This is a genomic window from Pseudomonas cyclaminis (assembly GCF_015163715.1).
GTDB classification, from domain to species: Bacteria; Pseudomonadota; Gammaproteobacteria; order Pseudomonadales; family Pseudomonadaceae; genus Aquipseudomonas; species Aquipseudomonas cyclaminis.
This window is the reverse complement of sequence record NZ_JADDUM010000066.1, coordinates 1-56474: the sequence shown is the minus strand read 5'-3', so window position 1 is coordinate 56474 and position 56474 is coordinate 1. Positions and strand designations below refer to the sequence as shown.

56 protein-coding genes and 6 pseudogenes (1 of these 62 running past the window's edge) are annotated in these 56474 nt (G+C 57.0%); 21 read left to right on the top strand and 41 right to left on the bottom strand.

The features are described from left to right. Positions 1 to 1097: the 5' portion of an MFS transporter gene (locus tag IQK56_RS10610; RefSeq protein WP_193864047.1), read on the bottom strand. Its footprint begins 448 nt before the window's first position; the window shows 1097 of its 1545 coding nt (coding positions 1–1097); the start codon lies at positions 1095 to 1097; the stop codon falls past the left edge of the window. A gap of 9 nt (positions 1098 to 1106) precedes the next feature. Then, positions 1107 to 2315 carry an aspartate transaminase gene (locus IQK56_RS10605; protein WP_193864046.1) on the bottom strand — a complete coding sequence of 403 codons (1209 nt, stop codon included), beginning with the start codon at positions 2313 to 2315 and terminating at the stop codon, positions 1107 to 1109. 309 nt (positions 2316 to 2624) lie between these two features. Here IQK56_RS10605 and nac point away from each other — a divergent pair, with 309 nt between their 5' ends. From nac to IQK56_RS10545, 12 genes are all read left to right on the top strand, one after another. After that, positions 2625 to 3530, top strand: coding sequence for a nitrogen assimilation transcriptional regulator NAC (gene nac / locus IQK56_RS10600; RefSeq protein WP_193864045.1), 906 nt, complete (start codon positions 2625 to 2627; stop codon positions 3528 to 3530). A 114-nt stretch (positions 3531 to 3644) separates the two neighbouring features. Continuing rightward, a complete protein-coding gene (locus IQK56_RS10595) occupies positions 3645 to 4073 on the top strand; it encodes an acetyl-CoA carboxylase biotin carboxyl carrier protein (protein ID WP_193864044.1) in 429 nt (142 codons plus the stop codon). A gap of 31 nt (positions 4074 to 4104) precedes the next feature. Beyond that, a complete protein-coding gene (gene accC, locus IQK56_RS10590; RefSeq protein ID WP_193864043.1) occupies positions 4105 to 5457 on the top strand; it encodes an acetyl-CoA carboxylase biotin carboxylase subunit in 1353 nt (450 codons plus the stop codon). Next, positions 5454 to 6125 (top strand): 5-oxoprolinase subunit PxpB, encoded by a 672-nt coding sequence (pxpB, locus tag IQK56_RS10585; protein ID WP_193864042.1) that lies wholly within the window; start codon positions 5454 to 5456, stop codon positions 6123 to 6125. Before accC ends, pxpB begins: the two co-directional genes overlap by 4 nt. Beyond that, positions 6122 to 7093: a 5-oxoprolinase subunit C family protein gene (locus IQK56_RS10580; protein WP_193864041.1), complete on the top strand. Its 972-nt coding sequence runs from the start codon at positions 6122 to 6124 to the stop codon at positions 7091 to 7093. The genes pxpB and IQK56_RS10580 overlap by 4 nt, the downstream gene beginning before the upstream one ends. Before the next feature lie 12 nt (positions 7094 to 7105). After that, positions 7106 to 7450, top strand: coding sequence for a hypothetical protein (locus tag IQK56_RS10575; RefSeq protein WP_246500194.1), 345 nt, complete (start codon positions 7106 to 7108; stop codon positions 7448 to 7450). Positions 7451 to 7525: 75 nt separating this feature from the next. Further along, positions 7526 to 8293 (top strand): LamB/YcsF family protein, encoded by a 768-nt coding sequence (locus IQK56_RS10570; protein WP_193901675.1) that lies wholly within the window; start codon positions 7526 to 7528, stop codon positions 8291 to 8293. 131 nt (positions 8294 to 8424) lie between these two features. Then, complete coding sequence (locus tag IQK56_RS10565; protein WP_193901673.1) at positions 8425 to 9177, top strand: SDR family oxidoreductase; 753 nt, start codon at positions 8425 to 8427, stop codon at positions 9175 to 9177. A gap of 119 nt (positions 9178 to 9296) precedes the next feature. Then, positions 9297 to 9998, top strand: coding sequence for an amino acid ABC transporter permease (locus IQK56_RS10560; protein WP_193864040.1), 702 nt, complete (start codon positions 9297 to 9299; stop codon positions 9996 to 9998). Positions 9999 to 10004: 6 nt separating this feature from the next. Further along, positions 10005 to 10748 (top strand): amino acid ABC transporter permease, encoded by a 744-nt coding sequence (locus IQK56_RS10555; protein WP_193864039.1) that lies wholly within the window; start codon positions 10005 to 10007, stop codon positions 10746 to 10748. A 23-nt stretch (positions 10749 to 10771) separates the two neighbouring features. Beyond that, a complete protein-coding gene (locus IQK56_RS10550; RefSeq protein WP_193901681.1) occupies positions 10772 to 11500 on the top strand; it encodes an amino acid ABC transporter ATP-binding protein in 729 nt (242 codons plus the stop codon). Between the two features lie 56 nt (positions 11501 to 11556). Then, positions 11557 to 12390, top strand: a complete 834-nt coding sequence (locus tag IQK56_RS10545) for an ABC transporter substrate-binding protein (protein ID WP_193862405.1) — start codon at positions 11557 to 11559, stop codon at positions 12388 to 12390. Between the two features lie 315 nt (positions 12391 to 12705). Here IQK56_RS10545 and IQK56_RS10540 read toward each other — a convergent pair whose 3' ends face one another. The 12 genes and pseudogenes from IQK56_RS10540 to IQK56_RS10485 form a co-directional block, all read right to left on the bottom strand. Beyond that, positions 12706 to 13437: a TIGR03747 family integrating conjugative element membrane protein gene (locus IQK56_RS10540; protein ID WP_193862404.1), complete on the bottom strand. Its 732-nt coding sequence runs from the start codon at positions 13435 to 13437 to the stop codon at positions 12706 to 12708. A gap of 89 nt (positions 13438 to 13526) precedes the next feature. Continuing rightward, the gene (gene traD, locus IQK56_RS10535) at positions 13527 to 15632 is read right to left on the bottom strand and encodes a type IV conjugative transfer system coupling protein TraD (protein ID WP_193862403.1); all 2106 of its coding nucleotides are present in this window, start codon (positions 15630 to 15632) and stop codon (positions 13527 to 13529) included. A 9-nt stretch (positions 15633 to 15641) separates the two neighbouring features. Beyond that, positions 15642 to 16157, bottom strand: coding sequence for an integrating conjugative element protein (locus tag IQK56_RS10530; protein ID WP_193862402.1), 516 nt, complete (start codon positions 16155 to 16157; stop codon positions 15642 to 15644). After that, positions 16154 to 16702, bottom strand: a complete 549-nt coding sequence (locus IQK56_RS10525; RefSeq protein WP_193862401.1) for a lysozyme family protein — start codon at positions 16700 to 16702, stop codon at positions 16154 to 16156. The genes IQK56_RS10530 and IQK56_RS10525 overlap by 4 nt, the downstream gene beginning before the upstream one ends. Further along, positions 16684 to 17403 carry a TIGR03759 family integrating conjugative element protein gene (locus tag IQK56_RS10520; RefSeq protein ID WP_193862400.1) on the bottom strand — a complete coding sequence of 240 codons (720 nt, stop codon included), beginning with the start codon at positions 17401 to 17403 and terminating at the stop codon, positions 16684 to 16686. The genes IQK56_RS10525 and IQK56_RS10520 overlap by 19 nt, the downstream gene beginning before the upstream one ends. Before the next feature lie 9 nt (positions 17404 to 17412). Beyond that, entirely contained in the window at positions 17413 to 18084 is a 672-nt protein-coding gene (locus IQK56_RS10515; protein WP_193862399.1) for a chemotaxis protein, read from the bottom strand. Further along, positions 18081 to 18623, bottom strand: a complete 543-nt coding sequence (gene pilL2, locus IQK56_RS10510) for a PFGI-1 class ICE element type IV pilus protein PilL2 (protein WP_193862398.1) — start codon at positions 18621 to 18623, stop codon at positions 18081 to 18083. The genes IQK56_RS10515 and pilL2 overlap by 4 nt, the downstream gene beginning before the upstream one ends. Positions 18624 to 18729: 106 nt before the next feature. Then, positions 18730 to 19476, bottom strand: coding sequence for a DUF5983 family protein (locus IQK56_RS10505; protein WP_193862397.1), 747 nt, complete (start codon positions 19474 to 19476; stop codon positions 18730 to 18732). A 52-nt stretch (positions 19477 to 19528) separates the two neighbouring features. Then, a pseudogene (locus tag IQK56_RS10500) lies at positions 19529 to 19855 on the bottom strand (JAB domain-containing protein); the annotation flags it as partial. Next, on the bottom strand, positions 19836 to 20015 hold the full coding sequence (locus tag IQK56_RS10495; RefSeq protein WP_193862408.1) for a hypothetical protein: 180 nt from the start codon (positions 20013 to 20015) through the stop codon (positions 19836 to 19838). The gene IQK56_RS10495 and the pseudogene IQK56_RS10500, both read right to left, overlap by 20 nt. A 71-nt stretch (positions 20016 to 20086) precedes the next feature. Next, positions 20087 to 20668: an STY4534 family ICE replication protein gene (locus tag IQK56_RS10490; RefSeq protein WP_193862396.1), complete on the bottom strand. Its 582-nt coding sequence runs from the start codon at positions 20666 to 20668 to the stop codon at positions 20087 to 20089. Between the two features lie 905 nt (positions 20669 to 21573). Beyond that, positions 21574 to 21915 carry a helix-turn-helix domain-containing protein gene (locus tag IQK56_RS10485; RefSeq protein ID WP_193862395.1) on the bottom strand — a complete coding sequence of 114 codons (342 nt, stop codon included), beginning with the start codon at positions 21913 to 21915 and terminating at the stop codon, positions 21574 to 21576. A 209-nt stretch (positions 21916 to 22124) separates the two neighbouring features. Between IQK56_RS10485 and IQK56_RS10480 the strand changes: the two genes are divergently transcribed. Then, entirely contained in the window at positions 22125 to 22382 is a 258-nt protein-coding gene (locus IQK56_RS10480; protein ID WP_193862394.1) for a hypothetical protein, read from the top strand. A 43-nt stretch (positions 22383 to 22425) separates the two neighbouring features. On the opposite strand, the gene IQK56_RS10475 is transcribed toward IQK56_RS10480, so the two are convergent. The 14 genes and pseudogenes from IQK56_RS10475 to fabG all read right to left on the bottom strand — a co-directional run bounded on the left by IQK56_RS10475 (position 22426) and on the right by fabG (position 36109). After that, complete coding sequence (locus tag IQK56_RS10475) at positions 22426 to 24393, bottom strand: DNA topoisomerase III (protein ID WP_193862393.1); 1968 nt, start codon at positions 24391 to 24393, stop codon at positions 22426 to 22428. 226 nt (positions 24394 to 24619) lie between these two features. Next, positions 24620 to 25075, bottom strand: a complete 456-nt coding sequence (locus IQK56_RS10470) for a single-stranded DNA-binding protein (protein ID WP_193862392.1) — start codon at positions 25073 to 25075, stop codon at positions 24620 to 24622. Beyond that, complete coding sequence (locus IQK56_RS10465) at positions 25072 to 25590, bottom strand: DUF3158 family protein (RefSeq protein WP_193862391.1); 519 nt, start codon at positions 25588 to 25590, stop codon at positions 25072 to 25074. The genes IQK56_RS10470 and IQK56_RS10465 overlap by 4 nt, the downstream gene beginning before the upstream one ends. Continuing rightward, positions 25587 to 26342, bottom strand: coding sequence for a PFL_4669 family integrating conjugative element protein (locus IQK56_RS10460; protein WP_193862390.1), 756 nt, complete (start codon positions 26340 to 26342; stop codon positions 25587 to 25589). Before IQK56_RS10460 ends, IQK56_RS10465 begins: the two co-directional genes overlap by 4 nt. A 240-nt stretch (positions 26343 to 26582) precedes the next feature. After that, positions 26583 to 27772 (bottom strand): annotated as a pseudogene (locus IQK56_RS10455) (STY4528 family pathogenicity island replication protein). Beyond that, complete coding sequence (locus tag IQK56_RS10450; protein ID WP_193862388.1) at positions 27769 to 28317, bottom strand: DUF2857 domain-containing protein; 549 nt, start codon at positions 28315 to 28317, stop codon at positions 27769 to 27771. Before IQK56_RS10450 ends, IQK56_RS10455 begins: the two are co-directional and overlap by 4 nt. Then, positions 28314 to 29899: pseudogene (locus IQK56_RS10445) on the bottom strand (ParB family protein). The gene IQK56_RS10450 and the pseudogene IQK56_RS10445 overlap by 4 nt, the downstream one beginning before the upstream one ends. Before the next feature lie 14 nt (positions 29900 to 29913). After that, complete coding sequence (locus tag IQK56_RS10440) at positions 29914 to 30123, bottom strand: hypothetical protein (protein ID WP_193862386.1); 210 nt, start codon at positions 30121 to 30123, stop codon at positions 29914 to 29916. A gap of 85 nt (positions 30124 to 30208) precedes the next feature. Next, positions 30209 to 31051: a ParA family protein gene (locus IQK56_RS10435; protein ID WP_193862385.1), complete on the bottom strand. Its 843-nt coding sequence runs from the start codon at positions 31049 to 31051 to the stop codon at positions 30209 to 30211. A gap of 4 nt (positions 31052 to 31055) precedes the next feature. Beyond that, positions 31056 to 31286 (bottom strand): AlpA family phage regulatory protein, encoded by a 231-nt coding sequence (locus IQK56_RS10430; RefSeq protein WP_193862384.1) that lies wholly within the window; start codon positions 31284 to 31286, stop codon positions 31056 to 31058. Between the two features lie 116 nt (positions 31287 to 31402). Beyond that, positions 31403 to 32152, bottom strand: a complete 750-nt coding sequence (locus tag IQK56_RS10425) for a hypothetical protein (RefSeq protein ID WP_193862383.1) — start codon at positions 32150 to 32152, stop codon at positions 31403 to 31405. Positions 32153 to 32459: 307 nt separating this feature from the next. Beyond that, positions 32460 to 33761: an aspartate aminotransferase family protein gene (locus IQK56_RS10420; protein WP_193862382.1), complete on the bottom strand. Its 1302-nt coding sequence runs from the start codon at positions 33759 to 33761 to the stop codon at positions 32460 to 32462. Between the two features lie 10 nt (positions 33762 to 33771). Next, positions 33772 to 35307 carry an APC family permease gene (locus IQK56_RS10415; protein WP_341869501.1) on the bottom strand — a complete coding sequence of 512 codons (1536 nt, stop codon included), beginning with the start codon at positions 35305 to 35307 and terminating at the stop codon, positions 33772 to 33774. Between the two features lie 28 nt (positions 35308 to 35335). Next, a complete protein-coding gene (gene fabG / locus IQK56_RS10410; protein ID WP_193862380.1) occupies positions 35336 to 36109 on the bottom strand; it encodes a 3-oxoacyl-ACP reductase FabG in 774 nt (257 codons plus the stop codon). Positions 36110 to 36325: 216 nt separating this feature from the next. Between fabG and IQK56_RS10405 the strand changes: the two genes are divergently transcribed. From IQK56_RS10405 to IQK56_RS10390, 5 genes and pseudogenes are all read left to right on the top strand, one after another. Further along, positions 36326 to 37303, top strand: coding sequence for a phosphotransferase enzyme family protein (locus IQK56_RS10405; protein ID WP_193862379.1), 978 nt, complete (start codon positions 36326 to 36328; stop codon positions 37301 to 37303). Between the two features lie 309 nt (positions 37304 to 37612). Continuing rightward, positions 37613 to 38662: an AraC-like transcriptional regulator QhpR gene (gene qhpR / locus IQK56_RS10400; protein WP_193862378.1), complete on the top strand. Its 1050-nt coding sequence runs from the start codon at positions 37613 to 37615 to the stop codon at positions 38660 to 38662. Between the two features lie 483 nt (positions 38663 to 39145). Continuing rightward, positions 39146 to 39436 (top strand): annotated as a pseudogene (locus IQK56_RS31745) (PAS domain S-box protein); the annotation flags it as partial. A gap of 167 nt (positions 39437 to 39603) precedes the next feature. After that, positions 39604 to 39930, top strand: a complete 327-nt coding sequence (locus tag IQK56_RS31740; RefSeq protein ID WP_425274550.1) for a PAS domain-containing protein — start codon at positions 39604 to 39606, stop codon at positions 39928 to 39930. A gap of 37 nt (positions 39931 to 39967) precedes the next feature. After that, positions 39968 to 40652: pseudogene (locus tag IQK56_RS10390) on the top strand (alcohol dehydrogenase catalytic domain-containing protein); the annotation flags it as partial. A gap of 516 nt (positions 40653 to 41168) precedes the next feature. Here the strand turns inward: IQK56_RS10390 and leuD are convergent. From leuD to IQK56_RS10360, 6 genes are all read right to left on the bottom strand, one after another. Further along, a complete protein-coding gene (gene leuD / locus IQK56_RS10385; RefSeq protein WP_193862376.1) occupies positions 41169 to 41798 on the bottom strand; it encodes a 3-isopropylmalate dehydratase small subunit in 630 nt (209 codons plus the stop codon). Next, positions 41795 to 43198, bottom strand: coding sequence for a 3-isopropylmalate dehydratase large subunit (gene leuC / locus IQK56_RS10380; protein WP_193862375.1), 1404 nt, complete (start codon positions 43196 to 43198; stop codon positions 41795 to 41797). The genes leuD and leuC overlap by 4 nt, the downstream gene beginning before the upstream one ends. Then, complete coding sequence (locus tag IQK56_RS10375) at positions 43195 to 43962, bottom strand: hydroxypyruvate isomerase family protein (protein ID WP_193862374.1); 768 nt, start codon at positions 43960 to 43962, stop codon at positions 43195 to 43197. Before IQK56_RS10375 ends, leuC begins: the two co-directional genes overlap by 4 nt. Positions 43963 to 43964: 2 nt before the next feature. Next, positions 43965 to 45119: a CaiB/BaiF CoA transferase family protein gene (locus IQK56_RS10370; RefSeq protein WP_193901671.1), complete on the bottom strand. Its 1155-nt coding sequence runs from the start codon at positions 45117 to 45119 to the stop codon at positions 43965 to 43967. Positions 45120 to 45359: 240 nt separating this feature from the next. Next, complete coding sequence (locus IQK56_RS10365) at positions 45360 to 46163, bottom strand: citryl-CoA lyase (protein ID WP_193862373.1); 804 nt, start codon at positions 46161 to 46163, stop codon at positions 45360 to 45362. 14 nt (positions 46164 to 46177) lie between these two features. Next, positions 46178 to 47038, bottom strand: coding sequence for a dioxygenase family protein (locus IQK56_RS10360; RefSeq protein ID WP_193862372.1), 861 nt, complete (start codon positions 47036 to 47038; stop codon positions 46178 to 46180). 126 nt (positions 47039 to 47164) lie between these two features. Here IQK56_RS10360 and IQK56_RS10355 point away from each other — a divergent pair, with 126 nt between their 5' ends. Continuing rightward, positions 47165 to 48064: a LysR substrate-binding domain-containing protein gene (locus IQK56_RS10355; protein ID WP_193862371.1), complete on the top strand. Its 900-nt coding sequence runs from the start codon at positions 47165 to 47167 to the stop codon at positions 48062 to 48064. A gap of 74 nt (positions 48065 to 48138) precedes the next feature. Here the strand turns inward: IQK56_RS10355 and IQK56_RS10350 are convergent, their stop codons facing one another. The 6 genes from IQK56_RS10350 to IQK56_RS10325 form a co-directional block, all read right to left on the bottom strand. Then, positions 48139 to 48660 carry a flavin reductase family protein gene (locus IQK56_RS10350; RefSeq protein WP_206691798.1) on the bottom strand — a complete coding sequence of 174 codons (522 nt, stop codon included), beginning with the start codon at positions 48658 to 48660 and terminating at the stop codon, positions 48139 to 48141. Between the two features lie 13 nt (positions 48661 to 48673). Then, positions 48674 to 49891, bottom strand: a complete 1218-nt coding sequence (locus tag IQK56_RS10345) for an acyl-CoA dehydrogenase family protein (protein WP_193862370.1) — start codon at positions 49889 to 49891, stop codon at positions 48674 to 48676. Positions 49892 to 50198: 307 nt separating this feature from the next. Beyond that, positions 50199 to 51008 carry a TetR/AcrR family transcriptional regulator gene (locus IQK56_RS10340; RefSeq protein ID WP_193862369.1) on the bottom strand — a complete coding sequence of 270 codons (810 nt, stop codon included), beginning with the start codon at positions 51006 to 51008 and terminating at the stop codon, positions 50199 to 50201. 135 nt (positions 51009 to 51143) lie between these two features. Beyond that, positions 51144 to 52055: a SphA family protein gene (locus IQK56_RS10335; protein WP_193901669.1), complete on the bottom strand. Its 912-nt coding sequence runs from the start codon at positions 52053 to 52055 to the stop codon at positions 51144 to 51146. Between the two features lie 62 nt (positions 52056 to 52117). Further along, positions 52118 to 53761, bottom strand: coding sequence for a CocE/NonD family hydrolase (locus IQK56_RS10330; RefSeq protein WP_193901667.1), 1644 nt, complete (start codon positions 53759 to 53761; stop codon positions 52118 to 52120). A gap of 723 nt (positions 53762 to 54484) precedes the next feature. Beyond that, on the bottom strand, positions 54485 to 55099 hold the full coding sequence (locus IQK56_RS10325; RefSeq protein ID WP_193862365.1) for a TetR/AcrR family transcriptional regulator: 615 nt from the start codon (positions 55097 to 55099) through the stop codon (positions 54485 to 54487). Positions 55100 to 55257: 158 nt separating this feature from the next. Between IQK56_RS10325 and IQK56_RS31115 the strand changes: the two are divergent. Together IQK56_RS31115 and IQK56_RS31110 are read left to right on the top strand one after the other, a co-directional pair. Further along, positions 55258 to 55356 (top strand): annotated as a pseudogene (locus IQK56_RS31115) (nitroreductase family protein); the annotation flags it as partial. A 320-nt stretch (positions 55357 to 55676) separates the two neighbouring features. Continuing rightward, entirely contained in the window at positions 55677 to 55871 is a 195-nt protein-coding gene (locus IQK56_RS31110; protein WP_246500193.1) for a nitroreductase family protein, read from the top strand. Here IQK56_RS31110 and IQK56_RS10315 read toward each other — a convergent pair. Beyond that, positions 55863 to 56171, bottom strand: coding sequence for a hypothetical protein (locus IQK56_RS10315; RefSeq protein ID WP_193862364.1), 309 nt, complete (start codon positions 56169 to 56171; stop codon positions 55863 to 55865). The genes IQK56_RS31110 and IQK56_RS10315 overlap by 9 nt on opposite strands. Between the last annotated feature and the right edge of the window lie 303 nt (positions 56172 to 56474).

Genomic DNA, 56474 nt, shown 5'->3' with positions numbered 1-56474 from the left:
CCGAGTAGCGCATTAAACGAAGCACTGCGTCCGGCGATGGCCAGCCCGAGGCATGCCAGCAGTAGCGCGACAAAACCACCCAGCGGCAACAGGTTTGGATTGCGCAAACGGGTGACGATGCGGCTGTTGACGATGGCGCCCAGGGTGATGCTCAGGGCCAGTGGCGTAATCAGCAGGCCGGCATCCTGCGGCGAGTAGCCGTAGCTGCCTTGCAGTAACAGCGGCAGATAGAACAACAACGAAAACATGATCGCCCCGGCGGCCACCGACAGCAGAAACAACAGGCGCATGCTCGGTAATCCGAGTAACGCCGCCGGCAGCAGCGCGTGCTGGCAGCGTCGTTCCCAGTGCCATAGGGCAAGGGTCGCCGCGATGCAGCTCAGTCCCAGCGCCGCGCTCAGTATCAGACTGGAATGGCCCAACCATTCAACGAACAATTGCAAGCTACCCAGCACCAAGGCGATTAGTAATGCGCCCGGCCAGTCGAGGCTAATTTTTGCCCGTTGCTGCGGGTGGTAATAAGGCAGGTAGCGCCAGGCAAAAAACAACGCCAGGCAGCCCAGCGGCAGATTGATGTAGAACACCGAGCGCCAACCATAGGCCCCCGTCAAATAGCCGCCCAACCCAGGTCCAATGGCGTTGACCACGCTGAACAGGGCACTGAGCAACATCTGCCAGCGCAGGCGTTGGCGGGTGTCGGGAAACAGTTCCGGGATGCAGGCGAACGCCGTGCCGATCAACATACCGCCGCCGACGCCCTGCAAGGTGCGGCCGATCACCAGCCACAGCATGTCGTTGGCCACGGCGCAGGCCAGCGAAGCCAGGGTGAAGATCAATGTGGCGGCGATCACGAAGGGCTTGCGCCCGTAGTAGTCGCCCAGTCGGCCGAAGATCGGGATGGTGACAATCGACGCCAGCATGTACCCCGTGGCCACCCAGGCGTAGAGCTCAAAACCCTTTAGCTCGGCGACGATGCTCGGCAAGGCGTTGCCGATCACTGTCTGATCAAGCGCCGAAAGCATCAGCACCAGCGAGATGCCGAGCATTGCCAGCAGAGCCTGCTTGAAGCTCAGGGGAGAGTGGGGGGCCGCGGTCATTATCGGTCCTCAGCCCAGCGCCGCAACGGCAGCGGCAATCCGCGAACAACCTTCGTCGAGGGTCTTGATGTCGGTGGCGATCGACATCCGGAAGAACGGCGCCAATCCATACGCGGTCCCGGCTACCACGGCCACACCCTGGTTTTCCAGCAGGTACATGACCACGTCGTAATCGGTGTCCAGGCGCTTGCCATGAGTGGTCGATTTGCCCAACAAGCCCGAGCAGTTCACATAGAGATAGAACGCCCCATCGGGTTTGCGGCAACTCAAGCCATCGATGGCATTGAGCAAGTCCAGGCAGCGATCCCGACGTTGCTGGTAAACCGCCACGCTGTCCTTGACGAAAGTCTGGTCACCGTTGAGCGCTTCGACCGCTGCGGCCTGGCTGACCGAGCAGGCATTGCTGGTTGATTGGGATTGCAGGGTCGCCATCGCCCCGATCAAATCGGTTGGGCCGGCGGCATAACCGATTCGCCAGCCGGTCATGGCGTAAGTCTTGGACACCCCGTTGACCACCACGGTGCGCGCGGTCAGCGCCGGTTCGATGGCTAGGATGTGCGGGTTGTCCAGGCCTTCATAGCGGATGTGTTCGTAGATGTCGTCAGTCATCAGCAATACGTGCGGATGGTCGAGCAGCACATCGGCCAGGGCGCGCAGTTCGGCAGCGCTGTAGCTGGCGCCGGTCGGGTTGCTGGGGGAATTGAGCAGCAGCCAGCGAGTGCGTTTGGTGATCGCGCCGCGCAGCTGATCCGGGGTCAGCTTGAAAGCGTTTTCTTCCGGGCAGGCGAGGGTGACGGGTTCCCCTTCACAAGCCAGCACCATGTCGGGGTACGACACCCAGTACGGCGCCGGAATCAGGACTTCATCGCCCGCGCCGAGCGTGGCAGCGAAGGCATTGAAAATCGCACTTTTCGCGCCACTGGTGACCAGGATCTGATTCGCACCATAAGTCAGGCTATTTTCCCGTGCCAGCTTGTCGATAATCGCCTGACGTAATTCCGGGGTGCCGGCATTTTGCGTGTAACGCGTCTCGCCACGTTCGATGGCGGCGTTGGCCGCTTGCCGAATGTGCACCGGGGTATCGAAGTCCGGCTCGCCGACGACCAGATTGATGATGGATTTGCCCTGCCGGCGAAGTTCGTTCGCACGGTCGGAAGCGGCGCTGCTTGGGGACGGCTTGATGCGTTGCACACGGGCGGCGATGCGGGAGGCGGTCACGTGTCGTTCCTCGTTGATGACGTTGACGAGGTCCTACAGTACGAGCCGCTAACCAGGCAGCCATAAGATGAGATCGTTCTGGTCGGATAGGAATCGCTTATGGCTGGAACTGAACAGTCATCGCACCAAGACGGTGCGTTCAGCCCTGTGTGCCCGTGGCGGGTGTCGATCAACGTAACTACGATCCAGCCATAGCAAAGGCTTATGGTTGAGCCTTGGCATTAACCACGCGCGCGAGGTTTCGGGCTGGCCTGGCTCTTGCTAAAGCCTGAGGGCTGTCTCCCTTTTTCGAGCAAGAGCACCGCCAACGTGAATCTGCGCCGTTTGAAGTATTTCGTGAAACTCGTCGATATCGGCAGCATGACCCAGGCCGCCGATGTGCTGCATGTCGCGCAACCGGCACTCAGTCAGCAACTGGCCACGCTGGAAGCTGAGTTGCAACAGCAGTTACTGATTCGGACCAAACGCGGCGTCACCCCGACTGAGGCTGGGAAGGTGCTCTACGGTCATGCGCAGATCATTTTGCGCCAGTGTGAGCAGGCTCAGAGCGACATCAATGCCACGGGGCATGCCTTGTCCGGGCAGGTGTCGGTCGGCTTGGCGCCGGGCACCGCCGCATCGACGCTGTCCTTGCCGCTGTTGCGCAGGGTGCGCGAGCGTCATCCGGGTATTTTGCTGTACCTCAATGAAAACTTCGGCACCACATTGAGCGAGTTGATCATGAACGGCCGGATGGACATGGCGGTGCTGTATGGAGGGCGCGAAGTGCATGGCTTGAGCTTCGTTTCGCTGCTGCGAGAGAACCTGTACCTGGTGAGTGCCGACCCTTCAGTCAGTGCGCTCGACGAGATCCCCCTGGCTGAACTCGCCGACATGGACATGCTCCTGCCGCGCCCCTACAACGTCATGCGGCGGCTGGCGGATGAAGCCTTCCAGCGCATTGGCATGAGCGCGCGGGTGGTGGCGGAAATCGAATCGTCGATCACCCTGACCGCCGCCGTCGCCGAGCACTTTGGCTCGACGATCCTGCCCGAATCCTCGGCGCGGGTGATGGTCGCCGGCACTTCGGTGCACATGTGCCGAATTGTCGAGCCCGAAATCGAGGCGCCCCTGGCACTGTGTCTGTCCGGTCACCTGCCGTTGTCGGTGCCGGCTCAAGCGGTCAAGGCGATCCTGCTGGAACTGGTCGCGGAGATGCGCGGCAGCTTGATCTGAACGGTCATAAGGACGGCTTATCACCCCAAAGCCAAAGCGTCTTGGTAGCCGTTGGACGGGGTCGCTACATTGACCCTATCCACTCAGACACGCTCGACAGGCAGGGGCCCACGCATGGATTCAGAACGCATCAAGGGGTTGATCGATTTGCTCGCCGAATCCGATCTGCTCGAACTGAGTCTGACCGAAGGCGACAGTACGATTCGCCTTTTCAAGCAGGCCGGGAAGGTCGTGACGACCGAGTCGATGGCTGAGCCTTCGCCGACACCGACCGCGGATTTGCCCACGTCAGGCACCCCGGCGATGGCCGCTACCGAGATAAAGGCCAGCCTGTATGGCGTCCTGCATCTGACGCCCGCCGCAGGGGAAGCACCGTTTGTTGCTGTCGGCGATCAGGTCGAAGCAGGGCAAACCCTGGCGGTCCTCGAGGCGATGAAAATGTTCCACCCGGTCAAGGCCAAAATCGCCGGTCAGGTCACCGCGATCCTTGCCCAGAGTGGCGCCGAAGTCGAAGCCGGACAGTCGCTGTTCCGTCTCGGCTGATCCAAAGCCCATCCTCTTTCAGGTGAATTCAATGTTCGACAAAGTGCTGATCGCCAACCGTGGCGAAATCGCCCTGCGCATTCAGCGTGCCTGCCGCGGCCTTGGGATACAAACCGTGGTCGTGCACTCCGAGGCCGATCGCCACGCACAGTATGTGCAAAACGCCGATCAGGCCCTGTGCATCGGGCCGGCGTCACCCAGCCAGAGTTACTTGAACCAGGCAGCGCTGCTGTTCGCGGCCAAGGTCAGTGGCGCGCAAGCGATTCATCCGGGTTACGGTTTTCTGTCGGAGAACGCCGGGTTTGCTGAACGTATCGAAAATGCGGGGCTGACCTTCATCGGGCCGAGCACGGCCTGTATTCGCACCATGGGCGACAAGGTCGCGGCCAAACGGGCGATGCGCGAAGCCGGCGTGCCCTGCGTGCCAGGGCCGGATTCGGTAATGCCGACTGACGATGCCAGCATCCAGGCGATTGCCCGTGAAATCGGTTACCCGGTGATCGTCAAAGCCGCCGGCGGCGGTGGTGGTCGTGGCATGCGCGTGGTGAAGGAAGAGAGCGAATTGCTCGACGCCATCGCCCTGACCCGTGAAGAAGCGCGGTTGGCTTTCGGCAATCCGGAACTCTACATCGAGAAGTTTCTCGGCCATCCACGGCATGTCGAAATCCAGGTGTTATGCGATGCCCATGGCCACGCGATCTGGCTGGGTTGCCGCGATTGCTCGTTGCAGCGTCGGCACCAGAAAGTCCTCGAGGAAGCGCCGGCGCCGGGCATTGATCCGGAACTGATCGCCAAGGTCGGTGAACGCTGTGCCGCCGCGTGCCGGCAGATCGGCTATCGCGGCGTCGGCACCTTCGAATTTTTGTACGAGGACGGTGAGTTTTTCTTCATCGAAATGAACACCCGCCTGCAAGTCGAACACCCGGTGACGGAGATGACCACCGGCATCGATATCGTCCAACAGCAATTGCGCATGGCCCGCGGCGAAGTGCTGGAGCTGCGTCAGCAGGACGTGCAGCTCAATGGCCACTCGCTGGAATGCCGGATCAACGCCGAAGACCCGATCACCTTTATGCCGACGCCGGGGCTGATTCAACGCTGGGAAGTCCCCGGTGGTTTTGGTGTGCGGGTCGATTCCCACGTCACCACCGGTTACCGAGTACCGCCTTACTACGACTCAATGGTGGCCAAGGTCATCACCCACGGCGCGACGCGCGATGAGGCGATGGCGCGGATGCGCCTCGCCCTGAGTGAGCTGGTCGTGGAAGGCATCTCGACCAATATCCCCTTGCACCGCGACATTCTCGAAGACCCGGCGTTCTGTGCCGGTGGCGTGGACATTCATCACCTGGAGCGCTGGCTGCAACAACGGAGTCCGACATGAACACAGCATCTGTTTCGCCGCGTCCGCACATCAGCTTGCTGGGGTCCACGGCTTTGTTATTCGAAGCGCCGGGCGAGCTCGATCTGGCACCGCAACAACGCATTTGGAGCCTGGCCTTGCAGGCCGGGGAGTGGGCCGAGATCCACGAAGCGGTCCCGGGCATGAACAACCTGATGCTGACGTTCATCAAGCCGCCGCGTGACCTCAATGGGTTGTGCGAGCGATTGCTGGAAGCGTGGGAGGTCAGTCAGCCATTGCCACTGGAAGGTCGGATTGTTGAATTGCCGGTGGTCTACGGCGGCGAGTTCGGCCCGCACATCAATGATGTGGTGGCGCACACCGGGCTGGACATCGAGACCATCGCCAACCTGCATTGCGAGCCGTTGTACCCGGTGTACGCCTTGGGCAGCCACCCGGGTTATTGCTACCTCGGTGGCATGGATTCGCGCCTGGCCACGCCACGACGCCAAGTGCCGGTGATCAGCATTGCCGCCGGCTCGGTGTCGATTGGCGGGGTGCAGACCGGCGTCTCCGCCTCGGCCGGCCCCAGCGGCTGGAACACCATCGGCCGCACTGAAATGTCTTTTTTTGACCCGACCCAAAACCCTCCGGCGATGCTCAGGCCGGGCGACATGTTGCGTTTGCGCATCGAGAGGATCATTCGATGATCGAGATTTTATCGGCCACCGCTTTGGCCACGGTGCAGGACTTCGGCCGCTTTGGCAGCCTCGGTTACGGCGTCGGGACATCCGGCGCGATGGACCATTTGGCGCTGGCGTTGGGCAATCTGCTGCTGGGTAATCCTGAGGACGCGGCGGCGATCGAAATCCCGCTGTTTCCATTCGAAGTACGGTTTACGCAGGACTGTGCGTTCGCGTTCACCGGTGCGGCTTGCGAAGCCACCCTCGACGGTCAGCCATTGTTGCCATTCTGGGTGGCGCAGGCTCGGGAAGGCCAGGTGCTGAGCCTCGGCTATCCCACCTCCGGCAGTCGCGCCTACTTGTGTCTGGCCGGCGGTGTCGACGTGCCGCAGGTGCTCGGCTCACGCAGCACTCAGTTGCGCGGTGAGTTCGGTGGTTTGCAGGGGCGGGCCTTGCAGCAGGGCGACCGGATCTCGGCGTTGCGTCCCGGCATGAGTGCGCTGCCAACGGATTTTGGGGTCGTGTCCCCGAGTCAGGCGCTGTCGTTGCAACGCGATGGATTGCCGGCGATGCGCGTACTGCCTGCGGCTGAATACGAGTGCTTTCTGGACGAATCCCGTGCCGCGTTCTGGGCTGGCGAGTGGAAGGTCACGACCCAGAGCAACCGGTACGGCTACCGGCTCGAAGGCGCGCCGATCTTGCCCAAGGCGCCGATGGAAGTCCGTTCCCACGGCATCGTCCCCGGCGTGATTCAGGTGCCCCACGGTGGCCAGCCGATCATCCAGATGCGCGACGCGCAACCGAGTGGCGGTTATCCGAAATTCGGCACCGTGATCGAGGCCGACCTATGGCGTCTGGGCCAGGCGCCGATTGGCAGCAAAGTGCGGTTTATCGAATGCAGCTATGCCGAAGCCGTCGCGGCCCGGGAAGACAATTCGCGCTATCTCGCGGAGGTCAGCCGCTTGGTCAACCTTCACGGGCTAGCCTCGCGCTAAGGACATTCAGACATGACAAATCAGGAAATCCGCCAGTTGGCGGTGTGGCTCAAGGAGACCCACCTGGCTGGCGCGGAAATCCGTCGTCCGGGGCTGCATTTGGTGCTCAAGCGCTGTGTCGACGAGGTCGCGGAACCGGTTCAGATCACGGCGCCAGAGGCTTTGAAGGCGCCCGATGAACAGCTGTTGAAGACCCCCGGTCTGGGCCGATTGCTGCTGACGCACCCGCAACAGAGCGAGGTGCTGGTATCGGTCGCAGTCGGGTGGAGCCAGGGCAACTGGTCGCGTTGCTGCAAGTCGGCGATCTGCTGTTGCCGATTCGCAGCCAGAAGGCCGGACGGCTGGCGGCGGTGTTGACGGCGTGTGGCACGACGGTGGGATTTGGCGAGGCGTTCATGCGCCTGGACGCGGCATGACGAGTGAGGGCAAGTGATGAAGATTGATTTGAACGCTGATCTGGGCGAGGGCTTCGGTCCCTGGCGCATGGGTGAAGATGAAGCGTTGATGAGCCTGATCTCATCGGCCAACGTGGCGTGCGGTTTCCATGCCGGTGATCCGCTGATCATGGATAACACCGTGCGCCTGGCCAAGGCCGGCGGCATCGATCTGGGCGCCCATGTGGGCTTCCCCGATTTGATGGGTTTTGGCCGGCGACAGATGAACATCGAGCTCAAGGAACTGGCGACCTACGTGGTGTATCAGCTCGGTGCGCTGGCCGGTATGGCGGCGGTCAATGGCCATCGCATGACCCACATGAGTTTTCACGGGGCGCTGGGCAACATGGTCGCAGCCGACGCGGCGCTGGCCGAACCCTTGGTCTGTGCGGTGGCGGCGTTCGATTCGACGCTGATTATCAGCTCATCGAGCAGTCGGGCCATCGAAAACGCCGCTGACAAATGTGGGTTGCGGGTCGCCACGACGTTTCTGGCCGACCGCGCCTACGACGACGACTGCCTGCTGGTGCCGCGCAAGGTGCCGGGCTCGGTGATCAAGGAACCGGCGGCCGTGTTGCAACGGGTTCGACAGTTGCTGGAGGAGGGCACCGTGACCACTCTCAACGGCAAGCACATCGCGGTGCCGGCGCATTCGATCCTGTTGCACGGCGATACCCCTGGCGCGGTGGAGCTGGCCCGCACCATCCGTCGAGAAATCGAGCTGGCGGGCGGCTGTATCACGCCAATTTCGCAGCTGTTGGCGTAACGGTTGCACGGTCATAAGCAGGGCTTATTGCCACACAGTCATTCCGTCTTGGTCCACGGCTTCAGGGATGGATAGAGTCGAAGTCATCGCGATCACCGAGTGATCCGCACACGTAATACGAGGACAGATCCATGCCATTTTCAGATTACAAAACCGCGCTGGTGACCGGCGCTTCTTCCGGGATTGGCGCCGCCGTCGTCGAGCGCCTGTGTCAGGAAGGCGTGCAGGTCCATGCCTTGGCTCGCAGCGCCGACAAGCTGCAAGAAGTGGCGGCTAAAACCGGCTGTATCGCACATGCCATCGATGTCACCGACCTGGCCGGGTTGACCCGTCTGTTCGAAACCCAGCAGTTCGACATTCTGGTAAACAACGCCGGGGTCGATAAACCGGGTTCGATTCTCAAGGCGGACGCCGAAGGCATCGACTTGCTGATCGACGTCAACCTGCGGGCGGTCCTGCACCTGGCGCGCCTGGCGTTGCCGGGGATGGTTGAACGCGACTGCGGCCACATCATCAACATCAGTTCGATTGCTGCCGCGTACAACTTCGGCGGCAACTCCACGTACCACGCGACGAAAGCCGCCGTGAGCATGCTGTCTCGGCAATTGCGCATCGATGCCTTCGGCAAGCGGGTTCGGGTCACCGAGATCTGTCCGGGGCGCGTCGCCACCGACATTTTCGCCCACGTTCACGGCGACTCCGAAGAGACCTACAAGCGCTTCGTCGAAGGTTTCGAGCTGCCACAGGCCAAGGACATCGCCGACGCCATCGCGTTTGCCATTGCCGCGCCGATTGCGGTCAACGTCGGGCACATGGAAATCACCCCGACCCTGCAAGTGCCCGGCGGTCTTTCCACGGCTCGCCCGCAGGATTATCAGGGCTGAGATTTTCCCTGCAACGGACGCCCCCAGAAGAACGGATCAATCCGTCATGCGGTACCCACGTCATGGCTCGCCAGACGCATTTTATTTCTGCCCTAGCCCAATGCCCGTAGGGATTGACCATGAAGCATGACTTCGATTTGGCCGCGGTTCTGCAAGGCGAATATGCCGAGCTGATCGTCAAGGGCATCGAAACAACTCTGCAGCTGGCGCTGTTCGCCTGGCTGTTGGCGATGGCCCTCGCGCTGTTGCTGGTGACCGTGCGCCTGACGGGCAACAAGCTCGCCGATCGTCTGGTGGCGGGTTACGTGTCCTATCACCGCAACGTGCCGACGCTGGTGCAATTGATGCTTTGGTACTTCGGTGTGCCGACGCTGCTGAGCGAATCCACTCAGCTGTGGCTGGCGAACTACAGCACTGAATACCTGTTCTCGGTGATTGCCTTGGGTTTGTGTCAGGCGGCGTATTTTTGTGAAGACATCCGCAGTGGCCTGCGCGCCATACCGGCTGGGCAGACCGAAGCGTCCCGAGCGCTGGGGCTGGGTTATGTGCGTTCGATGCGCTACGTGATCCTGCCGCAAGGCGTGCGTAATTGCCTGCCATCGCTGATTAACCACACGGTGCTGTTGTTCAAGAACACCAGCCTGGCCATGGCCATCGGGGTGGTGGAACTGACCTACGTCACCCGCGAAGTCGAGAACTACACCTTCCGCACGTTCGAGTCCTACCTGGTCGCCACGGTGTTCTACCTGGTCTTTTCACTGCTGTTGATGGGGCTCGGCGCGCTGTTGGCGCGACGCTTCAACAAAGCGCTGGCGAGGTAGACGAGCATGTTCGATCTCTTCTCGATTGTGCAAAACAACTGGACGCTGTTTCTGATCGGCCAGTACCCGCACGGCCCGCTGGGTGGTTTGGCCAGCACCTTGATTCTGGCGGCGCTGTCGCTGTTGTTGGCATTCCCGTTTGGTTTGCTGCTGGCGCTGGCTCGGGTTTCGCCGTGGAAGGGCCTGCGTTGGGCGGCCACGGTCTGGGTGTACGTGCTGCGGGGTATTCCGCTGCTGATGGTGATTTTCTGGACCTACTTCTTGGTGCCATTGCTGATCGGCCACAACATCACCGGGTTCGTCACCATGCTCTGCACATTGGTGATCTACCAGAGCGCCTACCTGTGCGAAATCATTCGTGGCGGCATCCAGGCGTTACCGCCGGGTCAGTACGAAGCGTCCCGCGCACTCGGCCTCGGTTACCTGCGCACGACGATCTGGGTGATCTTGCCACAAGCGCTCTACAACGCGATGCCCAGCCTGATCAGCCAGTTCATCTCGATCATCAAGGAAACCTCGCTGGGCTATGTGATCAATGTCCAGGAAGTGACCTTCGCTGCCAACCAGGTCAATAACCAGTTACTGACCAAGCCGTTTCAGGTGTTTTTTATCCTGGCGATCATCTACTACCTGCTCTGTTTTGGCCTGACCCATCTGGCCGGCTGGGTGGAGCGCCGTATCGCTCGCAAGCGTCTGGGCAACGGCGGTCCGGCCCTGGCTGCCGACCCCTTGCTGGCCATCGATAATTGAAGAGGGTTGCGTCCATGCATCCAATGATCATGTTTTCTAACATCAACAAATGGTACGGCGAGTACCACGCACTGACCGACATCACCGCCGAGGTGAAACCCGGTGAAGTGGTGGTGTTGTGCGGCCCGTCAGGGTCCGGCAAGTCGACGTTGATCCGCACGGTCAATCGCCTGGAAGACATTCAGAAAGGCCAGATCCTGTTCGACGGCCAGGACGTCCACGGCACCGATGCTCATATCAACCGACTGCGCAGCCGGGTGGGTTTTGTGTTCCAGAGTTTCAACCTGTTTCCGCACCTGTCAGTGCTGGAAAACATCACCCTGGCGCCGAGCAAAATCCGCAACCTGAAAGGTTCGGCTGCCAAACAACAGGCCATGCAATTGCTGGATCGGGTCGGGCTGGCCCACAAGGCCGGGGCCTATCCGGCGCAGTTGTCCGGCGGTCAACAGCAGCGGGTGGCAATCGCCCGGGCGCTGGCGATGGAGCCGCCAGTGATGTTGTTCGATGAACCCACCAGTGCGCTGGACCCGGAAATGGTCGGCGAAGTGCTGAGTGTGATGAAAGGCTTGGCCAAGGAGGGCATGACCATGATGTGCGTGACCCACGAGATGAACTTTGCCCGTGAAGTCGCCGACACCATCTGGTTTATGGACGCGGGTCAGATTCTGGAAAAGAGCACGCCCGAGAGCTTCTTCAATCAGCCCGCGCACCCGCGCGCGCAACGCTTTATCGCCGACCTGCGGGCTCATTGAGCCGCAGCGGTTTTGGTTGCTCTGCCATTCGACTTTCCCATCCCCGGAGTTTTTCCATGCGTATGAAGCATCTGTTAGTCACGCTGGCGTTAGGTCCTTTGGCTGTTGCGGTCGCCCAGGCCGATCAATTGAGCGACATCATGGCCAAGCAGTCATTGAGCTGCGGTGTCTACGCCGACGTGCCGCCGTTCTCGGCGCCTGATCCGAAAACCCGCGAACTGGTGGGCATGGACGTCGATTTGTGCAAGGCCCTGGCCAAGACCATGGGCGTTGAACTGGAGCTCAAGCCGCTGTCGGTGGAAGCACGGATTCCTGAGGTGAAAATGGGGCGCGTCGATGTGATCTTCGCCAACCTGGCCTACACCAAGACCCGCGCCGAACAGATCCAGTTCAGCGATCCGTACTACATCGCCAAGGAAACCCTGGTGGTGCGCGCGGTCAACGCCGATCAACCGAAAAGCTTCTTCAAGGACAAACGCATCAGCTCCACCAAAGGCTCGACGTCCGAGCAGTCGATCCGTATCGCCGGGGCCACGCCGGTAACATTCCAGGACACCGGCTCGGCCTACATGGCCTTGCAGCAAAACAAGGTCGTGGGCCTGGTGACCAACACCATGACCGCGTTGAAACTGGTCGGTCAGGCCAAGGAAAGTGGTGTCGAACTGGCACTGGCCAAGGAGCCGATGGCGCTGGAACCGATTGGCGCGGGCATGCGCCGGGATGAGCCAGCGTTTCTGGCCAAGGTCAACGAATCGCTGGCGTCGATGGAAAAAGCCGGGGAGATCGATGCGATCTGGGACCGCTGGATTGGCCCGAACACAGCCTACAAAATGGTGCGTGAGGACAAAGTGCAGAGCCTTAGCGACTTGAAGTTCGATCCCTTGCCTTGAGCGTGGTGAGTTGTTGCGCGGAAATCTTCTTGAACGATGAGTTGTCCACTTGAAAACTCAATCCCGATGAATGTCCGTTATGTGGTCTAGCTAGAAAATTTGACTAATCCCTGCGCATCGGGGAAGGCCGGAATCTGATAAGGGTTCCGGTTTTTTTATGCCCCTCCATTAGCCTTCGAGAATCTTCCTCTGATTAAGCTCAACGATTTGTGATCGGCATAGCTTTTATTCGAGCGCAGAGATAGCCAGGAAAATCCCGGATAGTTTGGAAAAAACTGCGTAGTACCGATACGTTGGAATGCCGATTAGAAGCCGTCAAAGATATTTTTTGAATGTTGCTGCGGAGATCGCCATTGTCACTCCAAGTAACACGGCGCAAGGCAAAAACACAGCCATAGGGTTAAGCGAAAAGGGGATAGATAAGTAAATGATCCAGGGCACGACTAACAGTGGCACCACTGCTCGCTTGACGCGGTGATAAACAAAGCTGCTTTCCCGTCCAGCGCCAAACTTGCGTAGGTCGCGGCGCATCAAGCCATCGACAAAACCGGTGAACGAAGCCAACAAAAATAGTGGTGTGGACAGGATCAGAACGGTTAGGCGCACCACAAAGGTAAAAGTCACAAACACCGCCGCCAGCATGAAATCCTCAATACTCACGTAGAGCTGATTGGTCCAGCTCCAGAAGCCGTTGTGCTGGCTCGGCACTCGCGACTGCTGGGCAAAATCTGCAAAGCCAGTCTTGACCAGCAGCCACTGATTGAGGACATCCAGCCACTGGACAATCGTTGGCCTAGGCTGTTGGATGAGAAGTGAAGATTTGAAGTGCTCGCCGAGCCAGCCTAACTCCTTGGTTAGCATGGCCTGACTATGTCGCCAGCCCTGATCACCCCAGAACAGCAGCAGGCCGACGAACTCGATGAGGATCGAGAATAACAACGAGGCAATCAGCAAACCGATGATGCGCAGGACCAGGCTGATCGCCGAGATTATCAGCCCTGGGCGCTGGATGGGTTGTGGCGGCGTGTTCTGGGCGGTAGTCGCCATAGTTCACTCCATTGCGTGCTGCAGAGCTGATGTGGGCACGACGCCTTCTGGATCGGTTTTTACTGAATCGAAACCTGTGGCGGGGCGGGCTACCCGACCTGATCCAGATCGAAGTTAGTTGTTGGCCCGCCACCGCTGGCAGTCCACCATTGCCCCGCCTGCGCGTTATAGGCCGCCCGCATTCGCTCGGTGAGCTCCTGCAGGTCTTTGGGCATGGCATCGTCATTGGAGGGTTTTGGCAAAGGCATACGAACTTTCCAGAGCTGCCCCCCCGCCTGGAAGGAGAACATTTGCCCCTTGGGCAAACTGACGATGTGAGCCGGTTCGATCAACGGCACGCTGGTGCTACTGATGCGGTCCTGCGAGGAGGACGTGAAGTCCGTGTTGGCCTCCGGATCGGAGGTGTCGGTGGCGCCCGAGACCAGGGTTTTGGTCAGCACGTTAACCTTGGGCAACTGCTGGGTGAGCAGTTCTGCGGTCGCAGTTTCGCGCACCCGCAGCATCTGCAGGGTGTTGAAGTTACCAATAACCTGGCCAGCTTTGGCGCGGTTGCCGATACGTGCTTCGATATCGCTGAGGGTCTGGGTGTAGGCGGTTACCTGGATACCGGCACCGCCCCCCTTATTGATCAGCGGGATGAATTCATCGCCCATCAACTCGTTGAACTCGTCGGCGTGCAGGTTGATCGGTAACTTGACGCTGCTCCTGCCCGATGCGGGCAGGCCATGGTCGATGCCATGTTTGTAGATGTGCCCCGCGACCGAGACCAAATCGGCGAACATGGAGTTGCCCACAGCGGCAGCCACCTCGGCGTCGGTCAGTGCATCCAGGCCGATGTAGACGATGCCGCGTTTTCGGATGATCTGCATCCAGTCGAAGATCGGCCGCGGGTCATTCAGGTCGGTGTAGTTGGGGGCCAGCAGTTGGGCGGTCTTGCCGGTGGTGAGTTTCTCCAGCAGCGGCAGTAGCGAGGCAACGATTTTGTCGAAGTAAGTACGGTCATATCGTACCGCCGAACGCAGTCCGTCCATTACCGGATCAAATACCCGCTTCACCGCTAGGTACTGCTCGATGGCCACCACACGCTTTTCGCGCCCGATCATATGCCGGGGAATGTTCTTCTCGGTGAGCTTGCCTTCAAGCTGGACGATCACTTCCCACGCCTTCGGGTCGGTCTTGGCGAAAAACTGCTGGGCGTATTCGATAAACAGTGCGTCGATGTTGACCACATGTCGCTGGATCTGCAGGTAGTCTGGGCGCCGGCCCAACTCGATCAAAGCCCGGGCAATGATATTGACGAAGCGCCAGGCGAACTCACGAAAGGCCGCAGAATTACCTTCACCACTGAGCTGTCCGGCGATGCGCGACGCCACTTCCGAAATACGTCCGAAACGTCCCACGGCGTTGTAGCGCGCGGAGATCTCCGGCCAGCCCAGATGGAAAACATAGACCTCCTTTTCTCGACCAGCGCGTTTGGCTTCAACGTACATCCGTTTGAGCAAGTCGGCATCGCCCTTCGGATCGAAGACGATGACCACCTCGTGTTCGACGCGGTGAATGTCCTGGGTGATGTACACCTCGGCAAGTCGCGTCTTGCCGACACGGGTCGTGCCGAGCACCAGGGTGTGTCCGACCCGTTCGCCCAGCGGCAGACTGACTTCCGTTTCGTCGGGCTCGACCCCATGCAACAGCGGCGAGCCACCGACCGGGGGCAAAGGGCGCAACGGATTGAAGGCACTGTCCCAGGCGGTGATACGGGCCAATGTAGAGAGCGGAAACGGTGCATGCTCCAAGCGCCGTTCGAGTCCACGGGCCAGGCGGTAACGGGTCGGTTGGTCGACATAGTGAGCGACCGCCGGATCCTGAGCCTCGACCAAGCGCTGGGTGTGCAGGCGGGTCCAGCGAAAGCCGCGCCCCATGAACAGACGTTTGCGGCTGACCGGAATCTGTCGGCTGGTCAGTTCGTAGCGGGGCAGCCGACGGATATTGCGCCGATAGCGCAGCACCTCCCAGGCTTGTCGCAGCCGGATCAGGCCGAACAAGGAATAGGCCAGCGCGGCAACCAGACCGATCTCGGGTGACAGGGCCACCGCCCAGGGTGAGTACACGCACAGCACCGCGGCCGCGATGCAGATCGCTACGGTGTACAGCTCCACCGCTGGCCGGAGCTTGGATTCCATCGCATGCTCGGCCATGACCTGGACTCACTGTTCCAGTGAGGTGGCGGTGATCAAGACGGGGTAGTGCTCAATCTGCAGACGGGTGGCGATGTCGTTGCCGTTGACCGGCAAAATGGTGATGCCCGGAACGGCTGCTCGAATCCGGGCCAGGGCTTCAGTATCGGTCACTTCGACGGCGAGGCCAGCCGCGCCCATTTCCTCCAGTTCAGCCGCACGTTGACGCAGCCAAGCCAGTGATTGGGGATCCTCACCGACCAGGAAAAATGGCCGCAAGCCCGGCATGCTCAGGGAGCGAGACGTGATCTGGCCGGGGCTTAAGTGAGAGCTGCGGACGGGCAGTATCCAGGTTTCATCGGCAAACGTGGACAGGTCAGCGGGCACGGCCCGGTCAGCCTGAACTCTGTTATTTATGGGCAGGCACGTGGCTTGGAAACAGGGTTGGGTGACGTCGCCGGCCGGATCCCCGGCTTCGGTCAGTTTCGGCTGGGCGAAAGGTGCCAAGAGCAGGATGAAATAGCAGGTAAGGGGTATTCGTTTCATGGCGGTGTGCCCTGTTCGAAGGAGACCAGCAACCGCTCGAGTTGCCGGGAAAAACCGGCGCGATAACGCGCGGCCGGCGTTCCTCCTGCCGGGCGGTGATAGCGTCCGGCAGCTGACACCCAATCACCGGTGGCGGCGTGATGCTCCTTCAACAGCGTGGCGGTCACGGCGAGGTTTCGGTAGGGGTCGAGGGCTTCGCAGGGGCTGGAAAAACGTTGTCCGTGATAACCCAGGTTGGTTTGGCCGAGTCCGGCATCGACCCGCTTGGCGTCATGTCGGGCGAGGGCCTGAAGCAAGGCGTGACAGGCGGCCTGGCGAGTGGCGAAGCGGTAGGGTGTTCCGGCGATGTTCAGGGTCCACGGCCAGGGCAGCAGTCGACCACGGACGCGGATACCACTCTCCTGCAGGGCAATCGCGAACAGCACTGTAGAAGGGATGTCGGCGTCATGCGCCGCCAATTGGTAGGCCGGAGGCGAAAGTTCGTCAGCCTGGACGGGGAGCACCGTCAGCAGGAGCGCAATACCGCTCAGTCTTGGCGCTGCCATTGTCCATTCACCTGCTGGAACGTGGCGGGCAATGGTGCCGGGGCCCCCAGACTGAACCAGCGGCCACGGTCAGGGTTCAGCGTGATCTTCCGGCGTTGAACCATGACCGGATCGATGTCCGCTTGCCGAGCCCAGCTACGGACGCGTTCATCCTCGCCTTGGCTGCCCACCAGGTAGATATCGAACGCCGTGTCACTGCTTTGCAGACGCTGTGCTTCGGCGGTGCACGCTGGGCAGTGGTCCTCCACAAACAGGGCTTGGCGCGGCACGACCGATGAGCTGACGGGGGACGGGGATGTCATGCCCTGGATCGGCAGCAGCCCGGGAAACAGCTTGGCCCAGGCCGCGGTGTAAGCGTTTTGGTAGGCCAACTCGCGCTCGGCGCGTTTGGCTTCCAGCGCTACTTGTAATTCGGCATAGCGCTGGCGTTCCTGGTCGGTCTGGGCCTCGACCCCGAGTGCGGTCAACGGATCGAGGTTCGGGCTCCAGAAACCGCGCGGGCCGGCTTGGATCTGTTCGAAGCGCCTCCACTCCTGCTCAGTCAGACCCCAGATCGCAGCCTGTTCAGAGTCAGAGCGCCCCAGGGGAATGGATTGCGTGTCCTGGATCCGTGACTGTGTCGTGACGGGGGTGCCAATCGCCGCGCCCGTGGTCAGTAGCGAAACGAGACAGACGACGGCGGGCAGTAGCGCTCTGTTCATGATAGCTTCTCAAGGGAGTTGCACGGTCAGGTCTGGCTGAGCGGCCACCGCGAAGATGGCTGAGTTCGGCTCCAGCACTTTCAGGCTCCAGGCTCCGAGCTGCTCGCCGCTATGTAACAGCCGAACATCCATGAGGGAGCGACTGTCATGAGGTGCGACCGCCAGAAAGCGCTCACCACCGCGGGATTCGATACTCAACACTGAGAACGGTGGCGAGATCGGGGCGGGTTTTGGGCGAGCCGTCTTTTTCGGCTTGGTCGCGGATGAAGTCGGCGGTGGGGGTGATGGCTTGGTCTTGAGGTCCAGGAGCTGCTGCTCGACGTGCTCAAGGCGTGCGCGCAGCGCTGTCATGTCTACCTCGGTGGCACGGGCTGCCAGACCATCGCGCAGTTCCTGTATCTCTTGCGCCCATTGATCCAACATCGGATCGAGGGTATTGGCCTGTTGCTCACCGGAATCGACCATCTGCTTCAGGTCTTTCAGCGCGTACTGCAGTTTTTCCTGTGCATCCTTGAGGGCGCTTGAATCACGTTGCAGGGTGTCCAGGGTTTGTCGGTATTGCGTGTTCGTGCTCTGTAGCTCAGCCATGCGTTGATACTGGTTATACAAACCACCGCTCAGCCCGGAGACCGCTAGGAAAAGTAAGCCGATAATGAGGGTTTGAAACGTCGAGGCTTTCATGGGCGTGCCTCCGACTGAATGGGCGAGACGGGTGTGATAAGCGCGACGCCGGCATCCGTTTTCTGCTGTTCGAAGCAGACCGAACGGCTGACTTCATCGGTCGTGAGTTGCCACGCGGGGCCAGCCAGCAGTTGTAGTGCGCTGTGTAAAGGGATTGGGCCAAGCCGGTAATGGGCTGCGGGCAGGGGCCGGGTAAAGAGCACCTTTACTGACGCGGTAACGGGGCAAAGCGTATAGCCCGAGCGCAGCAGCACGTAGTGCAACGCATCCTGCACCGAAGGACTCACGCTGGACGGGATGCTCACGTCAATGATTTGGGCGAGAAGATCGCGTTGTTCCGTAGTGGGTTCGGTGCTGACCAGCGTATAACGGCCATAGCGGAGTTCTGCCGGATGGCTTTCTTCGACTGTGCTTCTCGAGCGTTGGACCCGATTGGAGCCACTGTCGATCGCTGGATGGGGCGGCAATGTATTGGGGATTTGCGCGGTGCAGGCGTTCAACAAACCCAGCAGGCAGACAGGCGTGAAAAAACGCTCCATGGAGAATACCTCATGTCAGATTCAGTGCAGAACCTGACATGAGGTGAAGGAGCGATTCAGTGAGAAAGTTGATTCAAGGTGGGTCGTGTTAACGCTGAACACGTTGCTATTCATCGAAAATGGCGAGCCCATCCAAGATGGTAGCGTCGGGGTCGAAGATCAACAATCGCACATCCGCCAATGCCGCCAAATACAGTACGTTGACCAAGGCTTCCGGTGTGCCTGCGTCGAGTTGTTCTTGTCTCAAGTTCGAATAACGATTGCTCTCAATGTTCAGCAAGTTCTCGTCCGTCCATGGCGTGCCGATCAGTTTGCAACCGATCCCGTTGTAATCCGGCAACGCGAACAGCTCGAACAAGAGGCCGGTTTGCCTCAGCGCGGAGTCACTGACCCACTCCTCCAGACACAGCATCGTTTCTTCAGGAAGGTGTGCGGTACTGATTTCCCAGGCTCGACTGTAGTGTCCCGTTTCGAAGCTCAAACTATGGACCATGGCTTGGGCTTCTTCTAGGGAGTGCAGGTCGCCGACGTGATGCCGCTCGTTGAGCACTTCGCCCATCACGGCGTAAATCACTTGGCGCACCAGGCCGGTGGAGTGGCAGCGTTCATCCAAATCATCCGGAATGAATTGGCCTTCGCTGATCAAGGCGAAATCGTCATTGAACAGGCAGGGGAACAGCTGCAGCTCATCGTCGGGCAGATGGGCCTGTGAGTCGTGTACGGGGCGAAAGCAGGGAGGGCAGTCGTCTTCGTAGGTGATCAGTAGCAGTCGTTCGATATGCAGGTTGTCGTAGCCGCGAACAAATGGGTTGAATGCCGCCAGCAGTGCTGGGGCGCGGGTGGTGGGGTTCATGAGGGTTCTCCAGAATGAAAATGAACAAGGCGCCCGAAGACGCCTGTGAGGGTTAAAGCCAGCCATGTTCGGCCAGGGAAAGCGGACGACCTTCACCGACGATGAAGTGGTCCAGTACGCGCACTTCGATCAAGGCCAAGGCCTCCTTTAACCGTGCGGTCAAGAGGCGATCTGCCTGGCTGGGTTCCGTACACCCTGAGGGGTGGTTGTGAACCAAAATGACAGCGCCCGCGTTATAAGCCATGGATCTCTTAATGACCTGTCGGGGGTAAACGCTGGCGCCATCAATGCTGCCGTGAAAGAGGACTTCGAACGCCAGCACCCGGTGCTTGGTATCGAGAAAAATCACACCGAAAACTTCATGCTCTTGTTGTGCAAGGATTGAAGTCGGCACTGATGGGCATCAACCGCACCAGCGCAAGATGAATACCGGCGATGCGTTTCTCGATTTCATCCGTCGTGTAGTAGAGCGATAACGTGCTGTGGTCCTCATAAGCCGCAGCGAACAGGCAGTCGTCGCAAAGCCAGAAGGACTCCATGTCGGTTCTCCTGTGCGGATTGAAGAAAAGGCGCTCGATGGAGCGCCTTGATGTGGAACATCGTGGACTGTTCAGGCGGACTGAACGGTACGGGTGGCATCACGGCGGGCCGTGCGGGGAGTGGGTGGAGAGTCAGGTTCAATCCGAGTCTCTTTTGGGTTGTCGATCTCCTCAACTTCGGCATCAGCCGATGGTGGGGATGACTCACTGGTGGGCGCTTGCTCAGCAGGTGCTGTTGCTTCCTGCCTGGCGGGCGCTTTGTACTCGAACGTGCCGTCGACCTTGATCCAGTCGATGAATAGCAAACGACCTTTCAGGCTGGCGCCTGGTTGACCTTGTCTAGCGCCTTTCTCGTAGAGAAACGGATCGATCCACAGGTCGCCAATACGGAACGACAGCAAGACCTTTTTCTCGGCCTCGACGGCGTCCATGTAGAAACGAATCAAGCGTTCAGCTTCACCCCCCGCGACTTTGCAGTCGAAGCGGGTGTACTCCACCGCATCGGTGGCGCCGTGCAGGGCTGCGATATCGCAGGCCATGAAGGGTTGGCCGCGGCGAACTTGGACTTCACGAACACGGTTGAGGTAGCCGATACCGACGGTGTGCAGGTTGAAGTAAGTGGTGGCTTCTTGGGATTGGTTGGCGTAGGCCATGGTGGTTCTCCTGTTTCAAGGAAAAACGGCGACGCACAGCCCCTGACGGGGAAGTGAGCCTCCGTCAGGGTGGGTAAAGTGAAGGCAAGCGATGAGCGACTCGCCACCGGCAAGCCAATGACGATCAGAACAATGCGTCTGGGGAAATAGCGGTGCAGTAGAGGAACGTCTGCGGTGGTGATCCGCAGGCATGGGGTAGTGGGCATTCATCACCGCTGAAGCGGCAACCGCGCGAGCTTCCGAACGCTGATCGCACTTGGGTGAACCACCACGAACGTGGCGTAGCCTTGAAGGTTCAAGCTACCTGGGCTGGGCTGTCGACGACAGCGAACCACGCCCTTTGTATAAGCCTGTCAAAGGGGAGCGTCAAGACGCTGCCACCCGTTTTTTTAAGGCCGGAATACGGTGGCAGTCACTGGATTGAAGAAAGTGAAGAGTGGGCCTGGCGGGGTGCCAGGCGTGGAAGAGAAAAGCCACCTCTGGCGGTCCTCCGCAGTCGACAAGCGCCTCGCAACACTTGGTTGAACTGCGCCATGATTCGCCAACCGACCCTTGTCGTGGCCTGGGTCGGAACCTGCTGGCACGCATCCGCGCACAAAGGGTGCCCAGTGTTTCCCCGGTGGGCTCCGGGGCTGAATACGATCGCCGGAGCGGATGACCGCTATTGCCTGGCAGAGGCAACAGTGGTCATCCGCCACCACGATCTGGTCGAGCACAAAACGGGAACGAAATCCCGCAGAAGAGAAGGCTCCGAACTCTAAGAGTCCGACCGAACTGCCCGGAGCGAATCGGTCTTGGGTCGCCGTTGGCGATGATCTTGAGGCACTACAGCAGAGCGGGTGGGGCGGCGTCAAGGCAGAGAGCGCCCCCCTCCGCGGCCTTATATCAAATGCGAGCGAATGAGCTTACTTGTTGGCGAGATGAGCGGCCAATTGTTCGACGGTAGCCAGGATAAAGGCGCGGTCGCTTTCTTTCAGTCCACTCAGCAGACCCGCGATCATCTGACCCTGGTCATGGGGGCGATTGCTCGACGCCGTCAGCAGTTCATCCATCCGACAGTCGAAAATGTCCGCCAGTTGCATCAGCTTGACCACGGAAAGCTCCACCACACCGCGTTCCAGGCGCGAGATGGCTTCGCTACCGATCCCCAGGCGTTCAGCCACCTCTTCCTGGGTCAGATTACGCTCGGTCCGGTGCTTCGAGATCATGCGCCCGATTTGGGCTTGGGTTGGATGTTTATGTGCCAAGTGATGAGTTCTCCAGTTCAACCCGAATGGTTGAGCAAAGACCCATTGACATGAACATCCTTAACGGTCGAGTATCGCCTTGTTAGGTTGATACATTGACTGAAATCGCTAAGTATCGCGACGTGGGTTTTATTCCTCCTGGAATCAGAGTCCAGGGTGGCCAGTGTGAATGTACGGTCTGATAGGGCCAAGCTGAGGAAAGGTTGAGCATGGAAGAGGAGAGCAAGAACGTCATGGATCTGGTCTGGGATCGAACACTGGAACTGTTTATCAGGATTCATGATTGCCCTGATAACCCCGAGCACTTCGACAGCCTTGTCCATTGGCTCAACGAAAATCCTGCTCACCTGAAAGCGTTCAACGAACTGGGGCAGATATGGATTTCGACAGGCATCGCCCTGGCTCGTGAAATCGGACAACCGCTAAGCGACTTGGAGAGGGATCAGCCGCCGCTGATGATGCACTGACCCGTACATCGCCCCCATACTCATGTTGATCTCCAATGGCGTGTCAGGGGCGACGCGTACCTTTGCTGATCGGCACAGTGCCCTTGCAGTCCGGGTAGTGAGAGCACGACCAGAATGGCCCTGATTTTCCCTTTCGCCTGAGCATTGAGGCGTTGCAAATGGGGCAGGTCGGACCGGTTTCGACCGGTAACGCCAAGGTGAGCGTTCCGCAGTGTTCGACTAATTGCGCAATCCAACTCGCCTGCTTGGCGACGAATTCATCCAGAGTCAGACGTCCTGCTTCGATTTCGTCCAGGGCCTGCTCCCAGATCGCGGTCATACCCGGATCTGCGATTGCAGCGGGTACCGCCTCGATCAGGGTATGGGCCGCCGCGGAGGCCATCAAGGCGCGTTTTTTCTTCAGCAAATAACCGCGATCAATCAATCCCTTGATGATGCCGGCTCGCGTGGCTTCGGTACCGATACCGGTGGTGTCCCGAAGTTTCTGTTTCAGGCGGGGGTCGTTGACCAGTTTGGCCACGTTTTTCATCGCCTTGATCAGATCGCCCTCGGTGAGCGGTTTGGGAGCGGCGGTGCGCATGGACTTGAGTTCGACGTCGTCCACTGCGCATCGCGTGCCCTGTTGTAAGACGGGTAAGACTTGGGATTTTTGACTGGGCTCATCGTCCTCGGTGTTTTCGTAGAGCAAGCCTTTCCAACCTTGGACCAGGATCTGTTTGCCAACAGCGGTCAATCGCTCTTCACCACACTGCAGTTCAACCTGGGTCCGATCAAACTCATGATGCGGCAGAAATTGCGCGAGGTAATGGCTGCGAATCAGTTCGTAGACTTGGCGCTCTTGCTCAGACATTCGCACAAGGTTCGCTGGCTCGGTGGTGGGGATGATGGCGTGGTGCGCGGTGACCTTGGCATCGTTCCATGCACGGGAACGTAATGACCGATCGAGTTTTTCAAATTCGGGCTGTAGCGCGGGATCCGTTTTGAGCAGGGCATCGAGTACCGCGGGTACCTCATCGAACATACTCGCTGGCAAATAGCGGCAATCGCTGCGCGGGTAGGTGGTGGCTTTGTAAGTTTCATACAGGGCTTGGGCGATGTTCAGGACTTCCTGAGCGCCAAGCCCCAGCTTGCGCGAGCAGACTTCCTGCAATGTGCTCAGGTCGAAGGGCAGGGGCGGCGCTTCTCGGAAATGCTCCGTCTGCAGCGAGAGTACTGTGGCGGTCTTACTGCCCGTGATTGTTTGGACCACCTGACGGGCAAGCGCCTGTTGCAGGCAACGACCGGCTTCATCTTGTCCTGAGCGTGATGGTTGCCACGACGCGATGAATGGTTGTCCCATTGAGGACAGGTGCACCTCCACGTCCCAGTAGGGCACCGAGACGAAGCTGGCAATCGCACGATCCCGATCGACCACCAGACGTAAAGTGGGTGTCTGGACGCGTCCAACCGACAGTACGCCATCGTAGCCCGCCCGCCGACCGAGGAGGGTAAACAAGCGACTCAGGTTCATGCCGATCAGCCAGTCGGCGCGGCTGCGGGCGAGGGCTGAGTGGTAGAGCGGGAAGGTCTCCTGGCCGGGCTTCAGCGAGGACAGTGCTTTGCGAATCGACGCCTCGTTGAGTGCGGACAACCAGAGGCGCTGAACAGGGCCTCGATACTGGCAAAGCTCCAGTAACTCGCGGGCAATCATTTCACCTTCGCGGTCGGCGTCGGTGGCAATGACGACGGTGGTGGCTTCATTGAGCAGGCGCTTGATGACGTTGAATTGTGCCGCGGTCTTGGGTTTGACCTCGACCTGCCACTGCGCGGGAATGATCGGTAGATGATCCAACGACCAACTCTTGAATAGTTCACCATAAGCTTCAGGCGGTGCTGTCTCCAGCAGATGGCCGATACACCAGGTGACGATTGAGTCGGTGCCGATCAGGCAACCATCACCACGCCGAGTGACCCCAAGTACCTTGGCGATGTCCCGACCCTGGGACGGTTTCTCGCAGAGGAAGAGGCGCATAGACCTGCTCCGGATTGAGTTCGGAGCAGCGTGGTTGGAAACAGCAGTGGCGAGATATGAGAAACCTGAATGGCAGGTTCCTCATATTAGTCGGTGAGGGCAGCCTTGAATGGGCCGAGGCCACTACCTTTTTGTAGCGTGGGCAATAGGGTGGGACTTCACGAGCAGCGAGTAATAATTGGCCAGCAACTTCGCGCAAAGGGGCAATTTTTATGCGTGAAGTCTGTCAGGCCATAGGTGGTTGCCCTCTGCGTTTCTTGGGTTTCGACGCAGGTGAACCGGCCTGCTCTGTATTTTGAGATGCCGTCGGTTCACTGGAGCGCTCCCGCATGAGCACGCTGTGCACCCGGTGAGGCAGGATGCCGACTCGACGGGCCTCGATCTTGAAGGTCACTCGCGCATTGTCTTCGCCGTCCTCCCACTCATCGCGTACGGTGCGGCCTTCGACCAGCACGCGCATGCCTTTCTGGTACAGCGTGCTCCAGTGTTCAGCCTCGCGGTGCCAGAGCTCAACCGGCGCCCAATAGCCGCCTCGATCTTCATAGCTGCCTTCGCGTGGCACGGGGTTGTCGAAGTACACATTCAGCCGTAGCAAACGCCGTGGCTCGTCATTGCCTGAGGCGAACTCCTGGAACTCTGGCGCACTGCCGATATTGCCTTCGCCGACGAAAAAAGTGCTCATCCTGATACCTCCACTGCGGGTGTGAACTGGCGCAGTAGCCGTTCGGCACTGGCCATTTTGATCGCACAGGTCGAGGCCTGGCGGTAGAGCGAATGCACCACGCTCATCTGCAGGTTCAGTGCAATACGCTCGCATTCGAAACGGTGCAATCCCTCGCGTACGGTCTGCGGCAGGGTTTTTCTGCTCATCTGGCGTTCCCAGACTGCAATCCCCATACGGGCGAAGTCACGGCTGCGCCAACGCAAAAAGGCGCTGCCCGCGCTGGTGTTCTGCAGCACCAATCGAATATCCAGCAGTGAGTACGGGGGCTGTCCGGCCTGCTGCACCACAGCCTCCATCAGATGACATAACTGCGCCTCGATTTCCCTCGCCACCTGCGCCAGGTGCTCCAACTCCCCCTTACCCTTAAAGGGCTTTAAAAGGCCTTTTAGGGAGGCAGCGTGTTCGAGCTGTCGATAGGCATCCGGTGTCAACGCTTCGAAGGACATTGGTTGAGCCGGGATCATGGGATTCATGCTTCGTCCTCCGGCTCATCCACTGTCGCAGATGGCTCTCCCGTTTCCTCTGCCAACGCGTCAGGGTCATCCACTGTCACAGCGCCCCGACGAATGATCGGCGGCGCGAACTGGGAGCGGCGATGCCCCTCAAGGATGTCCATGGGGGGCAACCCCAATTTATCGATGGCCGCAATGGCACGGGCATTGTTCGCCGCCATGTCATCGCGTGTGACGCTGGCATGCCGATAGCGTTGCGCCTGGCCGAACAGACTGCGCAGCAGATGGGCACCGTCATCGATCCAGGCCTCCATATCCCTGCGGCCGATCAAAGCGGTGTGATGGGCCAATAGGGTCCGGCGCACCAGGGTGTCGTAGTCGGTCAGCAGGTAGACCGCCAGAAAACCCAGCTGACTGCCGATGTACAACGGCAAGGTGACGGGGTGGATGTTGAGGTTGTCGCCCATGTCGATTTGTGTCGGCAGGTCCTGCCTGATCCGATCCAGTTGCTGAGTCAGTTCCAGCATTCCAGCTTTGGCCTGCATCAGTTTTTCTTCGAGTTGCACGATGGCCCAGTCGGCATAGGGATCGTCCTGGGCGGCGGTTTGTTTGATCAGGTTGGTGACACTGATGTAGCCGGCCATGCCCATGATCGAGTGGACGCCTTCGCGTGCGGTCCGGCCTTGCCAGATACGGGCAGCGTGGTGGGTGTGCAGGGTCAGGGTGATGCTGCTGCGCAATGAGCCCAGGTTGAGTTGGTAGTGATCGGCCACGGTGTTGTCCTCGCATCGGCTTGGACGGGAACGTTGTGACAGATGATCGTCAAGAGCAGCCAAAAAGCTGAATGCGGTCTGTTCGGTTTGGTGTGAGGGTTAATTTCGGAGACGTTCGTGAGTGACGCCAGTGGCATCATTTCCAGGGATGGCGTTGGCCGTACCGGTCGGACTGCGCAGGTTCGGCCCTTTGCGGTCTCACTGTAGAACTCAGTAGATTTGATGCCACTGGCATCAAATCTACTGACGTCCAGGGCGTTTGCCGCGCAGTTGGCGCAGCTCATTCAGGCACGCTTGGGCGAGGGCGGAGGCGGGTTCGCCCTGTTGTCGGGACGGGCGTGCGGGTGCTGTTGGGGGCGGGTCTGCAATGGGGGAGTGTTCTGTCTGACCTGCCCAAGGACGAAAATCACCGTTCAGTGCGCGCTGGATCAGGCCCATCAGATAGGCCGCGGGTTTTCGGATACCTCCTGCCGTACAGCGTGCACCCGCTTCGTTGAGCACCGCCTGACGATCCGCAGGTTTGAGCTTGTTCAGCGCCACGGCGACGGCCTGACGCTCGCTTGGGCTCAGGTGCAGCGGATCGGGCCAGTGCAGGTTATCCACCGCTGGGGTCGCGCGCGGTACAGTACAAGTACTTTCTTTTAATACAGTACAGGCGGCGTTCGATTCCGAACGGTGCCGGAAATAGGGGCGTTCAAGCCCGGTTCGGAATCCGAACGAAGTTCCACACGATTCCGAACGCGGTGATTTTTGCCCAGTTCGGAATCGTGCACGGAGGCATCGGTGGCCAGATCCAATCCCTGCTGCGTCCAGTGTTCGCCCCAGCTGTCGAACCGTGTCGGTAACTGACCCTGATCGATATGGGTGTCTTGGCGAATTTCTTCCAAAACGTGCTGGGCGACAATCCGCACAGCTTTGGTCGCATGACCGAGGGTATGTCCGACCAGTTCCAGGTAAGTCTGATCCAGCTCCATGGCTTCGGCGGGAGTTAACGGCTCATCGTGTAGGACGTACAGAGAGCCTTGAAGACGTCCGCTGAGTGAATCGCGTCCGCGACTCACCAAACTGAGCCAGCGCGTCAGTCTGAGCATGGTCAAGACGCGAGCGATGGTTTCACGGGAGGCTGACGCACCGTAAGGCACACTCGACAGGTAAGGCTGCAGATCCTCATAGCGCGGCGTGACCACACCCTGGCCTTGCAGCATGAGCCGAAACACTTGCCAGGCATTCCGTTCCAACGGCGTCAGCCGACTATCCAACAGCAGGCGACGCGGTACGACTTCGAGTGATTGGCCACTGAACAGAAAGCCAGCCTGTAGGGCCTGGTTGGAGGGTGGTTCGGTGGTAGGGCGTGCGGGCCAACGTTCACTCAACTGCTGGGTGCATTGCTGCAGGACACGCTGCCAGCGGCTGGAAGGGGCAGTGTTCATGTTCCGTTGCTGTACTGGTCAATCTGCTGCCAGACGATGGTCAAGCTGATCTGTTGCTCCTCCGCCAGCATCATCATGGCATCGAGCTGATCCTCGGTACCGTCCTGCGTACGTAGCTGGCACCATCGCTGCCAGAGCGCATGTTCCTGCGCTTCGCTCAAATGCTGAGGGCGACCCTTTCGGGTTTCTATCTTGAGCAGACGTCGGCGCAGAGCGGTTTCCGAATGCGCCAAGCCGAAGCATTGGTACATGATGGTGCTGCTGGCACCGAGCTTGAGCGCCCGGTTGATCAAGCGTTCGATCTGCTCGTCGCGTTCGGCTTGCTCGATCAACCGATGCAGCACCGGCGAGTCAATCTTGACCTCAACCCAGGGGACGGTGGCATGGGCCAGGCGTGACAGCGTGGTGGGTGGTAAGGATTGCAATAGGTAGATATCGTCCTCACTCAGTCCGAGTGCCTTACAGCGTTGTAGATTACCCAGGCGCAGCTCATGCAGCACCTGGGTCAGCATGGCTTGGTTGAGCACATTGAAGGACAGGCTCATGGCAGCTCCTTCGGTGAGTTGTCTTCAGGGGTAAGCGTTAAGTCGATCAGGCGACGGGCCAGGCGAATGAGGCGATACAGTTTGAGTAACAGACCGTCGGCAGTCGCTCCAGTCCTACGTCCACGGCGGGACGATCTGTCAGTGGGAGTTGGTAGACACCTAGCAATAGCTGGCCGAACAAGGCGGAGGGCAGTTGCTTGCGATCCTCCCAGTTCACCTCGTCTTGAGCGCGCAGCAGGGCCAGGAGCAGAAGGTGAACGCCGGTCGAGCGAGGTGTCGCAAGATCTACCCGCTCCATATCTAGGGCAAAACCCAATCCATGCGACTGATCGATGATGCTCTCGGGATGTCCGGCATCGGCCTCCATTTCCCGCGCCAGTCCGGCGATGGTTGAACGCAGTTGTTCGGGGCTATCCAGTGTGGGTGCGATGGTCCAGATGTCGTCGATCGCGCAGGCCTCGACTGTCGGTGCGGCTTCAGTGGCAGTGTCGCGCTCGATTTGTTCGCGAATCTGTTGAACGCGTGACGGAGGGCTGACCGCTAATACGGCATTGGTCTCAGGCGGTGTGAGCGGTTCCTCTCGCGCTGTTTCGATCTGGGTCCTGGTCTCAGTTGATTGGAGACGGGACTCGGAGGAGGGAGGTCCAGGCGCGGCTCCATCAACGCTCGGCAGAGGGCTGTTCTCCGAGGGCGTGGTGACGACGTCGCCAGGCGTCGAGATGACCCGTTGGGTATCGCTCAGCTCCAGGGCCAGCATACGGTAGGACTGTCCGAGTAAGCGGCTCATGCGCTCGAGCAGTTCATCCTGGATCTGCTCAAGATCGAAGGATTCAGGGTCGGTATCGAAGGAGCCCAGGGTGTCGAGCCAAAACTCGGTGAACGCAATGGTGGCGGTTGGATAACGATTCCAGGTTCGTTCAGCTTGACTACGCAGACTGATCAGGCGTTCGATCTGGGGCTTACCCAATCCGGCATACAGGGTTTGTGGAATGGCGGGCAGTAAGTGTTCAAGGGTGTCGAGCATCCGGCTGATGTGCGACTGCGAAATCGGGTAGCCTCCAGCGGCAAGACGTCGTGCCAACTCACGTTGCGAGAGCACAGCGCCATCTGGTTCGAGCATGGTTTTGAGTTTGGCTACCGCCAGCGCACGTTCGATGAAGGTGAGTTGGCCGTGCAGATCGCTTTCGGCCAGATGGCCGAGTAGGGCGGTGAGTTCATTGCTCCAAGGTCGGAACAGGCAATGAATTCGGAAGAAGCGCTCGTCGCGGGTTTCCTGCCACAGCTCGCCGAGAATCGCCAAGCGCGTATTACCGCCGTTGCGGATGATGAAATAGGTTTCTCCCGGGCGGCGGGTTATCGGCGGTGGTTGATCCAGCCCGCGTTCACGGATCGAGGCCTTGATATCGTCATACAGCGGATTACGGATGAAGCGCGGGTTGTGTTCGTAAGGCCGCAACTGTTCCAGAGTGACCAGCATCGGCGTATCAGTGAGTGGGTCGGATAGCCGCTCCAGCTCTGGACCCCGAGGGAAGTGGTCCTGGTGCAGCTTGTCGGTGATTTCCTCCTGACTGAGCTTCTTCATCGGAACAACCTCAATTAACGCCGGTTGTGCAAATGGTCACCGACCTCGAACTTGATGATCTCGGCAGTGCCCGAACCTTCGAAGTGTCGGGAAAGTTCTGCTAGGAACCACCGCATGGCCGAGCGCCCGCCCTGCAGGCGAAAGACCACGGTGCAGTACTCCTCGCAAGGTGGATAATGTGGTCGAATGGGTGGCTGAACGATGATGGGAAGCTGATCCAACATCAAAAGACTCCCTGCCAAACGCTGTTGGCCTCAAGGTCGATCAAACAACATGACTTGACGAGAAATGCTGGCTTGGCGAATCGTCTCATTGAACCTCCGCGTATCTGCTCACCCTAGAGATCGCTTCGCGCCATTCCGGAAACAACTCGATGGCCAACGCCTGCATGGTTTCCAAAGGTGAGGGCGAGCGTTGTTGACGTGACCGGCGCGTTTCGATTCGGTGGACCGGTAGGCCAAGGGAGGCGGCATTGAGATAAGCCACTCGGTCTGGAACTACGGTTTCTAGAACCGAGACATTGGTAGCCTCGACGAAAGTTTCGCGCAGGCCTCGGATGATCATCCGCGTGTCCATCCGAATCGCGTTCACCTGGTTCAGTAGCAATCGCAAGGGGGGTGGTGGAATGCCCAGGTGGCGGAACGGTTCGAGTTCACTGAGCAGCTTCAAGGTGCCGCGGCGTAGTTCGCGGGCGGCGAGCATTTCCGGTGTGATGGGCGAGAGAACGAGATCGCAGGCGAGGATGGCCATCTCCAGCAGCACGCTACGTGCGCCTTGGGTGTCGATTAAAAGCAGGTCATAACGGGGGCGGAAATTGTCGAGTACATTGCGCAGCCGTAATCGCCCGTCAGGGGCATGCAACAGCAAGGTGCTGAGTCGGCCTTGATCGTCGTTGGAGAGGATCAGGTCGAGCCCTGCTATCACTGTCTTGGAAACAATCTGTGCAGGAGTTATAAGATTGAGTGCAATGAGCTCGTACGCCCCAGCAATAGCTTTCTGGTTCAAGGTGTAATAGCTGGATAGGGTGGGTTGGCTATCCAGATCGAGCAGCAGGACGCGTAGGCCAGTGTCCGCCAGCAGCCCGCCGAGATTGGCAGCTACTGTGGTTTTGCCTACTCCACCTTTGGTGGACACCACCGATACCACACGCATGACGTCAGCCCTGCTGCGCCAAGCGCTCGGTGACCCACCGCTCGATCTCCAACGAGTCCCAACCCACTGCACGCAGTCCAATGCGCTTAGCCTGAGGGAATTGACCTTCCTTCATCAGGTTGTAGATGTGCGCACGCTTGAAGCCGGTTTTTCGCTCCACCTCGTCACGCCGCATGATGTGACGTTCGACCTGCGGTTGAGGTGCTTCAACGATAGGTGAGGATTGGCTGGGCATGATGGTCACTCCTGGCGTCGATTGGCGCATGGTGGGAAGTGACCTGGATTGAACAGCAGAAATGGGGGGGGAGTCATTGCACTGCAATGGAGAGGATTGCAGTGCAATGCTTCGGCTTATTTACTTTTCTTGAGGCTGCGATTTGCCGCAGCAAACTTTTTGTCCAGCGTTCGCTTGCTGAGGCCGGGCATGTCTTGATGGCGTGCGATAACCGCGTCGACGATTGCAGATTGGCTCTTGAACACTGAGAGGGGGTTGCCGGCAGGTGATTGATCCAGGAAAAGGTTGAGTAAAACACCGATGATATTTTGATACGTGAGCTCGCTACGCTCACTGAGTTGTCCGTGTGTTTTGACCATTGCTTTGAGGTCGTCTCGTTCAAGCCCAATGGCGTGGATATCTGCCAAAACATCTTGATGGTGTTGCTGGAGCTTGCTCAATTCGCGCAGGAGGGCATCCCGATCTGCTTGTAACGCAAGGAAGGCTCCTAAACTGATTTTTTCATGTGCATCACTGCCGGACTCAAACAGGAAGGCAGGTTTCTGATCGGGATAGTAAACCTGCATCCAGTGGCGCAGGTCCGAATGGCGAATCGTTAACTGATAGGGTTCTACGTAACTACCGACTGGAACCGATATACCGAGGCAGCCATATGGCAGTTCTCCATTACGCACCGCGTCGTAAATTTTTTCGACAGCTGCATGAAGTTTTGGCCATTGCGGAAAAAGGGTGGCAAGCTTTTCCGGGCGTGACCAATCTGCTTGTACTATCTGTGTTTCGTAATGGATGAGGTTGCACCAACGCAACGCCGCGTCGATGGGCCGATAGAAGATTTTACTATGCGGATTGAAAGCATAAACGGACATGTGCGGATGGACCTCCATTCCCGATGGATAGGCCTCCCGCGGAATATCTTCGCATCAGCCACCTACTGACCGGTGATGGCAGTGGCTGATTTACTCGGACGTTTCACTTGGTGAGGTCATTCCATTTACCCATCACTCAACTTGGCCTTTACTGATGTTTATTCAAAGTCTCATTCCTAGGTAGAGCGATCGGACCTCACCAGAATTTTGATTTATCCACTCAGATACCAAAGAGTGAAATTCCTTGTAGGTGAAGCAATATTGGCGAACATACGTTGGGAGTAGCTGCATACACCCCCAGCCCGAATTACAGCACCCGTGCCATTGCATCGAGAAACCGCTCGGCGCTCCGCAAGTCGAAACACAGCGGAGGACGGATCTTCAAGACACTTGACGCGGGGCCCGCGGCCCCGATCAAGAAGCCTTCGTTGCGTAACTCATTTACCAATACGCGAGCTCGTGCACCATCCGCTCGACCCTGTTCATCGATGACATCCACACCAATGAACAGGCCGCTGCCGCGTATCGCGCCGAGCTGCGCTTTGTATTGAACCAGGTTCTCCAGGCCATCCTTTAATGCGATCCCGACCCGCTGGGCGTTTGCCATCAGGCCTTCTTCTTCGATGACTTCCAGCACCGCCAGGCCGACGGCCGCAGACACAGGGTTGCCGCCAAAAGTATTAAAGTAGGCCGCGTTTCGCCCGAACCGTTCGAGCATCTCAGGTCGCACAGTGAGTCCGGCCATAGGATGACCGTTACCCATCGGCTTGCCCAGGGTTGCGATGTCCGGCACCAGGCCGTGGCGTTCGAACCCCCACATGTGGCTGCCGGTGCGCCCGAAACCGGGCTGCACCTCATCGGCGATGAACACACCGCCGGCCTCACGAACTGCGGCAACGGCTTCGGCGAGAAAACCGGGTGGGTCCGCAAACACACCATCGCTGGTAAACAGTGTGTCCACCAACAAGGCTGCTGGCTTGATGCCGTGGTGGCGCATATCGGACAACGCTTCACGCACCTGTGCGGCGAAACGCTTCCCCACCTGCTCTGGCGTGCCAGACAGGTACTCGGGCGGCGGCACCAGACGAGCATCGCGGGCAACCGGCACATAGTCCCCCATCGAGGGTGACAACGCCGCGATGGCACTGGTGATGCCATGGTAGGCGTATTGGGTGACTATCACCCCAGTGCCACCGGTGTAGTCACAGGCGATCCGCAAGGCCAGGTCATTGGCTTCACTGCCCGTGCAGGTAAACATCACATGGCCCAGTTCGGCCGGCATTGTCGCCAACAGCTTTTCTGCATAGTCCAGCACGGACTCATGCAGATAACGGGTGTGAACATTCAGCTGTCCAGCCTGCTTGGTCAGCGCCGCCACCACTTTGGGATGGCAGTGCCCGACCGATTGGACATTGTTGTACAGGTCCAGATAAGCCTTTCCATTGTGATCGAATACCTGCGCGCCACGGCCACGCACCAAGTGCAGCGGCTGGTCGTAAAACAACTGATAGGCCGGCCCCAGCAGACGCTGACGACGCTCCACCAACCGGCGCTCGTCGGCCTGTAACATGGCGGCTTGGTGATGATCGAAGGCATTGACTTTTAACATCGAAAACTCCTCAAACGTGACGTTGCTCGTCCATGACAATACGGCCGATGACCTGATACCTGTGGGTATCGAAGTATTTGAAATACAGGGCAATGCCAGCGCCGAGCAGGAAGCTGGCTAGCACGCTGTAGGGAATGAGTTGGTAGAGCAGCGAGTTGACGGCATTACCAGCGGCAAAGCCCATGTTGATCCAAAGCAGGTAGACCACGTACAGCATCGCCAGGCCGCCAATCAGTGGCGCCAGGAAGGTCTTGAACCAGTGCGCCTTTTGACGGTTCTCAGGATTGAAATGGAACCAGGCGATCACCGCGAAAGCACAGAGCGCCTGGACGAGCATGATGCCCATGGTGCCGAGGATGGCCAGCAAGGTGTACATGTCCGCGTAAGGATCCTTGCCCTGCTGCCAGAATGCCAACACGATCACCGTAGCGACCACAGTCTGCACAGTAGATGCCACGTGCGGAGAACCGTGTTTTGGGTGGGTGCGGCCAATACTACGGCCCAGGCGTTCAAACAGATTTTCGCGCCCAAGCGCATACAGGTAGCGCGACGCACAGTTGTGAAAGGCCATGCCGCAGGCATAGGAGCCAGTGATCACCAATACCTTGAACAAGGTGACCGCCCACTCACCCAAGTAAGTACGAGCCGGACCGTAGAACAATTCGGCAGCGGTTGCCGGATTCTGGGCCAATTGAATTGCGTTGGCCGGGCCTGTTCCGGCGACGGCCATCCAGGACACAAAGACATAGAACACCCCCACACCGATCACTGCCAGCATTGTGGCCAGGGGAATGATGCGCTTGGGATCGCGGGACTCTTCGCCATACATGGCGGTGGACTCGAAACCGACCCATGACCAAAAAGCGAAAAACAACCCCAGGCCCGCGCTAGCGCCGACAACGCCTTCGGCCGGTTTGAATGCGTTGAGGGGGTTGATCGACTCCACGTGCAAACCCTGCACATCACCGCCATGCAGCAGCACCGCGAATGCAGTCACCCCTAACATAAGAATTTCCAGGATCAGGCAACCGCCTAGCAGCTTGGCTGCCAGACTGAGGTCGAAATAACAAAGGATGCCATTCGCCGCGAGCATCAACAGCGCGAACACCAGCCAATGGACCTGAACGCCAAGTACGCTTTGCATGAAGTCCTGGCAGAAAAAAGCAAAAATCCCCACCAGCGCGGCTTCAAACACAATGTAGGTCAGGGTGACTGCAATGCCCGATGACATGCCGACGATCCGACCCAGGCCATGGGAGATAAAGCCGTAAAAGGCCCCAGTCGAGGTGATGTATTTGGCCATCTGTGAATAGCCCAGCGCGAACAACGCCAGGATGACCGTCGCCACCAGGTAACCGGCGGGTGCGAACTGTCCATTACCGCTACCCACGGCAATCGGCACATTACCCAGCATGGCGGTGATCGGCGCCGCCGTGGCGACCGTCATGAATAACACGCCAAACAACCCTACGGAGTTCTTGCGCAAGCGCTGCACGCCGGCAGATGCCGCGTGGCCCAGCGGAGCTTCAGTGATAATCGTGTTCACGAGCATATTCCTTGTTCAGGGTGATTGTTCACACCAGGGCTTGAAGTGATTCAGGCAGGATTTGGCCACCGTCGATAATCAGGCTTTGCCCCGTGATGTAGCCGGCTTCGCGGCTGGCAAAGAACAGGGCAGCGCTGGCAATGTCCTCGACACTGCCCAGCCGCTTGAGCGGGATGGAGGCCGCCATGGCAGCCTGGTACTCAGCACCCATACCCTGAAGGCCTTCAGTGACGATGTTGCCGGGTAGTACCGCATTGACGGTGATGCCGCCTTTGGCTAACTCGATTGCCGCAGTACGCATGAATCCCAACTGCGCCGCCTTGCTGGCGCCGTAATGCGCCCAACCAGGAAACCCGGTGATGGGGCCTGTTATCGATGAGGTGAGGATCACCCGGCCGTATTCGGCGAGTCTCAGGAGGGGCAGCGAGGCTTGCACGCACAGGAATGTGCCTTTGGCATTGGTGTCCATCACTCGATCCCAATCGGCCTCAGCCAGGCTTTCCAATGCACCGCTGGGGAAGATGCCAGCATTGCAGCACAGCACATCAAGGCCGCCATGCAACTCCACCACGGTGCATATGAGGGCCGCCACTGAAGCGGCGTCAGCCACATCGGCGGCCTGCCCCTGTACGTGCAGCCCTTCAGCACGCATACCGGCAGCGACTGCTTCGATCTTGTCTGCGTTGCGGGCGGTAATCAGCACTCTTGCGCCATGAATAGCAAACTGCCTGGCAATTCCAAAGCCTATGCCGGTGCTGGCACCGGTGACCAAGACACTCTTGCCACTTAAGGACGTGAACATCTGCGCAGCTCCTATCAAATGAAGGTGGCTGAATAGTGAGTTGAGCCTTCACGGGCGACTTGACCGCAGAGCACATTTTTTGTCCTTAGCCATCAAATCGGCGGCGAAAATGTGTTGGTTTGTGCTCGCTAGTCAACGACTTGCCTCAATGCGTCAAGCGTTGAACTCGCCACACTCGGCATCCTCGGGTCACCGTTTATTCAGTGGAGATCCGAGATGACCGCCGTCACCCATAACGCTACGTACGACCGCCTGGCACAGGCTGCTTTAAACTGCTACCTCCCTGAACAACAGGGGGAAGTCAAGCTTCTGTGCCTGTCAGAAAATGCCACTTATGCCGTGTTTACGCCGACAAGGCAGCGCTTCGTACTGCGCATTCATCGCCCTGGCTACCACAGTCATCAGGCCATCTCCAGCGAGCTGGCTTGGCTCGCCGCTCTGCAAGCTGACGGTTTTGAGGTGCCGCAGCCGATAGCTGGACAGAACGGCGAGCTGATCCAGCGGGCGTCTGTGCCCGAGAGGGATAGCCACTGGGTGGTGTTGTTCCATTGGATCGAGGGGCATGAGCCTCATTCGGAGCAGAATCTGCAGGCCTCCTTCCGGCGGCTGGGAGCGATCAATGCTCGTTTGCATACTCATGCCCGGACTTGGCAACCCCCTGCAGGCTTCCAGCGCTTGACGTGGGACCACCCGAGGATGGTCGGCAGTGACGCACATTGGGGTCATTGGAAACATGCGCCGCACTTGCCACGAAACCAGTGGTCGCTGATTGAGCAGGTTGTTGGCAACATCGAGAAGCGCCTCTCGAATTACAGTCAACAAGCATCGCGTTTTGGCCTGATCCACGCGGACCTGCGTCTGGCGAATCTGCTGGTCGATGGCGAACGTACTCGCATTATCGACTTTGATGATTGTGGCTTCGGCTGGTATTTGCACGACCTCGCGTCGGCCCTAAGCTTTCATGAAGATCACATTGATACGCCGCGCTGGATCGAAAGTTGGTTAGCCGGCTACACGCGGGTCAGTAGCCTCGATCAGAATGACCTGGATATTCTTCCTACATTGATCATCCAGCGTCGCCTTCAACTTCTGGCCTGGACGGGGAGTCACGCAGATACAGCCACCGTTCGCCAGTTGGGCGCTCTGTGGGTGGATAACTCTCTCAAACTCTGCCGCCGCTATCTCGACACATGACATATTCACAACCCACTCGTTGACACTGATTCAAAAGCATCACTGATGCGTGGTGGCCACTGCAAAGGCTAGATTTTTCTGCACGCTGTGTGGCATTCAAGGTGATAACTCTCCTGCGTCGTAGCTTATGTGTGCACCACAAACCACCGGCACAGCTTACGGTGCACCATTCGAGAACATTCAAACGCGACCGATCGGCGTGCAAGGTCTTGAGGACGCATGTCTTCAGAACGGTATGGAATTTGCTGGAGTGTGGTGCTTGGCCAGACGGTCATAGCACCCCCATTCGCAACTATGCGAGAGGTTGCCATGCAACTTTCTACAACACGGCGACTCGCCGATCAGCCTCAATCAATCGGAGTTCTCAGTTCGGCCGCAACCGGTTTGATTGAGTTTATCCAGCAGAAAGGTGGAGATGCAGACCGAATTCTTGGTCATGCGGGACTCAATCCGGAGCATTTGCAACATCCCACCTTGAGTCTGGATCTTAATCAGTATTGCGCTGTATTCGAAGAGGCCGCTCGCCAGACCCAAGACGACAACTTTGGTTTGCGTTACGGCAACCAGTTCAAACCTGACGGTCTGGGTATGCTCGGGTATGTCGGCATATGTTCGGAAACTCTGGGGGATGCGCTGCGCAACGTCGTAAAGGTGTTTCCTATACATCAGCAAGGTAGTCTGCTGCGGCTAGAGGTGGAGGGTGAGTGGTGTCGACTCGACTACCAGGTCCAGTACGGCGCGATTTTTCGCAAACGTCAGGACGCCGAACTGTCTCTGGGGATGTTCACCAACTTGATGCGCCATGCCATCGGGCAAAAATGGGCACCTGAGCGCGTCCACTTCGAACATCCGCAACCCGAGGCGTGGCACGAACACTGTAAAGCCTTCGATGCTCCCGTCTTCTTTGGTCAGCCTTGTAATTCACTGGTGTTCAGGCGCAGCGTGCTGGAGAAAGTCATGCCCGGTCGCGACAGCCGCCTGTTAGCCATTGTTATGGAAAGCATGGACCTGTTGGCGCGTCAGGGGGGCGAAAGACAGAGTGTCAATGGCATTATTAACGATGTACAGGCGCAGATCCGAATCCAGTTGTCCAATGGTGACCCTTGCCTGGATCAAGTGGCAGAACATCTACAAATGACAAGCTGGACCTTGCAACGTCGGCTTGGCGAGACAGGGATGACCTTTTCCAGTCTGGTCGATAAGGTACGCCAAGAATTGGCTCAGTACTATTTGACTCAAGCCCACTTGCCCATCTCGGAACTCGCACTTTTGCTTGGCTACTCAGAGGTCAGCGCTTTCTCGCGCGCATTCAGGCGGTGGCATGGCGTGAGTCCGAAACAATGGCGTCAGTCTGACTAATAGTGCTGCCAATCGCGCCAAGGTATTCGCGGAACTCGCTCCCATCAGCGCCTTGAGTAACCTGGCCGCTAATCGTTTACCGGACCAAGTACTCTACTCTCTGGTGTCATATGACTTGTTCGATACGACGTCTCTTTGAACGACTGAACAAGCACCTCCATCCACTTTGGATGTTCTTCTGTTTGCTCATGAGCGTTGTAATAGCCGGGGGACTGTGGCTCCCCGATAGCAGCGGATATTTACGTAGACTGAGCGGGATTGCCCTGATTGTTCAGACACTAGTGCTTTGCCTGCTACATTTCTCGATACGTCTTCGCCAACATTATACTGAAACGCACCTTGAGGAGCTGACTGAGCGCAAGCGCAACATCAATGCCTTGAATGCGCGCTTACGTAGTTTGATGAATGCAGTGACCCAAGTGGCGGTCGTTACCACGGACTCTCTCGGACGCATTCTATTGTTCAGCGCGGGTACTGAAAAAAATGTTTGGTTTCAGTCGCGAAGAAGTGTTGGGGCTCAATCATGTCGATATTCTGCATGCGCAGGAGGAAATCGTTGAACGGGACATCGATTCAGGCCCCCCGACTCATCATTCGCTCATCGACAAGAAGCTGATCCACCAACGGTCCAAGGATTATGGTTCGAGTGTTAGCTCTGAGCGGACCTATCGCCGCAAGGATGGCAGCCACTTCATCGGTGAGTTGCGATGTGCGGAAATCATCGACGCAGACTCTGGGCAGATTGAGCACATCAACGTCATCATTGATATCAGCGAGCGGATCGCCTTGCTAAACGAGATCAATGAAGGCAAGGCCTTCTTGAATTTACTCACTCAGCGTATTCCTAATGTGCTCTATCTCTACGCGAGGAGGGTGAGAGTTACTTTTCGTACTGTAGTCAGAGCCTTGAGCGAGTCTTTGAGCTCAAACCTGAAGCGGTCGTGGGTGTCAGATTTAAAGAAAGCCCGTTGTTTAGACGAGTCCATGAAGAAGACCTTGCGCTGGTTCACGCTGCAACCGCAGAGTCTGTCAAAACGGGTGAACCTTGGGCATGTGATTTTCGGATAGTCCTGCCGAAGAAAGGCACTCGTTGGCTGCGCGGTGAGTCTTATGCGGAAAAAAAGTCGATGGGACGCACGTCTGGTATGGATACGAGGGCGAATAATTCAGATTTTTTGAGCGATTTTGAGAATGTACCGCTCGTCAGACATGCCTCGAATTTCTTGAACATACGATTTGCTCTCTCGGACAGATTAAACATGTGCTGACGAAAAATCCCTTTCGTCTTGCCTCTGGGAGAACGCAATGAAAGCCATCGTTTACAACGGCCCCCGTGACGTCAGTGTGCAAAATGTGCCGGACGCCAAAATCGAAAAACCTACGGACGTTCTGGTGCGGGTGACGGCCACTAATATCTGCGGATCTGATCTGCATATGTATGAAGGCCGAACCTCTTTCGAAACCGGCAGAGTGTTTGGCCATGAGAATCTGGGCGAGGTCGTTGAAGTAGGCGCCGGCGTAGATCGAGTCAAGGTAGGAGACCGTGTATGTCTGCCATTTAACATCGGCTGCGGTTTTTGCGAAAACTGTGAAAAAGGCCTGACCGGATTCTGCCTGACCGCTAACCCAGGTAGTGCGAGCGCGGCCTACGGATTTGCTGATATGGGGCCTTATCAGGGCGGGCAGGCAGAGCTGCTACGGGTGCCGTATGCCGACTTCAATTGCCTGGTGCTGCCCGACGACGCGCAAGAGCGTGAAGAAGATTACGTCATGCTGTCGGATATCTTCCCAACGGGCTGGCATGCAACCGAGCTGGCGGGCCTCCCTTCCTGGGGAGAGCATTGCCATCTATGGCGCCGGCCCGGTGGGTTTAATGGCCGCCCACTCAGCAATGATCAAGGGCGCCTCTCAGGTGTTCGTGGTCGACAATCATCCCGACCGTTTAAAGCTCGCCGCTCATACATCGCTTAGATCAACCACCAGTTTTGAGCCCTGGCATACCTTACCGCCCACGTGACGCCTGATACCGGTAAGGGTCATGTGGCAGGATTATTGATCTCAGTTGATGTCCACAAAGATCGGCTCCATTGGCGTGACCTGGCATAAATTAAGGACAAAATATGTTCAGCAGATCTCAGATCATTACCATCCCAGTCCTGATCTCATCGGTACTTTTGCTCACCGGCTGCCCGCCTCCGGCGTCTTTCACCCAGTGGAAACGCGCTTCGACCACTGTTGAGGGTGTCAAAGCCGCAATGACAGAGTGTGGCGACCCGGTAGGTAGTTCGATGACCCATTTGCCAATAAACGAGCAAGTGCTGCAATTCCAGTGTATGCAGCGTCTTGGCTTTATTCGCACAGGTTTACCAGGAGTTCGCTTTCCATCCCCGCCTGCGCATGTCTACCACAGGAACTCTTTAATGGTAAGCCGATTAGCCGGCGAGAAAACGACGGGGCTTTTTTGATCAAACTCTGCAGTGGGATCGCCACCTATGCCTGGCGCAAGCTAGCCATTCAACCATGGCAGAGTCTTCAGACGTCGGCTCTCGTAGCCCCGAATTTTGTCTGCCATGCGTAACGTCAAACTGATCTCATCCATACCGTCAATGATCTGAGTCCTTTCGGCATCAACCATAGAAAACCGCATGACACCTAAGTCGCTTTCGACTTCTCGCTGCTCAAGGTTTACCGTGATGGTGGTGTGCTGCCCTGCCAGTCGAAACAGCGCGTCGATATCGCCGGCAGACAGTACGATAGGCGCAATTCGGTTTCGCAAGCAGTTGGTTCTGAATATGTCCGCAAAGCTTTCGGCAATCAGCGCCTTGAAGCCATATTCCGCCAGCGCCCAAGGCGCGTGTTCACGTGACGATCCGCAGCCGAAATTGCTGCGGGTTACTAAAATATTTGCGTCCTTATAAGCCGTTTTATTGAGGTCAAAGTCCGGGTTAAGGGGACGTTTCGAACAGTCCATTCCTAGCTCGCCTTTATCCAGGTAGCGCCATTCATCAAAAGCAAACTGACCGTAACCCGTACGTTTGATCGACTTCATGAATTGTTTGGGGAGGATGGCATCGGTATCGACATTGTCACGGTCAAGGAATCCGGCTACCCCAGAAATCACGATTATCGCGGTCATTGCATGTGCTCCCTGGCATCAACAAACCGGCCATGAATTGCTGCAAGTACAGCCATAACAGGGCTCACCAGATGAGTTCTCCCTCCAGAGCCTTGCCTACCTTCAAAGTTGCGGTTCGAAGTCGACGCGCACCGTTCTCCCGGACTGAGCCGGTCGGCATTCATCCCCAGGCACATTGAACACCCAGGAGCTCGCCATTCAAAACCAGCACTCAAGAAAATGTCGTGCAACCCCTCTTCCTCGGCTTGGCGCTTCACTGCTCCTGAGCCTGGTACCACGATTGCCTGCCGGACGGTCTTCGCCACACGGTGTCCCTTTACGATGCTGGAAGCGACTCTCAAGTCTTCGATTCGGGCGTTAGTGCAGGATCCGAAAAAGACCTTATCGACAATCATGTCGGAAGGTCGGGAGCGGGGAGTGAGCCCCATATAGCGGAGCGCTTGCACCATGGCATGGCGCTTAAGCGGGTCAGCTTCATCATCAGGGTCGGGCACAGAGCCATCGACCTCGATCTGCATATCAGGTGATGTACCCCAAGTGACAATTGGCTTTAGGGATGCGACATCGATGCCTACCGCCTTATCGAAATGTGCAAATGAGTCTGAAACGAATGTCCGCCAATAGGCTTCCGCATCCGCTAGGTGCCGTAGGGATGGCGTGTACCGTCTCCCCTTGAGATAGCTGATTGTGGTTTCATCCACTCCAACCAACCCTGCACGGGCACCGGCCTCGATAGACATATTGCAGAGCGTCATGCGCGCTTCCATGCTCATCTCGGAAATGGCTTCACCCGAGAATTCCAGAACGTGCCCCACCGCTCCCGATGCGCCAATCCGCCCCACTACTGCTAAGGCGAGATCTTTTGCGAAGGTGCCAACAGGTAAACGCCCCGAAACACTAACTTTGAAGTTCTTGGATCTTCTGCTCTGCAGTGTCTGCGTTGCCAGAACGTGCTCGACGTCGGTCGTCCCAATGCCAAACGCCAAGGAGCCAAATGCTCCGTGCGTAGATGTATGAGAATCGCCGCAGACAATGGTCATGCCAGGCTGGGTAATACCAAGTTCAGGCCCAACGATATGTACGATGCCCTGATCTTCATGACGGAACGGGAAGTACGCCAGAGCACCGGTTTCCTGAATGTTAGAGTCGAGCGTTTTTACCTGTTGTTCAGCAAGCTCGTCTTCGATTACATCCGCGTCAGTGGGCGTATTGTGGTCAGCAGTAGCGATAATGCTTTGGGGGCGCCAGGGCGTACGGTTGCTCAGTCTCAAGCCTTCAAAAGCTTGGGGGCTGGTCACCTCATTGATCAGGTGCCTATCGATATACAGGATGCTGTTGCCATCGCTGTCCTCGTCGACAACGTGGCTATCCCAGAGCTTGTCATATAGGGTCTGGCTCATTGCAGTGATGTCCCCCGCTTGATCCAGCCGAGGCCATCCAGGGTATGATCCTGAGGGACGTACTCACAGCCAACCCATCCTTGATAGCCGAATGCCTCAATGTTCTGGAGGATTGCTTCAAAAGGAAGTTGACCTACATCGGGCTCATGCCTTCCTGGCCAACCTGCGAGCTGTACATGGGCCGCTTCTGGGAGAGTGCTGTTGATTGCGGCGATCACGTCGAGGCCTTCCATGGCAGCGTGGTAAACATCCATGATCAATCGCAAACCCGGTATCTCCCTAGTCCAGCGACGGGCGTCATATAGAGAATGGATAAAGTACCCGGGGGCAGCTGTTTGGTTAATGGCTTCTATCACTATGGCGACTTTTCCGCCGGCGCGTGTCATTGCCCAGTCGATATTGCGTTTGAAAGTGTCACTTGCTACTACCCTGTCCGCAGCACTTACCAAGCCTGCCGTCACATGCAGCAGCGGAGCATCGCACGCCAATGCCAGCTCAAGAGCAATGTCAAAATCGACTTTGAAGGCTGCCTCGGCGTCAGGAAGAGCGGCAAAGCCCTTACTTCCGGCTCTGAGCGGCATATTGGCAAGAACAAGCTCCAGCTCGTTCTGCTGCAGCAGCCTGCTTAATTGACCACCACTTAATCCATCGGTTGGAAAGAATTCGACACCTTCAAAGCCAGCATCACGGGCAGCGGCGAAGCGATCTTCAAACTTCCACTCGATGAACATCATCGACAAGTTGGCGGCGAAGCGTGGGGACATGATCATTCTCCTCGGGTTTTCTTCCGAGCACCCAAAAGAACGCGAACTTCTGCATCGTATTCACCGAGCAATGGTGGGGCAGTGATATCCAACGAGCGCTGGCCATCGTAAGAGACAGGGAACCGCACGGAGCGCCAAGTACCCTCAGTAGGGTGATGTGTGCTGACCTCTAGCTGAAGATGCTTGGCCTGAGGGTCTTCTAGGGCTTCGCTGGTGTCGTACATAGGAGCGTGGGGTACATCTTCGGCCTCCAGACGGCGACACCACTCTGCGCGGTCATGGGTGGCGAAGACGTTGCTCAGAAGCTCAATCAACAACTCCTGATTCTTGATTCTCTGAGTACGGGCACAGAAACGGGGATCTGAAAACAGATCGGGTTTTTCAATGGCATTGGCAAGCCCCTGCCAGAACTTCTCAGGCGATGACATGTGCAGGGCGATCCATTTCTCATCCTTGCATTTGATGACATAAGACTGAGATACGCTGGGTCGGCTGTACGGCCCCATGACTTCATCGGCAGAGAAGAAGTGGGTAAAGGCATCCAGGTTGAAGTAGCACATCGACTCCAACATCGATACCTCGACAGTCTTGCCGAGGCCAGTTGCATTGCGCTCATAAAGCGCGCCCAAGATGCCGAAAGCCGCGTAGAAACCCGTCAGTGAGTCAGCCATTGCCGGGCCCACAACACGAGGGTTGGCCGGGTTGATGAGCAGGTTGAGAAATCCGCTCGCGGCTTGGGCGACGGTATCGTAAGCGGGCCGGGTTGCTGCTGGCCCATCTTGGCCGAACCCGCTGATGGCGCAGTAGACCAATCGGGGGTTTAGCTTGCGCAAACGCTCCTCACCAGCACCTAGACGCTCAGCCGCGCCTGGCCGGAAATTCTGAATATAGACATCGGCGCTGGCGATGAGCTCGTCGAAGATCGCCAGATCATCCGGATTTTTGGTATTGAGCGTGACACTCCGCTTGTTGCGGTTGTAAGTCTGGAAATGTGGGCTGTAAAGGCCCCCCTCAAACGCACGGAAAGGATCACCCGTACCAGGCTGTTCGATCTTAATGACTTCGGCTCCAAGATCAGCGAGGAGCATGCCGGCATTGGGGCCGGTGATGAACGTACCTTGTTCGATTACACGTACACCTGAGAGAACTTTTGCCATTGTCTTTGCCTTAAATACCGGTGGAAAGGAGTCCGAGTCTTACGATGAAAGACCACTTTGTTCGACTGCTTCACGACCTATGCTGACGGCGCATGTCTGGGGACGTTAGGCGATACATCGCTGAACGTTGCGATTGCCTTGCGCCAGGCCGCAGCGAAAGGAAGGTTCAATGGCACACAGCCGATGTCCAAACGTGTCGCATGACGAGCCAATTGTTTGAAGAAGAATACGAACCAACCCTTAAGGCTCGTACCCAGGTGGTGTGGTGCCGGTGTACTCGTATTCGCGAGTCGCCTGATAAGAAAGGGCGAAACCTATCGGCGAAGACGTCTGCTCTTCATAAAGGTGCGCAACCAGGCCGGCGCTCCGGGCCAGGATCGGTACGCCTCGCAGGGCCTGCAAAGGGAAGCCTGCGCCCAGCAATACGGCGGGTATAGCGGCTGAGACATTGAGCTTCAGCTCTTTGCCCACAATGCTCGGAATGATGCGCTCGATGGCCTCAGCAATATGCACGTAGCTCAAATCTGAGCCGACTGATTCGGCGGTATTGAAGAGAGCGGAGACACGCGGGTCGCGGTCTTTATGAAGTGGATGTCCATAACCTGGAATCGGACGTTTCGCTGTGCGGTAACTGCTAACGATTTCATGAGCCGCCGCATGGATATCAGTCCCGTTGTCTACCAATGCTTTGACCTCGCTGAGCATGACGCCTGCGTTGGCAGAAGCTCCGAGGATGACGGAGCCGCAGCCCAATAGGCCCGCAGCAACGGCGCCCTGCAAAGCTTCCGGCGATGCGGCCATGGTCATACGTGCAGCTTGAACGCTGGGTACCAAGCCATGTTCGGCGATTGCAACCAGGGTTGAATCCAGCACTGCCAAGGTGGAAGCGCTTGGCTTCTGGCCTGTCAGCAGCAAGAAGAAATATTCGCTGAAGGAGGTCTTGCCGATCACCTCCTGACACAAGTCGAGGCCGCGCACGACGATGGTTTCTTCGTTCGAAGTGCAGATAGCACTGCGAGGGATCGTTTCTTTACCAATTTTCATGATCTGGCTCCGGGTCAAACTTCGGTGAGGCGGAAATCGAAGGGGACGCTGTAAAACGTTTGGTCAAGGCGTCTGCCGTCCGCTGCATGACCTGGTGCGTGCTGGACGTAGTCGACGATCAGGGAAGGCTTCACACCAAAGACGCAATCCGAGCTCAGGTACGGGCCATCTCCAGGAAACAGCTGGGTATTGATGGGGTGGAATCCAGGCGCCGAGAGCTTGAAGTGGATATGCCCAGGTCGGTTCGGATGGCGTGCAAGTTTCGACTGCATGAGGCCTGCTGGCCCATCAGTAGGAATTGGGTAGTAGGTGGGCTTGATAGACCAAAAGCTGTAGCAGCCCTTCTCATCAGTCAGGAATTTACCCCTGGCGAGCATCCCCACGTCGTCACCCAACTGCATGTCATAGTTGCCCTCACCATCACCAGACCAAACATCTAGGAGCGCGCCTGCGATGGGCTTGCCGGCACCATCTAGGAGGCGACCGTGGTACAGGGTTTTCTCGCCTTTCACACCTTCCGAAATGTCGTCACCCATTGCTCGCGTTGGGGCGCCCTCCCAGTAATAAGGGCCCTCCACAGTTTCTTCGAGGCAGTCGTCGCCTCGATGCTGGTTGATGCCAATGGTGAGGGTGGATACACCCAGCAGGTCGGATAAAAGGATGAATTCTTGGCGCTTCGGCGTGCAGATCTGCCCGGTTGCAGTGAGGAACTGGATGGCGGCGATCCACTCTTCGGGCTGTAGTTTGATTTCCTCAATACATGCATGGAGGTGAGTGATCACGGAAGTCATGATCTCTTGAAAACGTGGGTCAGGGCATTGGTCGAAGCTGCGAAGAACCTCGTCCAAGTGCGCCTTGGTATCAAACTCGGCCATTTCGGGAATCCTTTTTTTTATTAGCGATCACGGTGGTTGAAGGTGAGATTAAGATGAGACATGCACAGATAAAAATGATTAATATCCATAAAAATAATCGATGGCATCACTCGTTAAAGGTGCTCTATGGAACTCCGTCACCTCAGATACTTTGCCGCTCTGGCTGAAACGCTCCATTTCACACGAGCGGCGGAACGCACTCATGTCACTCAGTCGACGCTCTCCCATCAGATCAAACAGCTGGAAGAGGAGCTTGGTGTTTCATTGTTCGACAGGGTCGGAAAACGAGTCTTGATCACCGAAGCCGGCGACAGGCTTTTGTCCGAGATCCTTCCCGCACTCAAGCAGATCGATCTTGCGACCAATGCGCTAACCCTCAAGCCGGGATCGGCAACAGGGCATCTGAGGGTAGGTGCTACCTACAGCTTCAACGTCAGCTTGGTTCCGGGCTGTATTGCCAACTTTCTGATGCGAAACCCTGAGGTCAGAGTTCTGGCAGAGGAGTTATCGCAAGACATGATTATTGAACGCCTTGTGGCCGGTGAGCTTGACTTAGGCATTGCTTATCGTCCCACTGAAGGTGAGCAGCTCTGGTTCGAGCCGCTTTACAACGAGGAGCTGAAACTCGTTGTCAGCTCGTCACATCCTTTGGCCAAGCGCAAAAGGCTGCGCATGGTTGAGCTTCACAACCTGCGTATGGCCCTGCTTCCCAAGGCATTCAGCACGCGCAAACAACTGAACGAATGTTTTCGTTCTGCCGGCGCCGAACCAATCGTGGTAGTAGAGATGAACACTCTCATGCCCATGGTCGAGCTTGTACGAAATACCGACCTAGCCTGCATCGTTGCGGAAGCTGCGGTAGGTGCAAGAGAAGGCCTGGCGGTCATCGCATTGGAAAACCCCACCCCCATTCGCACCCCTGGATTGCTGTGGAAGAAAGGAGGATCAGACGACCCAATGCTTCGGCAGTTTGCAGCTGTTGTACGTCGAGCGACGGAGTCCAGCGCACAGCCAAGTGAAACTTAAAGCTTGGTTAAAAGGCCTTGGTGCTGAGCGACCAAGCCGGCATGAGTGTCGGCTTGGCACTGCGCGCAGCTCGATCAACCCACTTTGGGGGCATGCAACTTTCCGTAAGCGCCACTGAAAAACAGCAAAGGTTGCTTTTCAGGGTTGGTATGCAGGTACTGAACCTCACCCACATACAGAAAGTGATCGCCAGCATCATGGATATCCCTGGTTCGGGCGATCACATGAGTCATGCTCCCAGTAAGAAGTGGCGCATCTTGGTCAACCTCGAATGGGAGCACGAGTTCCGGGTTGTGCTTGCCACCGAAATGAGAGCTCATGTGCAGTTGGTCTTCGACCAAAATGTTCACACCGTAGCTGACGCCTTTCTTCACCCATTCGTTGAAACGAGATTGCTTACGCACTGAAACTACGACGAGGGCGGGATCTAGGGATACCGACATGAAAGCGTTGGCGGTCATTCCCGCAGGCTCACCTCCTGCGAAAAAAGTGACTACGGTCACGCCCGTCGCGAAGGTGCCCATCGCCTTCCGCATGAGCATGCCATCAATCGTTACTGGGGCTGCTTCGGTTACATCCACTTTTGCCAAATGCATGACTTTGCTCCCCTCAGACCAAGTTGGTGACTTTGCTTTCGATTCCAAGCAGAGCCTCGCCAAAGACCTCTTTACCTACAGCCGGAAGCACAATAGCGTGTCGCGCCGCCGCGTTGGCATCGCGCCAGTAACGCTGAAGCGGGCTCGTTTCAGCAAAAGTGCCAGCGCCATGGGCGGAAACGAGAATATCGATTGCATCGGTGACAGTCTTGGCGACCTCACCGGTGACTGCCCGAATACGCGCACGGTCGACGTAGTCCATCTTGCGTAGATCGGCACCACAAGCATCAATTTCATCGGCAGCGCTCAGAGCCAGCAGTTCTGCGGTGTGGAGTTTGATGGCAGCGTCAGCGACCTGTGCCTGGAAGATGACGGAGTCCGATTGGCGACCATAGTTGGTGTAGGCGATGCCGCGCTGGTGTGCCTTACCAAGTACATGTTTCAAGGCGGCGCGTCCCAGGCCAAGCTGTGCCCCCACCAAAATGAGAGCTGCGATGGGCATCAACGGTTTCTGATAAGCCGTCTCGGAAGAGAATTCTGTCGCATAGTCGCTGGAGAGCGCAGCACGCATGTCGAGGAGGCGATGGTCGGGTACAAACACATCAGACGCTACAATGCAATTGCTACCCGAGGCCCTCATGCCAGAGGTGAACCAGGTGTCGTCAATCGAAAAATCCTGCTTAGGGATTAGGGCCATGTAATGGCCGACGACTTGCTGTTGGTCATCCATCTCGAGCACGCCAACCATTGCCCAGTCCGCGTGAAGGATCCCCGACGAGGAGTACCATTTGCCGCTGACACGCAACCCGCCAGCAACTCGTTGTGTCGCCGTGGAAGGAGCAAAAACGCCAGCTACGCGAGCGTCCGGGTTATGTACGAAAATGTCATTTTGGGCCTGCTCACAGTAGAGTCCAGACAACCAAGCACATACGTTCGTCAAGGCCGTCACCCAAGCGGTTCCGCCGCACGCCTCTGCCAGAATACCAGTCACTTCCAAGTGAGCTCGAATCGTGGATTCCATGCCACCGAAGCGTTTGGGTACCATCAGCTTGAAGCCGCCTGCTTCAGCAATCGCCTGAATGTTTTCCTCGTGTGCCCGGCGTTTTTGCTCGGACTCAGCAGCGTTCTTGGCTAGAGTGCTCTGGATCCCGACAAGGCGCTCTTTGAGGAGTGTCAGAGCAACATCGTCGGAAGGGGAGATCTCACGAAGTTTGGTTGCATTGCTAAGCATGGTAATTCTCTCTTTATTGTTCTTGGGAATTCCGGGAGCTCTACCTGGCTTGCTAAAACCATAAGAAAGCTCTTAATCAGCCGGGCCGGTGTAGCGATCCGTCTTACAAACCAAGATAAAGAGACGATTGCGGGACTGCAAATTCGTAGAATTGTGCATAACCAATTGTTTTTAAAGAAAAAAACAATGAGAAATTGACATTTTGTCAAAATCACAGCTGGAACTCAACGTCAAGGATTGCCGGTTGAGAGATGCATTCACTTGTATGAATCGATGGTGGACATGGGAACTCGAGCCGCCTACCTATTCATTGGTCAGTATCTCCAAATTGAAGAAAGGCCTTTCCCAACGATGAATGTATGTTTCTTGCCCAGAAAGGTTTTGATGGTTTACCAATTAATCCGCCCTTGGCCCACATCTTGAGATAGGTTAGAGAGAACTCTGCAGCGCTTTCGCTCAGATCTCGAGGACAGCCCATACTGTGGATGATCATCTGAACCTGAGTCTCCATATACAGGCCTGGAGACTGAACTCCTCGCCTTATGGAATCTACCGCCCTGGCAGAAGCGCCCATCAGAAAGTCTGTCCCGGCCACAATGGATTTGACATTAAAAAATCCTTTTGCAACACCTTCCTGAATATCCTTGGCCACGTAATTAGAAACCAGAGTGTTATGCTCCCAGGCTTCATGGCGTGTCACGAAGGTCGCCCATGCTGGATCCATAAATGCGCGAACCATGAAAAGTCTATAACCTACCGAAATACGCTGCCACGGCTCCATAAGAACACCGTACATTGGTAATATATCCTGCACCATTTGGTCACTCAGCTCATGGCTGAGCGCATGAAGCAATTCCTCGATACTTTCGAAATAGTTGTAAAAGCTTCCTCTGGAAACCCCTGCAACCTTCACCGTTTCGTCAATAGTCAGTTTGCAATCCATGTCCCGTTCGATCAGTTTCAGGGCTGCATCCATTAGTCTGGCCCGGATGGGGGCTTTGTGCTGTGTTTTATCAACTCGTTGATGAGACATAGGAACAGCCGTTGTCGTAGTTTTTGGAGAGGTGCGTAGCACAAGACTTAGGGCTTCTACCAAGGATGGCACCAGTGTCTTCATGGACGTCAGTCACTTCATTCGCAGTCTATCTCGATTCTGCGGAAGGTGTTAAGGCGGTGCCGTGCGGGAACAAAAACGGCGCTGATCTTCAGCGCCGGCGGTTTGGTGGAGGGACTTTCATTCAAATTTTACGATCTAGAAAGGGAACGCATACTGAATCCAGAAATGATCTCCCTTGGAGCGGTTTTCAACGGCAAAATCATGCTGGTATTTCGCGACTATCGCCACACCCGGAGAGATGGTGTAGCGGACTTGTGGGCCCAAAGCAGCGCTTTGGCCGCGAAAGCCATCTAAGTATGTCTCACCGTCAAGTTTGTCATAGGAGACCTGCTTTGAGTAGAAGCCTTGAATACCTATTTGCCATTTTTCTGTGATCGAATAGCCCAACAAGAACTCTCCGCTCACTACAGTGCCTGACTGGTAGTTGGTGTCGTGGTTTTTAGTGTAAATTTCGGCAGTCAGCGCTGTTGATATTTCTGTCCTAGGCGTGGGGAACCAGGTGACTGCCCAGTTTGGAAGAAAGGCAAGGTGGTTTTGCCCCGTGTTCGCAATACGGTCTTTATCATACGACCCAGTTGGCAATGCCATATCAAATGGTGATAAGAACGTGAAGAAATTATGCGAAGGGTTTGAATAGCCGATCATTAGTGGATGGACGATCACGTCTCCTATAGCATTTTTTATTTCCTTTTGGCCATACACCGTCGAGGATACATGGAGTAGAGGAACGATCACACCGGTAGACAGACTAAATGGGCCAAGCGGCTCATTCCAAGTATGTACAACCCTGGGAGCATCCACTATCAATTCAGCTGAGAATTTTGGGATGGTTTTCTTGCCATCAGAGTCTCGAAAGCTTTCGGCTTTGTAGTATTGAGCGTAGTTGTAGAAATAGCTCTGACCAGGTGCTGGAAGCAAGCCGTTGAACGCTGTGCTAACGCCTACAGGATAGTTGGATAAACCGTTTTCTGTAGAGTTTGCGTTTGCTATAAAAAGTCCTAAAATCAGCGCGCACGAAACCGCGAAACTTTTAATTTCTCTGTGCATAAAGTTTTTGCCATTATTTTTATAGTTGGGCCTCCGTCGAGGGCGACGGAGGGGCGAGCTTATTACTTAATCACAGGGACGATCAGGTAACTCTGGTATTGGCCTCCGCAATAAATTGTGTGCTTTCCACTATTGTTCGAAAGGTAGTGACCAGCCGCGAAGAGTCCAGGCCGATATCGGTGGATGTCTGTACCCTGAATAACTACCCGAAGTGATTCACCGGCCTCAAATCGGGTACTGGCAGGCCAGATTTCGATATCCAGCTGAACAGGCACGCCGGGCTCCAAAGGTTGAATCCCACGGTGTGAGTGAACTGGCTGGTGGTCGGTGGAGCGGGCCTCGTCTAGTTCGCGATGTGAAGCGCGTAACCATCCCAACGCAGCTATTCCATCATCAAAAGTGGAGAAGAAAGGAAAGTTCACTACCTCTCCGTTTGCATCAAGTTTCTGCAAACCAACGTACACGTCTGCATCAGTGGCCGTATTTGCGGCCAGCCAAAGGCGAAGTTTCGAGTGTCCGGTCAGCTCTATCTGCTCATCGAATTTGATATCGAAGCAGAGCCGATCCGCATTCGTCGAGACGTACGAGCGAGTTGTCTCCTGCAGGACTGAGTTGGCGGTCAAGGTGAGGGTTGTGTTATCAAGGTACAATTTCTGATAGTCCGTTCTTGCTAACGGCCACTCGTTTTCTGAACGCACCTCACCCTGGTAGAAGCTGTCGCGAACTTCGATGCACACACGTGGCCAATCTTTTACCTCGTTGTCCACGCCTTTTAGATAGCGATCCAGGAACGCAATTTGCTTGCGCACGCTTTCGTCTTTGTAAAAATATTGCCACTTCTTCCTCCCATGCACCTCCAGATATTTGTCTTCAGAGGCTATACGTTTGAAGGCTTCGAGCGTACCTCGGGTGTGCAGAGCATGGTCTGTCCAACTGGCAACGATATAGGCAGGAACCTTGATGGCCTCAAGGTTGGGTAGCTTGGCTTTCCAGTAGTCATCAAGCTTAGGGTGATCTGCCATCGCGGTAGCGATGTCCTCAACTCGGCTCTGCGAGAAGCTGACCAAGGACTGCCATCCTTCGGAAAACTGAGTGTTTGGAATTCCCCCGTGGAAGAAGAGCTCCCGATAAACATCGGTAAACCCTTCCCAAGGAATGATGGCGGCCAGATGAGGAGGCTGCTCAGCGGCTGCCCCCCACTGGCTGACCGCCAAGTAGGAAACACCTAGCAAGCCAACCTTGGAGCTGCACCACTGTTGGCGTGCGGCCCACTCGATGACGTCATATTCATCTTCTGCTTCCTGCTTGCTAAAGAATGAGGCCTCGCCACCGCTGCCCCAGGTGCCGCGTACATCAGGGAACAGCAGTGCGTACCCCGCTTTGCACCAAACCAGAGGATCGGGTGCTTCAAAGGGTGTGTATTCGGATACAGACCCGGTGGGTACCTCGGCGCCTGGCCAGGAATCGAAACTCAGATGGGGGTGTTTTCCATAAGGAGCCCATCCAATGATGCATGGGACGTTCAACATTCCGGCAGGTCTGTAGATGTCTGCGTAGATTACAGTCCCGTCTCTTAGCTCAATGCTGACGTCCTGTTCGAACAAAATGTCATCAGTGATCGAGCGGGACTGCGGATTAAACCCAGGGTATTCACCTAGCGCTAGGGAAGTGCCGTCACGAAATCGGCTATGGTTTTGAGAACTCATTTTCGAACCTCTTATTATTGTAATTCGAAGAAGCTTTTCGCCTTTGCGTCGAGGCGAGCGGATGCTCGACATCGGTTGAAATTGAGTCTGCGATAGGAATTATTGAATGTGAAATGACCTTTTTCGATCCGTTTGATCGATGCTGTCACTGATTTTTTCAGGTTTACTATTGCTGAAACGCATGATTTGGGCCGCGTGTGTCGCGGGCCATGCAGGGTAGTTCAGCTATCCGCCAGAGGCGTTACGCCATCACGCCTGCTCAGCTTCTAGAGGGGAATGGTATCGAGCAGATTCTCGGTCGAGTATTGCTGATGCTCGGTGGACATCCGAACGTATGCCGCTGCCACCTACCGTTTTGCATGCAGGCTCAGAGCGCGGCGAGCAACCGTTCGAGCTGTTCACGTTCCGGGGTGATTCATAGCGTTATCGCGGGAGGCCGATGCCCTTATGACTCCCTACGTGCCGCTGATTTGGATACGCTTTTGCCAGAAGAGGTATTAGCTGGAATTACCGTTTTTTTTGAGTCACATGTTGACTACTGAATAAACTAAGGCTGTCCGGGGGACGTTCCTCTGCATATTGCTATGAGTTCACGCTTACTATATTTGCGGTTCGTTGTGGTTTAATCATATCCAGCACCTCAATTCCTTGGAATGAGCTTCTTATGGCAATCTCTAAACCCCTAATTAGCCTCTATCAATTTGGCAGTCTCGCGCCTATGCATTAAGACCTGCAAAGGTAGTTTTCAAGCAGTGTCACCACCTCCGGAACAAATCCTGGTTGTGCTAGAAGTTTTGGCTTATCCGCCGTGACTGTATGGATAATTGCATGTGCCGCGATACCCATGAGATAGATCGAGAGATCCGGATCAGGTACGTTTTTCATAAACGGCTTCAGCGCCTGCGCAAACTGTTGCTGTAGCGAGTCCTTTTCTTCCTCCATTTCCCGGATCGTACGCGGCAGCTCCTCATGAATGGCTTTGTGCAGAGCCGGAGCAACGCGGTGCTCGGCAACGATCATCTCTATGATCATCGTCAGTGCCTCTCGCAGCGTCGGCTGGGTCGGCAAGACGTGCAATACGTTGAGCAAGTCAGTGCGCGTGTCGGCGACGTGTCGTCGTTGCAATTCAGCGATCACTGCCTCCTTATTCGGGAAGAACTGGTATAGCGAAGCAATGTTAACGCCTGCACGTTCGGCGATAGGGTTGGTCGTCAGCCCTTCCCAGCCAACCTTGGTCAAAATGTAAGTCGCCGCTTGGATAATCGCGTCCACTGTCGCGCGTGAGCGCGCCTGAGAGGGAATTTTCTTGGGTTTGATGGGTGTTCGGGTTTTCCGCAAGGTGACCTCCAGAACATGAGTTTTTAAAATATAAGCTTTAACTTACGATTTGATTTGTGAAAACACAACGTCATTCACGAATCGAGTACTCATGATCATGAACACACAAGACCCCGTACTTCAGCGACACTTCCATTAAGCCGAGCGACGTCGAGGCATTGCTGGAAGAGGCGGCCTTTGCACCCTCAAGCGGTAATATGCAGCCTTACCAGTTTCACTGGGTTCGCGACCGTGCGTTACAAGCCAACCTGGCCATCGCCTGCAACGGCCAGAAAGCAGCAGCATCGGCAGCGGAGTTTATTGTGATCGTGGCTAGCCCTGCTTTAGGGCTACGCACCGCCGACGCCCAACTTGCACACGTGGAAAGCTCCTCTGCGCTGGGAGCGGATTCGAAGATCTACTACCGCAAACAGATAGGTATGTTCCAGAAAATTCTGGGTATGGGTTCTTCTGTTCTGTGGTCACCACTTGTCGCGCTCGCAGCGCTTATTAAGCCGACACTTTCCCTAATTCCTATAGGCCACATCGGGGGGGGCAGTGGGCTGCGCGCAACGCTATTTTCGCGGCTCAGACCATCATGCTTGGCGCAGCGGCGAAGGGTATCGATACATGCCCGATGGAGGGATTTTCAGGCTCCCAAGTTGCCAAGCTTCTCGACCTTCCAAGAGGTGCCGTCGTCCCGCTGGTGATCGCTCTTGGTTATCGGGCCGAGAATGCACGAATCGAAGATCGGTGGCGCAACCCGATCTCAGACATCGTCATTTCACACTGAAACACACTCTGGTTCACAGAGCCCGACATGCGCCAAGACTGCCGCTTGCGACTTAACGAGTTTTTTTCTCTGGTTATGCAGGTCGTTTCCTGACGCCCAGGCTGATTTCACCGTGATGGTTTGCTCGCCAAATGGCAGCTCAATAACCGCCGACGCTTGAGCCTTTGGCTTGGAATTGACCGGCGCGACGTTGACGGGGACAAACGCTGGCAACACGACTGCTTGCTGATCACGAAAAAGCGGTAACCAGCGGCGTACGACATTAGCGTTGATACCGTGACTCATCGCGATGGCCGCCACGGAAACACCAGGCTGTTGGCATTCGTGAACCACTTGGGCTTAAAGGATTTTGAGTAGGACTTACGTTCACGCATGGCGATCCTGATATTAAGGGTAATTGCGTCCGCTTAAATTACGCGGACACAATCGACCTTAATTCCGGGGTTCGGAAGGTGTGTTCGCCGGCCCCTTACGGCAATCGACGCGCCGGGCTGAGCGCACTCTTGGACTACCTGGGCCTTGAAGGATTTGGAATAGGATCGGCGTTGTGGCTGCATGGAAAGACCCGCTTAAAAGGCTAGAAATGGTGTCCACCTAATTAGG

What these genes read in the sequence shown, in the direction of transcription:
- IQK56_RS10595 (WP_193864044.1), top strand. Translation starts at nt 3,645, where the DNA reads ATGGATTCAGAACGCATCAAGGGGTTGATCGATTTGCTCGCCGAATCC.
- accC (WP_193864043.1), top strand. Translation starts at nt 4,105, where the DNA reads ATGTTCGACAAAGTGCTGATCGCCAACCGTGGCGAAATCGCCCTGCGC.
- pxpB (WP_193864042.1), top strand. Translation starts at nt 5,454, where the DNA reads ATGAACACAGCATCTGTTTCGCCGCGTCCGCACATCAGCTTGCTGGGG.
- IQK56_RS10580 (WP_193864041.1), top strand. Translation starts at nt 6,122, where the DNA reads ATGATCGAGATTTTATCGGCCACCGCTTTGGCCACGGTGCAGGACTTC.
- IQK56_RS10575 (WP_246500194.1), top strand. Translation starts at nt 7,106, where the DNA reads ATGACAAATCAGGAAATCCGCCAGTTGGCGGTGTGGCTCAAGGAGACC.
- IQK56_RS10570 (WP_193901675.1), top strand. Translation starts at nt 7,526, where the DNA reads ATGAAGATTGATTTGAACGCTGATCTGGGCGAGGGCTTCGGTCCCTGG.
- IQK56_RS10565 (WP_193901673.1), top strand. Translation starts at nt 8,425, where the DNA reads ATGCCATTTTCAGATTACAAAACCGCGCTGGTGACCGGCGCTTCTTCC.
- IQK56_RS10560 (WP_193864040.1), top strand. Translation starts at nt 9,297, where the DNA reads ATGAAGCATGACTTCGATTTGGCCGCGGTTCTGCAAGGCGAATATGCC.
- IQK56_RS10555 (WP_193864039.1), top strand. Translation starts at nt 10,005, where the DNA reads ATGTTCGATCTCTTCTCGATTGTGCAAAACAACTGGACGCTGTTTCTG.
- IQK56_RS10550 (WP_193901681.1), top strand. Translation starts at nt 10,772, where the DNA reads ATGATCATGTTTTCTAACATCAACAAATGGTACGGCGAGTACCACGCA.
- IQK56_RS10545 (WP_193862405.1), top strand. Translation starts at nt 11,557, where the DNA reads ATGCGTATGAAGCATCTGTTAGTCACGCTGGCGTTAGGTCCTTTGGCT.
- IQK56_RS10540 (WP_193862404.1), bottom strand. Translation starts at nt 13,437, where the DNA reads ATGGCGACTACCGCCCAGAACACGCCGCCACAACCCATCCAGCGCCCA.
- traD (WP_193862403.1), bottom strand. Translation starts at nt 15,632, where the DNA reads ATGGCCGAGCATGCGATGGAATCCAAGCTCCGGCCAGCGGTGGAGCTG.
- IQK56_RS10530 (WP_193862402.1), bottom strand. Translation starts at nt 16,157, where the DNA reads ATGAAACGAATACCCCTTACCTGCTATTTCATCCTGCTCTTGGCACCT.
- IQK56_RS10525 (WP_193862401.1), bottom strand. Translation starts at nt 16,702, where the DNA reads ATGGCAGCGCCAAGACTGAGCGGTATTGCGCTCCTGCTGACGGTGCTC.
- IQK56_RS10520 (WP_193862400.1), bottom strand. Translation starts at nt 17,403, where the DNA reads ATGAACAGAGCGCTACTGCCCGCCGTCGTCTGTCTCGTTTCGCTACTG.
- IQK56_RS10515 (WP_193862399.1), bottom strand. Translation starts at nt 18,084, where the DNA reads ATGAAAGCCTCGACGTTTCAAACCCTCATTATCGGCTTACTTTTCCTA.
- pilL2 (WP_193862398.1), bottom strand. Translation starts at nt 18,623, where the DNA reads ATGGAGCGTTTTTTCACGCCTGTCTGCCTGCTGGGTTTGTTGAACGCC.
- IQK56_RS10505 (WP_193862397.1), bottom strand. Translation starts at nt 19,476, where the DNA reads ATGAACCCCACCACCCGCGCCCCAGCACTGCTGGCGGCATTCAACCCA.
- IQK56_RS10495 (WP_193862408.1), bottom strand. Translation starts at nt 20,015, where the DNA reads ATGGAGTCCTTCTGGCTTTGCGACGACTGCCTGTTCGCTGCGGCTTAT.
- IQK56_RS10490 (WP_193862396.1), bottom strand. Translation starts at nt 20,668, where the DNA reads ATGGCCTACGCCAACCAATCCCAAGAAGCCACCACTTACTTCAACCTG.
- IQK56_RS10480 (WP_193862394.1), top strand. Translation starts at nt 22,125, where the DNA reads ATGGAAGAGGAGAGCAAGAACGTCATGGATCTGGTCTGGGATCGAACA.
- IQK56_RS10475 (WP_193862393.1), bottom strand. Translation starts at nt 24,393, where the DNA reads ATGCGCCTCTTCCTCTGCGAGAAACCGTCCCAGGGTCGGGACATCGCC.
- IQK56_RS10470 (WP_193862392.1), bottom strand. Translation starts at nt 25,075, where the DNA reads ATGAGCACTTTTTTCGTCGGCGAAGGCAATATCGGCAGTGCGCCAGAG.
- IQK56_RS10465 (WP_193862391.1), bottom strand. Translation starts at nt 25,590, where the DNA reads ATGAATCCCATGATCCCGGCTCAACCAATGTCCTTCGAAGCGTTGACA.
- IQK56_RS10450 (WP_193862388.1), bottom strand. Translation starts at nt 28,317, where the DNA reads ATGAGCCTGTCCTTCAATGTGCTCAACCAAGCCATGCTGACCCAGGTG.
- IQK56_RS10440 (WP_193862386.1), bottom strand. Translation starts at nt 30,123, where the DNA reads ATGTTGGATCAGCTTCCCATCATCGTTCAGCCACCCATTCGACCACAT.
- IQK56_RS10435 (WP_193862385.1), bottom strand. Translation starts at nt 31,051, where the DNA reads ATGCGTGTGGTATCGGTGGTGTCCACCAAAGGTGGAGTAGGCAAAACC.
- IQK56_RS10430 (WP_193862384.1), bottom strand. Translation starts at nt 31,286, where the DNA reads ATGCCCAGCCAATCCTCACCTATCGTTGAAGCACCTCAACCGCAGGTC.
- IQK56_RS10425 (WP_193862383.1), bottom strand. Translation starts at nt 32,152, where the DNA reads ATGTCCGTTTATGCTTTCAATCCGCATAGTAAAATCTTCTATCGGCCC.
- IQK56_RS10420 (WP_193862382.1), bottom strand. Translation starts at nt 33,761, where the DNA reads ATGTTAAAAGTCAATGCCTTCGATCATCACCAAGCCGCCATGTTACAG.
- fabG (WP_193862380.1), bottom strand. Translation starts at nt 36,109, where the DNA reads ATGTTCACGTCCTTAAGTGGCAAGAGTGTCTTGGTCACCGGTGCCAGC.
- IQK56_RS10405 (WP_193862379.1), top strand. Translation starts at nt 36,326, where the DNA reads ATGACCGCCGTCACCCATAACGCTACGTACGACCGCCTGGCACAGGCT.
- qhpR (WP_193862378.1), top strand. Translation starts at nt 37,613, where the DNA reads ATGCAACTTTCTACAACACGGCGACTCGCCGATCAGCCTCAATCAATC.
- leuD (WP_193862376.1), bottom strand. Translation starts at nt 41,798, where the DNA reads ATGACCGCGATAATCGTGATTTCTGGGGTAGCCGGATTCCTTGACCGT.
- leuC (WP_193862375.1), bottom strand. Translation starts at nt 43,198, where the DNA reads ATGAGCCAGACCCTATATGACAAGCTCTGGGATAGCCACGTTGTCGAC.
- IQK56_RS10375 (WP_193862374.1), bottom strand. Translation starts at nt 43,962, where the DNA reads ATGTCCCCACGCTTCGCCGCCAACTTGTCGATGATGTTCATCGAGTGG.
- IQK56_RS10370 (WP_193901671.1), bottom strand. Translation starts at nt 45,119, where the DNA reads ATGGCAAAAGTTCTCTCAGGTGTACGTGTAATCGAACAAGGTACGTTC.
- IQK56_RS10365 (WP_193862373.1), bottom strand. Translation starts at nt 46,163, where the DNA reads ATGAAAATTGGTAAAGAAACGATCCCTCGCAGTGCTATCTGCACTTCG.
- IQK56_RS10360 (WP_193862372.1), bottom strand. Translation starts at nt 47,038, where the DNA reads ATGGCCGAGTTTGATACCAAGGCGCACTTGGACGAGGTTCTTCGCAGC.
- IQK56_RS10355 (WP_193862371.1), top strand. Translation starts at nt 47,165, where the DNA reads ATGGAACTCCGTCACCTCAGATACTTTGCCGCTCTGGCTGAAACGCTC.
- IQK56_RS10350 (WP_206691798.1), bottom strand. Translation starts at nt 48,660, where the DNA reads ATGCATTTGGCAAAAGTGGATGTAACCGAAGCAGCCCCAGTAACGATT.
- IQK56_RS10345 (WP_193862370.1), bottom strand. Translation starts at nt 49,891, where the DNA reads ATGCTTAGCAATGCAACCAAACTTCGTGAGATCTCCCCTTCCGACGAT.
- IQK56_RS10340 (WP_193862369.1), bottom strand. Translation starts at nt 51,008, where the DNA reads ATGAAGACACTGGTGCCATCCTTGGTAGAAGCCCTAAGTCTTGTGCTA.
- IQK56_RS10335 (WP_193901669.1), bottom strand. Translation starts at nt 52,055, where the DNA reads ATGCACAGAGAAATTAAAAGTTTCGCGGTTTCGTGCGCGCTGATTTTA.
- IQK56_RS10330 (WP_193901667.1), bottom strand. Translation starts at nt 53,761, where the DNA reads ATGAGTTCTCAAAACCATAGCCGATTTCGTGACGGCACTTCCCTAGCG.
- IQK56_RS31110 (WP_246500193.1), top strand. Translation starts at nt 55,677, where the DNA reads ATGCTTGGCGCAGCGGCGAAGGGTATCGATACATGCCCGATGGAGGGA.